The following is a 56,165-nucleotide window of genomic DNA, read 5'->3' as shown; positions in this document are numbered from 1 at the left end:
ACCCGGTCGTCGCCGCCAGAGCCCGGAAGCTGCAGATTCCGGTCCTCCACGGCATCGACCGGAAAGACCTCGCACTGAAGCAGTGGTGCGAGGAGCAGGGCATCGCGCCTGAGCGCGTGCTCTACGTCGGCAACGACGTCAACGACCTCCCGTGCTTCGCCCTCGTGGGCTGGCCCGTGGCGGTCGCGAGCGCCCACGACGTCGTGCGCGGCGCCGCACGCGCGGTCACCACCGTCCCCGGTGGCGACGGCGCGATCCGAGAGATCGCCAGCTGGATCCTCGGTCCTTCTCTCGACTCCCTCGACAAGTAAGGAACTTCTCCACCATGAGCACCAACTCCCGTCTGCGCACCTTCGGTTCGAAGACCGCCGGCCCCGGCCGGCCCGTCTACGTCGTCGGCGAGATCGGCATCAACCACAACGGCGAGCTCGAGAACGCGTTCAAGCTCATCGACGCGGCCGCCGAGGCCGGCTGCGACGCCGTGAAGTTCCAGAAGCGCACCCCGGAGATCTGCACCCCGCGCGACCAGTGGGACATCGAGCGCGACACCCCCTGGGGCCGCATGACCTACATCGACTACCGCCACCGCGTGGAGTTCGGCGAGGACGAGTACCGCCAGATCGACGAGTACTCCAAGTCGAAGGACATCGCCTGGTTCGCCTCCCCGTGGGACACCGAGGCCGTCGCCTTCCTCGAGAAGTTCGACGTCCCGGCCCACAAGGTCGCGTCCGCGTCCCTGACCGACGACGAGCTGCTGCGCTCGCTGCGCGCCACCGGCCGCACGGTCATCCTCTCCACCGGCATGTCGACGCCGAAGCAGATCCGCCACGCGGTCGAGGTCCTCGGCTCGGACAACATCCTTCTCTGCCACGCCACTTCGACCTACCCCGCGAAGGCCGAGGAGCTCAACCTCCGCGTCATCAACACCCTCCAGGCCGAGTACCCGAACGTCCCGATCGGCTACTCGGGCCACGAGACCGGCCTGCAGACCACACTGGCCGCGGTCGCGCTGGGCGCCACCTTCGTCGAGCGCCACATCACGCTTGACCGCGCGATGTGGGGTTCGGACCAGGCCGCGTCGGTGGAGCCGCAGGGTCTGACCCGCCTCGTCCGCGACATCCGCACCATCGAGGCCTCGCTCGGCGACGGCGTCAAGAAGGTGTACGAGTCCGAGCTCGGCCCGATGAAGAAGCTGCGCCGCGTCTCCGGTGTCGTCGCCGAGGCGGAGATCGCCGCGGCGGCGGGCGAGCCGGTCTCGGTCTGATCCCGGCCACCACCAGTCCGTATCCACGGATCCCCCAGTCCGTACTCACGGAAGCGACGGTCATACGTCGATGAGCCCCCGCGCCGGATCCGCCGGCCCCCGCCCGGCCTCCACACACACGCTCGCGTTCGTGGAGAGCCCGGTCCAGCTCCTCAACGTCCTGGAGTGGGCGCATGCCGATGCCCTCCGGGCTGCGGGGGAGCCGACCGGACCCGCGTCCGGCGCGGGGACGGGGGCGGAGGCCGGGGGCCCGGCGCCCGCGCCTGCGGCGGGTCCGGGGGCCGACGCATCGACGGCCGGCGCGGCGCCGGATGCCGCCGAGGCGGCGTCCGGTCCCACGCCCGGGACCGCGGGGCCTAGTCCTGCGCCCATACCGGAGGCCACCGGTCCGGCGGGTGGACCCGTGCCCGGCACCGCCGGTGCGGTGGCCCACACGGGGCTCACCCTCGTCGTTCTCTCCCCGAACGACCCCATGACCCGAGGCCAGTTGCGCCGCATGGCGGAACTCGCCCGCGGCGAGGGGCACGAGGTGCGCTGGGAGGAGGCGCGCGGTGGGGCGACGGCGCCCTTCCACACGGTGGGCGGTCTGGCGCCGCTGCTGCGCCGGGCGAAACGGATCGTCATGGGCGACCCGTTCTCCCGCTACGTACAACTCCTGCTCACCATCACCCGCGCCCGCGACCTCGTCGTCGTGGACGACGGCACCGCGACGATGGAGTTCGTCTCCCAGCTCGCCCGCGGTGAACGCCTGGTGCGCTGGCACCGGCGCGGCGGCCGGCCCGGCCCGCGCGACCTGGTGTTCGCACCGATCTCGGCCTCGGCCCGGCGCCGCCTCACGCCCGGCTCCGGGCGTCGCGTGGAGGTCTTCTCCTCCATGCCGATCACCGAGACGCCCGACGGCGTCCACGTCACGGCCAACGACTTCTCCTGGACCCGCGCCCGCTTCGGCCCGCCGCGCCTCACCAAAGGCGCTGACCTCGTGGGAACCTCCCTCGTGGAGACGGGCGTCGTGGACCCCGACCGCTACCTCGAAGCGGTGAAGAACCTCACCAAGACCTACGGCGCGACCCGTTACTTCGCCCACCGCCGCGAAAGCACCGACAAACTCCACCGGCTGGCCGTCGAAACCGGCCTGGAGATCGTCCGCCCCGACCTCCCCCTCGAACTGATCGCCCGCCGCGGCCCCATCGGCCGCACGATCCTCAGCTTCCCCTCGACGGTCGTACACACCCTCCCGCTGGCACTCGTCGGCACTGAAGTCCGCGTCGCCGTCTGCGACATCGACCCGGCATGGCTCACGGCGACCGCCTCCCCGCGCGCCCAGGGCTTCCTGTCGGGGGTCACGGGGACGGCGCGGGACGTGCACCGGTTGTCGGCGGTCTCAGCAGCGACCTGAGGCGGGCTCAGCGGGGCTTGCGCGCCAGCAGAAAGGCCCGCGGGAGCTTCTCGTTCTCGTTGGGCTCGCGGATGACCTGGGCGTGCATGACCAGTCCGGCCTTGTCGATGAGTTCGGTGACGTTCTCGGGGCGCCGCCAGTGGCAGGGCAGGGAGATGGCGTGACCGAAGCGTTCCGTCAGTTCGAAGTGCTCGTCGCCGGCCTGGAAGGCGAGCAGGAGGTGGCCGCCGGGGGCCAGGACGCGGTGGAACTCCGTGAAGACGTCCGGGAGTTGGTCGTCCGGGATGTGGATGGTGGAGTACAGGGCCGCGATTCCGCCGAGCACGTCGTCGGGGAGGTCGATGGCCGTCATCGAGCCCACGTGGAAGCGGAGGTCGGGGTATGTCTGCCGGGCCGTCGCGACCATCTTCGGTGACAGGTCGATCCCGAACACGGGCGTGTCAAGGCTGCTGAGATACGCCGCCACATGCCCCGTACCGCATCCGACATCGGCCACAGGCCCGGCCCCGGCGCTCCGCACGAGCTCGGCGAACGCGTTGATCAGCGCCTTGTCCAGAGGCCTACGTTCCAGGTCGTCGGGAAAGCGGTCCGCGTACTCGGTGGCTATCGAGTCGTAGGACGCACGGGTGTTACGTATGAAGTCCGGTTCGCTCACGGTCGGGGACGATACTGCGCGGCATGGGGTCGGTGGCCGCGGTTCACTCGTTCTTCGGTGGAACGTCGGCTTCGGGGAAAGGCCGTGCGATGCGTTGCCGGCGGGCGCCCCGGCCGGCGGACTGGAACGGCCCGCGACCGGGATGCGTGGTATGCGTAGAAGTCCGGGCATCGAGATCCGGCCTCCAGCGGCAGCACCGGTAATCCCCGGGGCTCCGGGAACGGAGGCCCGGGTCGGCCCGAAAGCCGGGCGAGTGTACCCATCGCGGCTGATATGTATGCGCGAGGTAGTCGGGTTTTCTCGGCCGGCGGGCTGAATTTTTGTTGATCGTGGGGCAGACGGGCCCCATGTCGCCCTACCCTTCAAAGGGTGAACCAGCTGATGTCCTCAGAGTCCGAGGCCGAAACGACCGGCGGAGCCGTGCTCCCCGGCACGCTCCCGGAGGGCCTGCGCGTTGAGCTCGTAGCGTTCCGCCGGGACCTCCACATGCACCCGGAGCTCGGCAACCAGGAGTTCCGTACCACCGCGGCGATCAAGGCGCGGCTGGAGCGAGCCGGGCTTCAGCCCCGGGTGCTCGCCATCGGAACCGGGCTCATCTGTGACATCGGCGAACCGGACCCCGCCCAGCCCATGCTCGCCCTGCGCGCGGACATCGACGCGCTGCCGATCCCGGACATGAAGGCCGACTGCGCGTATCGCTCGACCGTGCCCGACCGCGCGCATGCCTGTGGGCACGACGTCCATACGACGGTGGTGCTGGGCGCGGGGCTCGTGCTCGCCGAGCTGCACAAGAAGGGCCTGCTGAGGCGTGCCGTGCGGCTGATCTTCCAGCCCGCCGAGGAGGTGCTGCCCGGCGGTGCGCCCGACGCCATCGAGTCGGGAGCCCTGGAGGGTGTCGGACGTATCGTCGCCGTGCACTGCGATCCGCGGGTCGACGCGGGGCGCATCGGGCTGCGGCACGGACCGATCACGTCGGCGTGCGACCGGCTCGAGGTCGCGCTGGACGGCGCCGGCGGACATACCGCGCGCCCGCACCTCACCACCGACCTCGTGACCGCCGCCGCCCGCGTCGTCACGGACGTGCCCGCCCTGGTCGCGCGCCGTGTCGACGCCCGCAGCGGGCTCGCCGTCACCTGGGGCCGTATCGAGTCGGGGCACGCCTGCAACGTCATCCCCCAGCACGCCGAGCTGTCCGGAACCGTGCGCTGCCTGGACCTCGACTCCTGGCGGGCCGCTCCCGACCTCGTACACGCCGCGATCGACGAGATCGCGAACCTCTACAAGGCCAAGTCGGAGATCAACTACATCCGCGGTGTCCCGCCCGTCGTCAACGACCCGATGACGACCGAACTGCTCCGCGAGGCGATGGCCGCCCGCTTCGGCGCCCAGTCCATCGAGGACACCGAGCAGAGCCTGGGTGGCGAGGACTTCTCCTGGTACCTGGAGCAGGTGCCCGGCGCGATGGCCCGCCTCGGTGTGCGTACGCCCGGAGAGCGCGGCGTACGGGATCTGCATCAGGGTGACTTCGACGCGGACGAGCACGCCATCACGGTCGGTGTCGGGCTCTTCACGGCGACCGCCCTCCTCGACGGGACCCAGTAAGCGATCGGGGTGGGCCGGGACGGCGTCACTCCGGTTGCGTCCCGGCCACTCCAGGAGCAGCCCGGTGCGCGCGTCCCCACGGCACGCGCACCGTCACGTAGAGGCCGCCCAGGGCATACGGAGTGTGAGGTCCGCGCGAGGTGTTATGTGCCGTTCACGCCTTTCGGGACCGTGGTTCACAAGGACTTAACCGGCCATTGGCACGAATGGATAACGGCCAAGCGGTCCCCATTCCCCGGAGGGTCTACGCGCGTTACTGTGCGCCGAACTGAGCACCCACTGCGGGGCTTTGGAGAATGGGGAACTTCGAGATGCGTCGGATATCCAAACTGACCCGGGTCGCGGTGGGGGTCGCGTCGCTCGCGCTCGCTGCCACGGCCTGTGGCGGCACCAGCAGCGAAGCTGGAAGCGGAAGCGGAAGCGAGGGCGAGGGCGAGAGCAAGAAGGGTCTCGCCATCGCCTACGACATCGGCGGCAAGGGCGACCAGTCCTTCAACGACGCCGCCTTCTCGGGCCTGGACAAGGCCAAGAAGGAGTTCAAGTACGACACGGCCGACATCGAGCCCACTGATGGCGAGACCGACGCCGACAAGGTGCAGCGCCTGACCTCGCTGGCCAAGCAGGGCTACAACCCCATCGTCGGTGTCGGGTTCGCCTACGGGCCCGCGATGACCGAGGTCGCCAAGAAGTACCCGAAGATCAGCTTCGGCATCGTCGACTCGGTCATCGAGGCCGACAACGTGGCGTCCCTGGTCTTCGCCGAGAACGAGGCCTCGTACCTCGCCGGTGTCGCCGCCGCCAAGGCGACCAAGACCAACACGGTCGGCTTCGTGGGCGGTGTGGACATCCCGCTGATCCACAAGTTCGAGGCGGGCTTCAAGCAGGGCGTTGCGGACACGAACCCCAAGGTCAAGGTGCTCTCGCAGTACCTGACGCAGACCGCGGAAGAGGGTGGCTTCGCCAGCCCCGACAAGGGCAAGGCTGCCGCCGAGTCCCAGCTGGAGAACAAGGCGGACGTCGTCTACCAGGCGGCCGGTCTCTCCGGCCAGGGCGTGATCGAGGCCGCTGCCACCCAGAAGAAGTGGGCGATCGGCGTCGACTCCGACCAGTACGAGCAGGAAGCCCTCGCCAAGTTCAAGGACTACATCCTGACCTCCGCGCTCAAGGATGTCGGCGGTGCGGTGTACGCGCTCGCCAAGTCCGTCGAGGACGGCAAGCCGCTGACGGGCGTGCAGACCTTCGATCTGAAGGTGGATGGCGTCGGCCTTGCCGAGACCAACCCGGAGTACGCGAAGATCGCGGGGCTCAAGGACGCGGTGGACAAGGCCAAGGCCGGCATCATCGACGGCTCCATCAAGGTCAAGACCGAGTAACGATTGCTCGGCACGGCCGGGGGAGGCAGGCGGGCGTCCATGGCGCCCGCCTGCTCGTCTTTCGCCGGGGCCCGCGGTGTTGTTCACGGCCGGATAACAAGGTGAACCGGAGGGGTTTTCTCTGCGGGTCTACGCGCGTTACTCTGCGGCGAAGCCAGCGCCAGAGCCCTACCGTCAGGCGCTTGGCGCTCCGCTGGAAGAACCGTGATGTACCCGCGGGCCGGCGGAGGCTGGTCGCTCCCCCACTCTCGGCTTCGCTCGAGCGGGGGGACCCCCATCGCGGCGGAGCCGCAAATTGGTACAGCCCCGCGCCCCTTACGGGGCGCGGTACCGCACCAGACTTCACCAAGGCCGCTTTGTACGACAGGAGCAACCACTCATGCGCCGGGTTTCCCGCCTCGCTCTCGCAGGCGCCGCGACCACCTCTCTCGCCCTCGCTCTGACCGCCTGTGGCGGCACCTCGACCTCCGCCTCCTCGGAGGCGGACGGCAACCAGGGCCTCGCCATCGCCTACGACGTCGGTGGCAAGGGCGACCAGTCCTTCAACGACGCGGCGTACGCGGGCCTGGAGCAGGCGGAGAAGGAGTTCGGCTACGAGACCACGGATGTCGAGCCCACCGAGGGTGAGACGGACGCGGACAAGACCCAGCGTCTGGTCTCGCTGGCCAAGCAGGGCTACAACCCGGTGGTCGGCGTCGGCTACGCCTACGCGACGGCTGTGAAGGAGGCGGCGGAGAAGTACCCGGACACCACGTTCGGGATCGTCGACGACTCCACCATCGAGGCGGAGAACGTCGCGGACCTGGTCTTCTCCGAGGAGCAGGCCTCGTACCTCGCCGGTGTCGCCGCCGCCAAGTCCACGAAGACGAACACGGTCGGTTTCGTGGGCGGTGTGGACATCCCGCTGATCCACAAGTTCGAGGCGGGCTTCAAGCAGGGCGTTGCGGACACGAACCCCAAGGTCAAGGTGCTCTCGCAGTACCTGACGCAGACCGCCGAGGAGGGTGGCTTCTCCAGCCCCGACAAGGGCAAGACGGCCGCCGAGAGCCAGATCGAGAAGAAGGCCGACGTCGTCTACCAGGCGGCGGGTCTTTCGGGCCAGGGTGTGATCGAGGCCGCCGCCGCCAACAAGGTGTGGGCGATCGGCGTCGACTCCGACCAGTACAAGCAGGAAGCCCTCGCCAAGTACAAGAACCACATCCTGACCTCGGCGACGAAGGACGTCGCCAAGGCGGTGTACAACCTTGCGAAGTCGGTCGAGGACGGCAAACCCGAGACCGGTATCGTCAGGGGCGATCTCAAGGCAGGTCAGGTCGGTCTCGCGGACTCCAACCCGGAGTTCAAGAACAACACCGAGCTCCAGGAAGCCATCACGACGGCCAAGGAGAAGATCATCAGCGGCGAGATCAAGGTCAAGACCAGCTGATCCGGCAGGACCACGAGCAGTGCGGCGAACCCGAGGGGTCGCCGGTAACCATGGGGTTACATCCGCTCAATGGGGTACCGGGAGTCTGGCTCCCCGTACCCCGTTCCCGGCGGTACGTCGCCCCTCTTCCGATGCCGTAGGGGCGCGCGTAGACGACCCCCCTTCCTCAGGAGAGTGCGCCATCAACGCGTCCAGCAGCCCTCCGGCCGATGCGGCAGGCGGTCAGGTGACCGCAGTCGAGCTCGCCGGGATCACCAAGCGATTCCCCGGGGTCGTGGCCAACCACGACATCCACCTCAGCGTCCGCAAGGGCACCGTCCACGCCCTCGTCGGCGAGAACGGTGCCGGCAAGTCGACCCTGATGAAGATCCTCTACGGCATGCAGAAGCCGGACGAGGGCACCATCGCGGTCGACGGCCAACAGGTCACCTTCTCGTCGCCCGCCGACGCCATCGCCCGCGGTATCGGCATGGTGCACCAGCACTTCATGCTCGCGGACAACCTGACCGTCCTCGAGAACGTCGTGCTCGGCAGCGAGAAGCTGTACGGCATCGGCGGCAAGGCCCGCCGCAAGATCCAGGAGATCTCCGAGCGGTACGGCCTCGAGGTGCGCCCCGACCTCCTCGTCGAGGAACTCGGTGTGGCCGCCCGCCAGCGCGTGGAGATCCTCAAGGTCCTCTACCGCGGCGCCCGCACGCTGATCCTGGACGAGCCCACCGCCGTCCTCGTACCGCAGGAGGTGGACGCACTCTTCGCCAACCTGCGCGAGCTGAGGGCCGAGGGCCTGTCGGTCATCTTCATCTCCCACAAGCTGGGCGAGGTGCTCTCGGTCGCCGACGAGATCACGGTCATCCGGCGCGGGACGACGGTCGGTACGGCCGTGCCCGCGGAGACGACCTCGCGCCAGCTCGCCGAGATGATGGTGGGCAGCGAGCTGCCGACACCGGAGACGGCGGAGTCCACGGTCACCGACCGCCCCGTACTGACCGTCAAGGACCTGCGCCTGGAGATGGCAGGCGGCAAGGCCCTGCTCGACGACATCAGCTTCACCATCCACGCGGGTGAGGTCCTGGGCCTGGCCGGAGTCGAGGGCAACGGCCAGACCGAGCTGGTCGACGCGCTCATCGGCCTCAAGCACGCCGACTCCGGCACCATCAAGCTGGCCGAGGAGGAGATCACCGCCTGGCCCACCCGTAAGCGCCGTGAGCAGGGCGTCGGTTACATCCCCGAGGACCGCCACCGCCACGGGCTGCTCCTGGAAGCCCCGCTCTGGGAGAACCGCATCCTCGGTCACGTCACCGAGCGGCCCAACGCGAAGGGCATCTGGCTCGACCCGAAGGCCGCACAGGAGGACACACGGCGCATCGTCGAGGCGTACGACGTCCGCACTCCCGGCATCGACGTCACGGCCGCCTCCCTCTCCGGCGGCAACCAGCAGAAGCTGATCGTCGGCCGCGAGATGAGCCACAAGCCGCGCTTCCTGCTCGCCGCCCACCCCACCCGCGGTGTGGACGTCGGCGCGCAGGCCGCGATCTGGGACCAGATACGCGAGGCACGCCGCGAGGGCCTGGCCGTGCTGCTGATCTCCGCCGACCTGGACGAGCTGATCGGTCTCTCCGACACCCTCCGGGTGATCTACAACGGCAGGCTGGTCGCGGACGCCGACCCGGCCACCATCACCCCGGAGGAACTCGGCTCGGCCATGACCGGCGCCGCCTCCGGACACCTCGAGAACGAAGAGCTCGTAGAGCAGCTCGAAGAGCAGGCAGAAGCCCCGGAAGACGAGGCCCGCTGATGAAGAAGTTCGACAGGGAGCGTGTGCTCCTCGCCGTGGCCGGGCCGGTCATCGCGCTCGTCGTGGCCATGACCCTGACCTCGATCGTGCTGGTCGCCTCCGGCAAGAACCCGGTCGAGCCGTACACGCTGATGTTCGAGCAGGCCACGTTCTCCGACGTCCAGGTCCTGATCATCAACCAGGCCTCGATGTACTACATCGCGGCGCTCGCGGTGGCCATCGGCTTCCGGATGAACCTGTTCAACATCGGCGTGGACGGGCAGTACCAGCTCGCCGCCATGATGGCCGCGATCGTCGGCGCCCATGTCGCGCTGCCGGCGGCCCTGCAGATCCCGCTGCTGATCCTCACCGCGGTCTTCACCGGCATGTTCTGGTCGGGCATCGCGGGCGTACTGAAGGTGACCCGCGGCGTCAGCGAGGTCGTCGCGACGATCATGCTCAACGCGATCGCGACCTCCGTCATCGGCTACCTGTGGCTGCCCAACGTCTTCGGCGTCAAGGTCGGCAACAACAACACCACCGGCGAGATGCACGAGTCCGGCTGGATGCCCGGCATCGACATGGGCGCGGCCGGCGAGATCTACGGCTTCGTCGTCATCGCGGTGCTGCTCGGCATCGGCTACTGGATCGTCCTCAACCGCACCCGCTTCGGCTTCGACCTGCGCTCCTCCGGCGCCTCGGAGACCGCCGCCGCGGCCAGCGGAGTCGACCCCAAGCGCATGGTGCTCACCGCCATGCTGCTCTCCGGCGGTCTCGCGGGAATGGCGGGCCTGCCGATCCTGCTCGGCGACACGCACACGTACAGCCTCAACTTTCCCACCGGCATCGGCTTCCTGGGCATCGGCATCGCCCTGCTCGGCCGCAACAACCCGACCGGCATCGCCTTCGCGGCCCTGCTGTGGGCCTGGCTCGACAAGGCCTCGCCCGAGCTGGACTTCCACGACTACGACAAGGAGATCGCAGTCATCATGCAGGGCCTGATCGTGCTCTCGGTCGTCGTCTCCTACGAGGCCGTACGCGAATGGGGTCTGCGCCGCCAGCAGCGCCGCGTCGGCGCGGAACTCGCCGCGGGCCACGTCCTCGGCGCCCCCTCTGACAACTCGATCGAGAAGGAGGTGGCGGGCCGGTGACCACCGCAACCGACCTCAACCAGCCCAAGCTGCAGCCCGCGGCACCCGTCGGCCGTCGCCTGACGCTCCCCGTCCTCCTGCTGATCATCGCGGGCGCCCTGGCGCTGACCTCGATCGTCCGCATCATCACCGGCGCCGACGGCATCACCAACGTCAGCCAGATGTCCACCGCGCTCGAACTGGCCGTCCCGATCGGCCTCGCCGGTCTCGGCGGTCTGTGGGCGGAGCGCGCGGGCGTCGTCAACATCGGCCTCGAGGGCATGATGATCCTCGGCACCTGGTTCGGCGCCTGGGCCGGCTACCAGTGGGGTCCGTGGACCGGCATCCTCGTCGGCATCATCGGCGGCTGCGTCGGCGGACTGCTGCACGCGATCGTCACCATCACCTTCAACGTCAACCACATCGTCTCCGGTGTGGCCATCAACATCCTCGCCCTCGGCGCCACCCGCTACCTCGCCCCCCTCGCCTTCGAGGGCACCCAGGGCGGCTCGGCCAAGCAGTCCCCGCCGGTGGAATCCCTCGGCGACTTCACGGTGCCAGGCCTCTCCGACGTGCTCATCGACCTCAACCGCGAGGGCTGGTTCCTGGTCTCCGACATCGCGGGCCTGCTCGGCGGACTGGTCACCAACGTCTCCTGGCTGACCCTGATCGCCATCGCTCTGATCCCCGCCACCTGGTGGATCCTGTGGCGTACGCCCTTCGGTCTGCGCCTGCGCTCCTGCGGTGAGAACCCCGTCGCCGCCGAGTCGCTCGGCGTGAACGTCTACAAGTACAAGTACCTGGCCGTGATCATCTCCGGCGGACTGGCCGGCCTCGGCGGCGTCTTCCTCTCCATCGTGGCCAACCCCTTCTACCTGGAGGGCCAGGTCAGCGGACGCGGCTATATCGGCCTCGCCGCGATGATCTTCGGCAACTGGATGCCGGGCGGACTGGCCATCGGCGCCGGCCTGTTCGGCTACACCGACAGCCTCAACCTGCGCGGCGGCGCCGAGAACGTCCACGCGCTGCTGCTGCTCGCCGCCATCCTGCTGGTCATCGGCGCGATCTGGCTGGTGGTCAAGAAGAAGTACGTGGCCGCCGTGCTCACCCTGGCCGTCGGCGTGCTGATGTTCACCTGGTACGCCGTCACCGACCAGGTCCCGAACCAGGTCGTCTCCGCCACGCCGTACGTCATCACGCTGCTCGTTCTCGCCCTGTCCGCGCAGCGCCTGCGGATGCCGAGGGCGAACGGCATGCCGTATCGCAAGGGCCAGGGCAAGTGACACCCCCCGTCGACTGGGAGGCCCTCCGGGAAACGGCGCGTACGGCCATGTCCCGTGCGTACGCTCCGTATTCGGGCTTCCCGGTCGGCGCGGCGGCCCTGGTCGAGGACGGCCGTACGGTGTCGGGCTGCAATGTCGAGAACGCGTCGTACGGGATCGGGCTGTGCGCCGAGTGCGGGCTGGTCTCCCAGCTCCAGCTCACCGGCGGCGGCCGGCTGACGCACTTCACGTGCGTGGACGGCCGCGGCGAGATCCTGGTCCCGTGCGGGCGCTGCCGCCAGCTGCTGTACGAGTTCGGGGGCCCCGATCTGCTCCTGGAGACCCCGGCGGGGATCGTGCCGTTGTCGGAGATGCTGCCGCAGGCTTTCGGGCCGGGCCATCTCACCAAGTGACCGGGTCATCTCACCGAGAGAACTCTGGAAGGAAAACCATGGCCATGGACGCCATCTCCGTCATCCGCACCAAGCGGGACCGCGGTGAACTCAGCGACGAGCAGATCGACTGGGTCATCGACGCGTACACACGCGGTGAGGTCGCCGACGAGCAGATGTCCGCCCTCGCGATGGCCATCCTGCTCAACGGCATGAACCGAGGTGAGATCGCCCGCTGGACGGCGGCGATGATCGCCTCCGGCGAGCGCATGGACTTCTCGGCGCTGTCCCGGCCGACGGCCGACAAGCACTCCACGGGCGGGGTGGGCGACAAGATCACACTTCCGCTGGCACCGTTGGTGGCGGCGTGCGGGGCCGCCGTACCCCAGCTGTCGGGCCGCGGCCTCGGCCACACCGGCGGCACCCTCGACAAGCTGGAGTCGATCCCGGGCTGGCGGGCGCTGCTCTCGAACGAGGAGATGCTGAACGTCCTGGACGGCGTCGGCGCGGTCATCTGCGCGGCGGGCGACGGCCTGGCCCCGGCGGACAAGAAGCTGTACGCGCTGCGGGACGTGACGGGGACGGTCGAGTCGATCCCCCTGATCGCTTCCTCGATCATGTCGAAGAAGATCGCGGAGGGTACGGGATCGCTGGTCCTGGACGTGAAGGTGGGCACGGGCGCCTTCATGAAGACGATCGAGGACGCGCGTGAACTGGCGTCCACGATGGTCGGGTTGGGCACGGACCACGGTGTGAAGACGGTCGCCCTGCTGACGGACATGTCGACCCCGCTGGGCCTGACGGCGGGCAACGCCCTGGAGGTCCGCGAGTCGGTGGAGGTCCTGGCGGGCGGCGGCCCGTCGGACGTGGTGGAACTGACCCTCGCCCTGGCCCGCGAGATGCTGGACGCGGCGGGCGTGAAGGACGCGGACCCGGCGAAGGCACTGGCGGACGGTTCAGCGATGGACGTATGGCGCCGCATGATCGCGGCCCAGGGCGGCGACCCGAACGCTCCGCTGCCCACGTCGCGTGAGCAACACGTGATCAAGGCTCCCTCGTCGGGCGTACTGACCCGCCTCGACGCGTACGACATCGGCATCGCCGCCTGGCGCCTCGGCGCTGGCCGCGCCCGCAAGGAGGACCCGGTCCAGGCCGCCGCAGGCGTGGAGATGCACGCCAAGCCGGGCGACACGGTGACGGAAGGCCAGCCATTGCTGACCCTCCACACGGACACCCCGGAGCGCTTCGCGTACGCGCTGGAGGCGGTCGAGGGTTCGTACGACGTCGCGGCGCCGGGCACGGACTTCACGGCTGCGCCGGTGGTGCTGGAACGTATTGCCTGACCTGGATCGGGGATACGACCTCCCAAGGTCGATGTGACCTTGGAGACGCGACCTCACGCCGGCTCGGCGATGAGTTCCGCGCCGCCGCCCGGTCTACCGTTCGTGAACTCCATGACACCCGCCGTACTCGTGCTGCCCGGCTCCCTCACCCGTGATGACGTGCCCCGGCTGTGCGAGGACGTGCGCGCGAGACTGGAGGCCACCGGCGCCGATGTCGTGGTCTGCGATGTCGCGGGTCTCGGTCCGCCCGGACTGACCACCGTCGACGTACTGGCCAGACTCCAGCTCGCCGCCCGCCGGGCCGGAGGCCGGATACGCCTGCGCGACCCCGACCCCGCCCTGCACGCGCTACTCGGTCTCGTCGGTCTCCGCTTCGAGGTGGAGGGGCAGCCCGAAGAGCGGGAACCACCGCTTCGTGTCGAGGAAGCAGTGGAACCCCGCGATCCGGCCCCCTGATATCTCCAGGACCTGCACCGCCCACGGCATGTAGCCGCCCTCGTCCGGATCCGGCTTGTACTGCGCGAAGCCCGGCAGGCCATTGACCTCGACCGGCACCAGGCGCGAGTTCGCACAGGGGGCGCCCAGCGTCGTCATGAAGCCCGTGATGTCCTCGTGGCCGCTCAGCCACAGGTCGAACGGCGGCATCGTCATCACCGCGTCCTCGTGCAGCAGCGCCGTCAACGCCGTCATGTCGTACCCCTCGAACGCCGCCACATAGCGCTCCAGGAGCTTCTGCTGCTCCTCGTCCAGCGGGTCGGAGACGGCGCCCTCCTCGGCCGCGCCGTCGCGCTCGGCGAGGGTCGCGCGGGCCCGCTGGAGCGCGCTGTTGACCGAGGCGACCGTGGTGTCGAGCAACTCGGCGACCTCGCTCGCCTTCCAGGCCAGGACCTCGCGCAGAATCAGCACGGCCCGCTGCTTGGGCGGCAGTTGCTGCAGGGCGGCCATGAAGGCGAGACGCACCGACTCCTTGGCCACCGCCGCCTCGGCCGGGTCGCTGGGTGTGGGCAGTACGCGGTTGTCCGGCATGGGTTCCAGCCAGGTGTTGTCCGGGCGCGGGGTCAGTGCCGCCTGCGCCAGTGGTGTCGAGTCCGTCAGGTCCATGGGGCGGGCTCGTTTGTTGCCCGCCGTCAGCATGTCCAGGCATACGTTCGTCGCGATCCGGTACAGCCACGAACGAATCGAGGAACGGCCCTCGAACTTGTCGTAGCTGCGCCAGGCGCGCACCAGTGTGTCCTGCACGGCGTCCTCCGCCTCGAAGGACGAGCCGAGCATGCGGTAGCAGTACCCCGTCAGCTCGACCCGGTGCTTCTCAAGCCGGACATCGAGATCCGCCGTCGTCACCGTTCCGTCGCTCATAGCCAACCCACCCCTGTGGCTCAGTCCCTCGCACGCACCTTTGCGCGCCACCACTTCGGAAGCTACCGCAGGCCACTGACAATGGCCCCCGAACCACACGAAGGCCCAGGTCAGGGGCTCCGCCCCTGGACCCCGCTGGGGGCTGCGCCCCCAGACCCCCTGTCGGCCTGAACGGCCTCGTCCTCAAGCGCCGGACGGGCTGGTTGTGCCTGGGGCCGGCTGCAAAGTTCCGCCTGGGCAAGGTTCCGCTTGGGCTGCGGAATCTCGGCTGCGGAATTCAGCCCGGGTCCGCGGAAAATCAGCCCCTCCGGCGTTTGAGGAGCGGGGGTTCGGGGGCTGGCCCCCGAAACGGGGTCCGGGGCGGAGCCCCGAAGGGGGTCTGGGGGCGCAGTCCCCAGCGGGGTCCAGGGGCCGGCCCCGGGATGGGACGGGTAGGGGCGGCGGGGGCGAAGAACCGTGGCGCCAGCCCCCGGCGCTCAAAGGCCCGCGTCAGCGCGTCGGCGTCAGTGCGCCGCCAGCAGGCTCCGCCGTGCCTGCACTCGCGCCGCACGCGACCCCAGCACCGTGATCCCCACGACCCCGACCACCGCCAGCAGCCCAAGCGCAACCGTCCCGCCCCAGCCCCCCGCGTGGAACGCGACCGCACCGAGCGTGCTGCCCGCACTGGACCCCACGTAGTACGCGGACTGGTACAGGGCGGAAGCCTGAGCGCGGCCCTCCTTCGCCGTGTGGCTCACGGACGACGAGGCGACCGCGTGGCCGGCGAAGAAGCCCGCCGTGATCAAGACCAGGCCGAGCAGCACCAGCACCAGCGAGTCCGCCAGCGACAGGAGCAGACCCGCTGTCGTCGTGCCGCCCGCCAGGTAGAGCGAGCCCCGGCGGCCGAGGCGGCCCACCAGCTTGCCCGCCGTCGACGCCGAGACCGTACCGACCAGGTAGACCAGGAAGATCGAGCCGATGATCCCCTGGGGGAGGGAGAACGGGGCGTCGGTCAGCCGGTAACCGATCACCGTGTAGACGGCGCCGAACACCGTCATGAACAGCGCGCCGATCGCGTACAGCCGCCGCAGCAGCGGATTCGAGAGGTGGGCGCGAACCGTGCGGGCCAGCACCCGAGGCCGCAGCGACCCCGCCTTGAAGTGCTTCGGCGCCGGGAGCAGCAGCCGGAACGCGACCGCGCACGCCACCGCGACGACCCCGATCGTGCCGACGGCGACCCGCCAGCCCCACTCCTGCGCGACCCAGCCGGTGATGACCCGGCCGCTCATCCCGCCGACGCTGTTGCCCGCGACGAACAGACCGATCGCGGTGATCAGCGCCTTCGGCCGCACTTCCTCCGCCAGATACGCCGTCGCCGAGGCCGGCAGCCCGGCCAGCGCCGCACCCTGCACCGCCCGCAGCGCGATCAGCGTGCCGACCGACGGGGCGAAGGGAACCAGCAGCCCGACGGTCACCGCGATGCCCAGGGAGGCCGTCATGACCGTACGCCGACCGAACCGCTCCGACAGCGCGCTCATCGGCAGGACGAACAGCGCCAGCGCACCGGTCGCCGCCGACACCGTCCAGCTCGCCGCGCTCGCCGTCACCCCGAAGTCGCCGGAGATCAGCGGGAGAAGGGCCTGCGTGGAGTAGAGCAGCGCGAAGGTCGCGACACCCGCGAGGAACAGGGCGAGGCTCATCCGGCGGTAGCCGGGCCCGCCCGGAGTCATGCGGGAGTCGGTGGTGGAAGCGGCGGATGTGACGGAAACGGTCGAGGCGGCGCCCATGGTGGTGGACGCCTGGGTACTGACGGAAGGCATGCTTCGAACCTAAAGAACGGCCTCTCATCCGTCCAATGCATGGAATCGCCATAATCGTTCCCATGAAGCATCAGCAGAGGTCAGAGCCTCACCTGTCACCATCCAGTGACACAGAAGACATTGTCGCGCTGCTCGCCCCACGCCTGGCGTACTTCGCGGGAGTCGCCCGCACCGAGCACGTCACCCGTGCCGCGCAGGAGATGCAGGTCCCGCAGTCGACCCTGTCCCGCGCCATGGTCCGCCTCGAACAGGACCTGGGCGTCGACCTGTTCGCCCGCCGGGGCCGTACGGTTTCGCTCACCTCCGCCGGGCGTACGTTCCTCGCCTCCGTGGAGCGGGCGCTCGCCGAGATCGAGCGGGCGGCCGACGCGGTACGGGCCGACGCCGACGCCACCTCCGGCAAGGTCGCCTTCGGCTTTCTGCACACCATGGGCTCCGAAACGGTGCCCGGTCTCATCCGTGCCTTCAGGGCCGACCATCCACGGGTTCGCTTCAGCCTCGTACAGAACTACGGCGAGGCGATGATCGAGCGGCTGCGCTCGGGCGAGCTGGATCTCTGCCTCACCTCACCGATGCCGGACGCCCCCGACCTCGTGGCCCGCCGCCTCGACGAGCAGAAGCTGCGCCTCGTGGTCCCCGCCGACCACCGCCTCGCCGGCCGCAAGCGCGTCCGTCTGGCCGAGGCCGCCGACGAAACCTTCGTCACCCTCGAACCCGGCTACGGCCTCCGCCGCATCACCGACGACCTCTGCAAGGAGGCAGGCTTCCGCCCCCGTATCGCCTTCGAGGGCGAGGAGGCCGAAACACTACGAGGCCTGGTGGCGGCGGGGCTGGGAGTGGCTCTCCTGCCACCACCGGCCGTACCGCGCCCAGGAGTTGTCGAACTGACGGTCACCGCCCCACGAGCGGCCCGCGAGATCGGCGTCGCCTGGCTGGACGGCCACCCGGACACCCCACCGGTGGCAGCCTTCAAGAAGTTCCTGCTGTCGAGAAGGGGCAACTTGCTCCCGGACTGACGGCGACTATCTGAGCGTTGTCCCGCTGGGGCGCGCCCCTCAGGGGCGCGGGGCTGTATCAGTGTGCGGCTCCGCCGCGATGGGGGTCCCCCCGCTCGAGCGCAGCCGAGAGTGGGGGAGCGACAAGCCACGACGGATCCGCACTCGTCCACCAGGCCAAGCCCCTAACGGCGAAGGGACTTCCCAAAGCCGGAGGCAAGCGGCATCCGCAACCCCAAGGGAGGCGGAGCCGCGAACGCGTCCGCCACAGGCCGGGAAAACCCCCGCTCGAACAACGCCCCCATCACAAAGTCCTCGGCGAGCGCGAGAACTTCCTCCCGATGCTGGGACAGCCCATGGCCGTCGGAGTGCACCTCGAACCGGCAGATGTCCCGGTTCGCCTTCTTCGCCCGCGCCGCGAGCCGAAAGGACAGCTCCGGATCACTGCGCGCATCCATCGTCCCGTGCACGATCAGCACCTGCCGCCCCCCGAGCTGCTTGACGGGTTCCTCGGCGGCCGCCATATCGTCCTCCGGCAGCCAAGGGGACATCGACAGCACGGAGTTGACGGCGGTGTGTCCGGCCGCGTGCAGGGCGGCCCGGCCGCCCATGTCGAGACCGGCGAGACACACGGGCACGTCTCCGTAGCGGCGTACGACCTCATCGGCGGCCCAGACGGCGTCGTGCGCGAGATGCGCCTCGCTGCCGTTCCAGCCGCGAAACCTGTAGTGCACGACGTGCGCGATCAGCCCGTCCATATGCCCCGCGCGCGCGAGGCGGCGCCCCAGCGAGCGTACGGAGGCGGTCGCCAGCATCGGTGACGGCCTGCGGGCGGAGGTCTCCTCGCCGCCCGGCAGCAGCAGCACCACGCCGCTCACCGCCGTCGGTTCCGTGCCGAGCGCCCGCCCCAGCCGGGCCCTGCGAACCGGCGTCGCTTGCTGTGCCATGGCAGAACATTGTCAGAAGCAAGGGTGTACGTCAGTCGTCCGCAGGGTCACCGTTGGGTATCGACGAATTTCCCAAAGGGGGCTCTACGCGCGTAGGCGTTAGTATTCGGAAATGACGACCCAGCACCAGCACACTCCCGGTGCGGACCAGATCCGCCGGGCCCCCAAGGTCCTGCTGCACGACCACCTCGACGGGGGCCTGCGCCCCGGCACGATCGTCGACCTCGCCCGCGAGACCGGCTACGAGAACCTCCCCGAGGCCGACCCCGACAAGCTCGGCATCTGGTTCCGCGAGGCCGCCGACTCCGGTTCCCTGGAGCGGTATCTGGAGACCTTCGCGCACACCTGCGCCGTCATGCAGACCCGTGAGGCGCTGGTGCGGGTGGCCGCCGAGTGCGCCAAGGACCTCGCCGAGGACGGCGTCGTCTACGCCGAGGTGCGGTACGCGCCCGAGCAGCACCTGGAGAAGGGGCTCACCCTCGAAGAGGTCGTCGAAGCCGTCAACGAGGGCTTCCGGGAAGGTGAGCGGCGCGCCCGCGAGAGCGGCCACCGGATCCGCGTCGGCGCCCTGCTGACCGCCATGCGGCACGCGGCCCGCGCCCTGGAGATCGCCGAACTCGCCAACCGCTACCGCGATGTGGGCGTCGTCGGCTTCGACATCGCGGGCGCCGAGGCCGGCTACCCGCCCACCCGTCACCTGGACGCCTTCGAGTATCTGAAGCGGGAGAACAATCACTTCACGATCCACGCCGGCGAAGCCTTCGGGCTGCCCTCCATCTGGCAGGCCCTCCAGTGGTGCGGCGCCGACCGGCTCGGCCACGGCGTACGCATCATCGACGACATCCACGTCGCCGACGACGGCTCCGTGAAGCTCGGCCGCCTCGCCTCGTACGTGCGCGACAAGCGCATCCCGCTGGAGCTGTGCCCCAGCTCCAACCTCCAGACGGGTGCCGCCGACTCGTACGCCGAGCACCCCATCGGGCTGCTGCGACGGCTGCACTTCCGGGCGACCGTGAACACGGACAACAGGTTGATGTCGGGCACCAGCATGAGCCGGGAATTCGAGCATCTTGTCGAGGCCTTCGGTTATTCGCTCGATGACATGCAGTGGTTCACAGTCAATGCGATGAAATCAGCATTCATTCCTTTCGATGAACGGCTGGCGATGATCAATGACGTGATCAAGCCCGGCTATGCGGAGCTGAAGTCCCAGTGGCTGTTCCAGCAGACCGCCTCGACCAGCGGTTCCGTGGTCGAGGAGCGTTGATCGGGTCGTAGGAAAAGCGGCCGGGTGACTGTCGCCCCGGCCGCTTTTCGATGTTTGCGGGGCGTTCTCCCACGTGACTACGGTTTCGAACCGCTCGAGATCCGTCACAGCGCAAGGACGAAGTCGAAAATGAAGCAGTCTGCTGTCAAGACCCTCGGTGTCGCCGCTCTCGGTGCCGCCTTCGCCGCCGCCGGCGCGGGCGCCGCCAACGCGGCCCCGGCCGTGCCCGACCCCGCCAGGACCGTGGACACCGTCACCTCGGCGGTGCCGGGGGGCGACGTCGCCACGACGCTGCCCGCCGGTGGCGCGGAGGCGCTTCCCGCGAACCCGGCCGCGCCGACCGCGGCGGTCACGGACCTGGCCGGCGGCGTGCCCGCTGCCGGCCTGATCGGTGGCCTGCCCGCCGGGCAGCTGCCCATCCAGGGCCCCGGGCTTCCCGCGGTCTGAGTCCGTACCTGTACGCGTCGATGGGGCGCCTCCTCGAGTTCGGGGGGCGCCCCATCGGCGTACGTGCGTGTGAGGTGCGTGGATCACCAGGCCGTACGAGCCGCCTTGCCCTCCGAGGGGAACAGGATCCACAGCGCTATGTAGAGCAGGAACTGCGGACCCGGCAGCAGACAGGACACCAGGAAGATCACGCGCATCGTGGTCGCGGAGGTACCGAAGCGCCGTGCCAGCGCAGCGCACACTCCGCCGATCATCCGGTCGTTCGTGGGGCGGGCAAGGCGGTTCATCCACGGCTCCTTCGTGAGCGTACGAGGCCTCCCTTCTGGCTGCCTCATCTGCCTTCCACGCTACGACCACGAAGGGGACAAAGCGTCGCTCTACGGGGCGATGCCGACCCTGGGAATCGTCGGGGTCCGACCCTGAGCCGCGTCCTCCCGGTGGAGGGCGGCCCGGCGCCGCGTCTCCGTCCGGCGGCGCAGTACGGCGCGCACGGCGGGGACGAACGCCATATGGGCCAGGGCCACTCCCACGGTGTTGAGCAGCAGCGAGTCGACGTCCACGACCTGGCCGGGGATCCCGGTCTGCAGCAGCTCGATGCCCATGGAGAGCAGGGCGCCGGCGGCGACCGTACGGAGCAGGGACAGCAGTGGGGAGGCGGACAGCCTGCCGCCGGCCATGGGCAGCAGTACGCCGAGCGGGGCGAGCAGCAACAGCCCCTTGCCGATGTTGCGGGCCGCCGCCTCCGGGCCCAGGGCCAGATCGGCTCTGATGCTCGCGAACGGACGCAGGTTCGCGGCGCTCACCCACGGCACGTCCAGAGGACGCAGCGTGAGCCAGGCGACGAGCGCGAGATGTGCGACGAGAAGAACACCTCCCGCCGCACGGATGCGGAACGCGGCGCTGCCGCCGTTTGAGCCTTGACGCACGCCCCCCAAGACGCGGCCTTCGGCAGGATCGGTTCCGTGTGTCGCAAGGGCTTGCCTCACACAGGTGAGGCGTCTGCCACAGGCCCAGGCCTCAGGGCCGGCCGATCTCCGTCGACGGCGGGGACTGGGTGCCCGGCCGGGAGAGGACCTCGGGCGTGCACTCGTAGCGGCGTACGGGGTCCGTGCCAGGGCCGCCGAGGATGACCGCGCCGCCGTCGGAGGCCGCGGCCGAGGCGCTGAAGGTGCAGATGAGCTGGGCCAGCGCGTACGAGGTGAGGGCGGCGGGCTCGGTGCTGAGCCGGAGCGCGCCGTCCGGGTCCTCGGGGCGCGGCTCGCCGACCGTCATGCCGTCCTGGACGTCCGTCGTGTAGCCCGCCTGCCGCTCGGCGTCCGTCGGTTCCGCGGCGAGCTGGTCGAGGAGCGCCTGCGCGGCCTGTACGCGGTCCATCTCCGTGTTGCCGTCGGTGACGCGCACGATTCGGTCGACCCGCACCAGTTGCGAGGAGCACAGCATGAAGACCTGGACGAGGATCCCGCCCGAGGACTGCGTAGCGAGACCCGGTCCACTCGCCGTACAGGACAACCGGGAGGGCGCGGGCCCGAACTCGGTAGGCACCTCAGTCGGCCGGATCCCGCATCCGGCGAGCGCCACGGCGAGCAACGGCACAGCGAGCAGGGCGGTACGCACCCGGCGTACGCCCCCTGAGCTACGTACGCCCCCTGAGCCGCGTACGGTCATCGCCCCTCCCCCTCGGAGCCGTTGCCCTCACGGGACTTGCCGTTCTTCCGGTTTCCGCGGCCCGACCGCTCCTGCCGGTCCTCCTCTTCCATCAGGACCGAGGCGTCCTGCGGCAGCCTCAGAGTGAACACGGCGCCCGAATCGGGGGAGTTGGCGGCGGTGAGCTCGCCACCGTGGATGTGCGCGTTCTCCAGGGCGATGGACAGGCCCAGGCCGCTGCCCTCCGAGCGCGGGCGGGAGGCGCTCGCCTTGTAGAAGCGGTCGAAGACGTGCGGGAGGACCTCCTCGGGGATGCCGGGGCCGTGATCCTGCACCTCGATGAGCACGTCGTCCCCCTCCTCGCGCACGGACACGCGCACCGGGGAGCCGCCGTGCTTGAGGGCGTTGCCGATCAGGTTCGCCAGGATCACGTCCAGGCGGCGCGGGTCGAGACGCGCGGTGATGCCGCGCTCGGCGTCCAGCTCCACCGCGTCCAGCCAGGCGCGCGCGTCGATACAGGCGGTGATCTGGTCGGCTATGTCGACGTCGTCCAGGACGAGCCGGGCCGTGCCCGCGTCGAAGCGGGTGACCTCCATGAGGTTCTCCACGAGGTCGTTCAGGCGCCGCGTCTCGCTGACGACGAGGCGTACGGCGGGCTCGATCATCGGGTCCACGCTGCCGGTCTCCGCGTCGAGTTCCTCCTCCAGGACCTCGGTCACGGCGGTGATCGCGGTCAGCGGCGTCCGTAGTTCGTGCGACATGTCCGCCACGAAGCGGCGGGAGGCCTCATCGCGCGCACTCATGTCCGCGACCCGCTTCTCCAGAGCCTCCGCGGCACGGTTGAACGTCCGTGACAGATCCGCGAGTTCGTCCGTGCCCGACACCCGCAGCCGGGTGTCCAGCTTGCCCTCGCCGAGCCGCCGGGCCGCCGTGCCGAGTCGGTGCACCGGCCTGAGCACGGTCGTCGCGGCGGCCTGCGCGAGCAGCGCCGAACCGATCAGCGCGAGCCCGGTCGCGATACCCAGCGACCAGGCAAGGGAGTCGAGGTCCTCGGCCTCCGGCTCCAGGGACTTGAGCATGTAACCGGTCGGCCCGCCCCCGATCACCTTCGCGCCGCCCACCAGATACGGATGGTCGCCGTCGAGGATCCGCTGCCAGTACAGGTGGTACGGGTGCTTGTTGCCCGAGGTGAGCTCCTGCTCCCTGTTCACCGCCTTCTGAAGGGACTTGGGCACATCGTCCAGGGAGAAGTCGTCCAGGTCGGAGTTGCCGACAACGGTCTGCCCCGCCTCGTCCTCGGCGATCAGCAGCACACTGAACCCCTGCGGGCTGTTGGCCATCTGGCGTGCGGCGGCCTCCAGATCGTCCTGCGTCGGATGCACCGCCAGCGCGCTCGCGCGGTTCTGCATCTCCTGCTGGAAGTCGCGCAGCACCGCGTCCTGAGTACGGGTCAGCACGGCCTCGCGGTTGAGCCAGTACGCGATTCCCGACGCCGACACCGCCGCGGTGAGCGCGACGAGCCCGAACACGACGACCAGACGTAGTCGCAGGCTCGTGAAGCGCAGCCCCGCCAGTATCGTCCTGCGCGCCGCGGCCCAGCCGCGGAGCTTGTCCTGCGATGGGGTCACTGAGGACTGTCCAGCCGGTATCCCACGCCGCGCACGGTACGGATCAGCGTCGGCGAGGACGGCACGTCCTCCACCTTCGCGCGCAGCCGCTGCACACAGGCGTCGACGAGCCGCGAGTCACCGAGGTAGTCGTGCTCCCACACCAGCCGCAGCAACTGCTGGCGGGACAGAGCCTGTCCGGGTCGGCGGCTGAGCTCCAGGAGCAACCGCAGCTCGGTGGGCGTCAGTTGGAGATCCTCGCCGTTCTTGGTGACCGTCATCGCCGCGCGGTCGATCACCAGACTGCCGAACGTCGCCGAGTCGTTGGCCTCCCGCTCGCCACGCCGCAGCACGGCCCGGATACGGGCGTCCAGCACCCGCCCCTGCACCGGCTTGACGACATAGTCGTCGGCTCCCGACTCCAGCCCGACCACCACGTCGATGTCGTCACTGCGGGCGGTGAGCAGGATGATCGGCAGCTGGTCCGTGCGCCGGATGCGCCGGCACACCTCGAACCCGTCGATGCCGGGCAGCATCACATCCAGCACGATCAGGTCCGGCCGCTGCTCGCGCAGCAGTTTCAGACCGTCCTCTCCGGTGGCAGCGGTGGCCACACGGTGCCCCTGGCGCGTCAGCGACAGCTCCAGGGCCGTACGGATGGCGTCATCGTCCTCGATCAGCAACAGGGAAGGCACGGACGTCATTCTGTCCCATGACACGGCGCCGTATCGACTCCTGGAGCGCTCCCACACATCTCGCCCATAGGAGTGAGCGTCCGAGATACCGGATGAGTAGCCGTACGACGCTTCTCTGTGATCAACCTGTGCCGCGCCTGGGCCCCGCCCCTGTTGCACGCCTGTGACAGTCGGCTGACACCGTCATGAAGTCGCGTAGGCAAGCTTCTCGGCACAGGCAAGGAAGCACCGCAGAACAGCACCACAGAGCAGTGCCGAGAAACCGGAACTCCACGACGGGGGGCGCGAGATGAACACGCTGCACAGCACCAGCACTAGCGCGGTCGCAGTTGTCACGCGTCTTCACGACGTCACGCGCAACACGGAGAAGTCCGGTGCCGTGAGCGGGCGGGGGTGCGCTCGCGGTACCGGGCGTCAGCACACCGGGTCGTACATGACGGTGGTTGACGCACATCTGGTGGGGGGCAACGGGGGATCCACGTACGGGGAGGGCTCGGGGGAGCGTCGTTCGGTGTCGGAGGCGGAGTTCACCGCCTACGTCCAGGAGCGCCGCGCCTCCCTGTACGCAACCGCCTACCACCTGACCGGCGACCGCTTCGAGGCCGAGGACCTGCTCCAGAGCGCCCTCTTCTCGACGTACAAGGCGTGGGACCGGATCAGCGACAAGGCCGCGGTCGGGGGCTACCTCCGCCGCACCATGACCAATCTGCACATCAGCGCGTGGCGCCGCCGCAAGCTGAACGAATACCCGACCGAGGAGCTGCCGGAGACGGCCGGCGACACGGACGCGATGCGTGGCACCGAACTGCGCGCCGTCCTGTGGCAGGCGCTCGCCCGGCTCCCCGAACTCCAGCGCACCATGCTGGTCCTTCGTTACTACGAGGGCCGCACGGACCCGGAGATCGCGGAGATCCTCGACATCAGTGTCGGCACGGTGAAGTCCAGCATCTGGCGGTCGCTCCGCCGGCTGCGCGAGGACGAGGTCCTCAGCTTCGGCCGTGACGAGGAGGAGTCCTTCGGGGAGCTTGTCGCCTGACAGGCCCGCCCGGGGGCAACGGGGGAAAGAAAGTACGGGGGAAGGTAAGTACGGGGGAAGCACGGGGGCTGTTCGTCACTCTGGGGGGAGGCGGCGGACAGGTAACGGGGGAGCACTGCAGGGGGGATCAACGGGGTCAACGGGGGACCACGGGGGTAACGAGAAGCGGGGCTGGAGGGCCGGGGGGTCCATCCAGTCCCGCTTTTTTGTGCGTACGTGATTGAAGCGGGCGTACGTGACTACGCCGCCGTACGCGCCTTCACACACCGTCCCGCAGCGGCCGCCGCCAGCCTGCCCAGTGCCTCGTCCTTGTCGCAGGCGTGGGCGCCCAGGGACGTCTGGCGGGACACGATGGAGCGTTCGGCGCGCATCAGGCGCCAGCCGCGGCGGAGCAGGAACGGGACGGACTTGCGGCCCTCCTTGAGGTCCCGCAGAAAGCGGCGGCGGAATGTCCGCACCGGCCCGCGGCTCAGACACAGCGCGTCCGCCAGCACCCCGAGTTCCTGGCAGCGCCCGACGATCTCGGCGGCGAAGATGCCTTCCGCGATGAACAGCGGGGTCCGCCCGATGCCGACGGTCTCCTCGCCGGTACGGGCGCTGAGGGAGATGTCGTACACGGGAACCTTCGTGTGCCCCGTACGGCACAGCTCGACGATCGCCGCGACGGCGGTGTCCGCGTCCCAGGACAGCGGATGGTCCCAGTCGATGTCCGAACTGCCCGCCACCTGCGGCAGCGTCGGGTCGTCGCCCTCCTTGTAGAAGTCGTCGAGCCGCAGCACCGGGAGACCGGAACGGGCCGCGAGAAGGGACTTGCCGGAGCCGGAGGGGCCGCACAGCAGCACGACCCGGGTGGGTATCTGGGGATGGGAACTCACGAGGCACCAGTGTGCGGCATCGAGGGCTCCTTGCCGACCCTGCGGGTCGCCTTTGGAGCACGCATCACATCGCAGCCCTGGCCCTCCTGGACGGAGGAGGGCCAGGGCTGCCGGCTTGTGCGGTTCGTGACGCGCCCGCGGGCCCAGTACGGCTAGTACGAGGAGCCGGACGCGCCCAGCGAACCCGTCGGGTGCCAGACCGTCTTCGTCTCGAGGAACGCCGTCATACGCTCGATGCCGGGCGTCTCCGCGTAATCCACAGGCTGTGGACGCAGGACCCGCTTGAGGTTGTCCGCCGCCGCGATCTCCAGTTCCTTCGCCAGTACGTCATCCGCGCCGGCCAGATCGATCGCGTTGACGTCCTGGTGGGCCGCGAGGGGCGTCGCGATTTCCGCCGTACGGCCGGAGAGAACGTTGACCACGCCGCCGGGGAGGTCGGAGGTGGCCAGGACCTCGCCGAGGGAGAGGGCCGGGAGGGGGGACTTCTCGGACGTCACCACGATCGCCGTGTTGCCGGTCGCGATCACCGGGGCGACCACCGAGACCAGGCCCAGGAACGACGACTCCTGCGGCGCGAGTACGACCACGACGCCCGTCGGCTCCGGCGTCGACAGGTTGAAGAACGGGCCCGCCACCGGGTTGCCGCCGCCCACCACCTGGGCGATCTTGTCGGTCCAGCCCGCGTACCAGACCCAGCGGTCGATCGCCGCGTCGACCTGGACGGCGGCCTTGGACTTCGACAGGCCCTCCGCTTCCGCGACCTCGCGTACGAACTGTTCCTTGCGGCCCTCCAGCATCTCGGCGACGCGGTAGAGGATCTGGCCGCGGTTGTACGCCGTCGCGCCGGACCAGGGACCGAACGCCTTGCGCGCGGCGACCACCGCGTCACGGGCGTCCTTGCGGGAGGCGAGGGGCGCGTTCGCCAGCCACTTGCCCTTCCCCGCCGCGCCAGCGGCTGATGTTGCTGTGGTCACCTCGTACACCCGGCCGCTCTCGGAACGCGGGAACTTTCCGCCCACGTACAGCTTGTAGGTCTTCAGCACGTTGAGCCGATCAGACATCGAGGTACGCCTCCAGGCCGTGACGACCGCCCTCGCGGCCGAAGCCCGACTCCTTGTAGCCGCCGAACGGCGAGGTCGGGTCGAACTTGTTGAACGTGTTGGACCAGACGACGCCCGCGCGGAGCTTGTTCGCGACGGCCAGGATCCGGGAGCCCTTCTCCGTCCAGATGCCCGCCGAGAGGCCGTACTGGCTGTTGTTGGCCTTGGCGACCGCCTCGTCCGGCGTGCGGAAGGACAGTACGGACAGCACCGGGCCGAAGATCTCGTCGCGGGCGATGGTGTGCGCCTGGGTGACGTTCGTGAAGAGCGTCGGGGCGAACCAGTAGCCGGAGGACGGCAGTTCACAGGCTGGGGACCAGCGCTCGGCGCCCTCCGCCTCGCCCTGCTCGGTGAGTGCGGTGATACGGGCCAGCTGTTCGGCGGAGTTGATCGCGCCGATGTCGGTGTTCTTGTCGAGCGGGTCGCCCAGGCGCAGGGTCGACAGGCGGCGCTTCAGCGACTCCAGCAGCTCGTCCTGGATCGACTCCTGGACCAGGAGACGGGAGCCCGCGCAGCAGACCTGGCCCTGGTTGAAGAAGATGCCCGTGACGATGCCCTCGACGGCCTGGTCGATGGGTGCGTCGTCGAAGACGATGTTGGCGCCCTTGCCGCCGAGTTCGAGGGTGAGCTTCTTGCGCGTGCCCGCGATGGTCCGCGCGATCTCCTTGCCGACGGCTGTCGAGCCGGTGAAGGCGACCTTGTTCACGTCCTCGTGCGCGACCAAGGCGGCGCCCGCGTCGCCGTATCCCGGAAGGATGTTGACGACGCCCTTGGGCAGGCCCGCCTGGCGGCAGATGTCCGCGAAGAACAGCGCCGAGAGGGGGGTCGTCTCGGCGGGCTTCAGGACGACCGTGTTGCCGGTCGCGAGGGCCGGGGCGATCTTCCACGCCAGCATGAGGAGGGGGAAGTTCCAGGGGATGACCTGGCCCGCGACGCCCAGGGGGCGTGGGTTCGCACCGAAGCCGGCGTGGTCGAGCTTGTCCGCCCAGCCCGCGTAGTAGAAGAAGTGCGCGGCGACCAGGGGGAGGTCGGTGTCGCGTGTCTCCTTGATGGGCTTTCCGTTGTCCAGCGTCTCCAGGACGGCCAGTTCGCGGCTGCGCTCCTGGATGATGCGGGCGATACGGAAGAGGTACTTGGCGCGCTCGGATCCCGGCAGCGCGGACCACTTCTCGAAGGCCTTACGGGCGGCCTTCACCGCACGGTCGACGTCCTCGGCGCCCGCCTGGGCGACCTCGGAGAGGACCTCTTCGGTGGAGGGTGAGATCGACTTGAAGACCTTGCCGTCCGCCGCCTCGGTGAACTCACCGTCGATGAACAGGCCGTACGAAGGCGCGATGTCGACGACGGACCGGGACTCGGGGGCCGGCGCGTATTCGAATACGGAAGCCATGATGATCAATCCACCGTCACGTAGTCGGGGCCGGAGTAACGGCCGGTGGCCAGCTTCTGGCGCTGCATCAGCAGATCGTTCAGGAGCGAGGAGGCGCCGAAGCGGAACCAGTGGTTGTCCAGCCAGTCCTCACCCGCCGTCTCGTTCACCAGGACCAGGAACTTGATCGCGTCCTTGCTGGTGCGGATGCCGCCCGCGGGCTTCACCCCGACCTGTACCCCGGTCTGCGCCCGGAAGTCGCGCACGGCCTCCAGCATGAGCAGGGTGTTCGCGGGCGTCGCGTTCACCGCCACCTTGCCCGTCGAGGTCTTGATGAAGTCGGCACCGGCCAGCATGCCGAGCCAGCTGGCGCGCCGGATGTTGTCGTACGTCGACAGCTCGCCGGTCTCGAAGATGACCTTCAGGCGGGCGCTCGTCCCGCAGGTCTCCTTCACGGCGACGATCTCGTCGTACACCTTCATGTAGTTCCCCGCGAGGAAAGCGCCGCGGTCGATGACCATGTCGACCTCGTCCGCCCCGGCCGCGACGGCGTCGCGTACGTCGGCCAGCTTGACGTCGAGCGCGGCGCGGCCTGCGGGGAAGGCGGTCGCGACGGAGGCGACCTTCACGCCGGAGCCGGCGACGGCTTCCTTGGCGGTGGCCACCATGTCGGGGTAGACGCAGACGGCTGCCGCCGTGGGGGTCGTACGGTCCGTGGGGTCGGGGTGGACGGCCTTGGCGCCGAGTGCCCGGACCTTGCCGGGGGTGTCCGCGCCTTCCAGCGTCGTCAGGTCGACCATCGAGATGGCGAGGTCGATGGCGTACGCCTTCGCCGTGGTCTTGATGGAACGGGTGCCGAGCGAGGCGGCGCGCGCCTCCAGGCCGACCGTGTCGACGCCGGGCAGCCCGTGGAGGAAGCGGCGCAGTGTGCTGTCGGACGCGGTTACGTCGCCGAGTGCGTGTGCGGCTGGTGCTGTGGTGGGCATGGTCACGAGGGGAGCATATCTACGCGCGTAGCGGCTGTACAACCCCTGGGGCTTTCCGACGCTCGTCGAAAGCTCGGGCCGACGCTCGTCGCGAGCTCGGTGACCGCGGATGAGCGTTGTCAGAGGCGTCGGGCAGAATCGGGAGCATGACGAACCCGGACCATCAGCCACCGCCACCGGACTCCTCGGGATCTTCGGACTCCCCGGAGACTCCGGGCACTTCGGGTTCTCCTGGTACCCCGGATTCCCAGAGCGCTCCTGATTCCCCGGGCTCGCCGGAAGCGTCGAGGCCCTCGAGTCCGGAGTACAAGGACCGGATCTACCGGTCGCCCGCAAGTATCGCGGGCGGTGTGCTGCTGCTCGCCATCGCGGGCTGGCTCGGTATCGACGCGCTGATCGTGGGCGAGGGCCGGACGCCGTGGCTGGCGCTCGCCGGGCTCATCTTCTTCGTCCCGCTGGTCGTCGCCTTCACCCTGCGCCCGGCCGTGTTCGCGAACGAGGAGCGGCTGCGCATCCGTAACCCCTTCCGCGTGATCGTGCTCCCCTGGGGCACGGTCGAGACCCTGCGCTCCGGCTACTCGAACGAGGTGCTCGACAAGTCCGGCACCAGGTACCAGCTGTGGGCGATACCCGTCTCGCTGCGCGCCCGCAAGAAGGCGGCGCGGCAGCAGGCCCGCGCTGACAAGGAGGTCGGCGCCGCCCGTCCGTCGCGGATGCCGGAGCCGACCGGGCCCGTGCGAGCCCAGGCCGACCAGATCATGGACGAACTGCGTGAGCTGGTGGCGGCGCGTGGGCCGGACAAGCGGGCGCAGGGCGAGCCGTCGGTGCGGTGGGCCTATGAGATCGTGGCGCCGGCGCTGGCCGGTGCGGTGCTGCTGGCCATTCTGCTCGCGATGGGGTGACCAGTCGGGCCACGGGCCGACCGGGGCCGATGGGTCTACGGTGACCTCGCGTGTCGGTCTGCGATCCCGATCTGCCGAGGCCGCGCGCTCAGGGGGCCGAGGTGGTCCGCACACCCGGTCAGGCGCCGAGGAGGCGGCCCACATACCCGGGATCTTGAGGAGATGGGCGATTTCGCCCGTACGAGAGGGTGGTGGCTGCCTTCGCCGTCCGGGTGTCCCGTCACCACCGGTTCAGGCGTCACCGGCGTAGCCACGCACCGAGGGAGTAGATGTGTCGTACGACGAGCCTCTGCGGCTGCCCGCCACGGCGATACCGGACGGCTGCCGGGACTGGACGACCGGGCAGGCCGGGGTCTGGTCGGCGGCGCTGCCGCCGCGCTGGACGTTCCTGCGCGTCCGCAGGTCGGTCGCGGCCGGAGCGACCACCTTCGCGCTGTGCGCGGGCGGCTGGGCCGTGCTGCTCGGCGGGATGTGGCCGTTCCTCGCGGCGGCCTTCGCGGTGTACGTCCTGTGGGTGCTCGCCCGGCCCGAGCTCGTCTGGGCCGGGGCGCCCGCGCTGCTCCTCGCGCTCGCGTTCCAGGCACCCTCGCAGCCGTGGGGGGTGACCGCACTCTTCGTGCTCGTCGTCGGGGCCGCCTGGGCGGTCGTCGCCGTACGCCTGCGAGCCCGGAGCGCGCAGTACGAGCGGGCGCTGGAGGCATCCGAAGGCATCACGGCGTGGCTGCCGGACGCGGAGGAACCGGTGCGGCGCGGCAGCTTCCTGCGCAACCTCGGCCTCGTGGTCCTCGCCCTCGGCGTGCTGACCGGTGCAACCTCGGGCCTCTGGGGCTCGGCCGCCGACCGACGGGGCGCCTGGGCCGCCGCCTTCTTCGTGGCCGGCCTCGGTGCGACAGCCCTGGCCTCGGCCTGGTTCGGTCGGCACCGGGCCGTCGGACTGCGCCGGGAGCCCGCACCGGTACTGCGCGTCCTGGTGCGCGACGACGTGGAAGGCAGCACGGAGGTGTACGCGGCGGACGACGTCCGGGCCAGCCGCCCCCTGTTCACCGTCGACCTGACCTCGTTCGACGATGACGAGGACGACGATGACGACGATGATGCGGAAGCCGAGGGGACGCAGACCGAGGACGACGAGGAGGAGCTCGAGCGGCTCCTGGAGGTCGTGGACGCCGACACCCCGGGCCCGGTCCGCGAAGCCGTCCTCTACGGCGTGCCCTTCGACGGCGCCGAGGTCCTCGTCCTCAGCGCTGACGTGGACCCGGCCCAGCCTCCGCTGATCGAGTGGTCGACGGGACCCGTACGCCCGTTGTCGCTGAGCGCGGGGCGGCGGCGTATAGAGCGGGAGAAGGTGCGGGAGGCACAGAGTCGCCAACTGGAGGAGCAGGCCAGGGAGTTGGCCGGAACCCAGTCGCCCGTCGCGGTGCGCCGCTGGCATGCCGGGTGGCTCGACTGGCTGGCGGCCGCGGTGCTGGTGGCCTGGGGCGTCTGGCTCTGCTGGCCTTGGTCCACCGAATCCGGCACCGCCGTGTGGAAGCTGGCTCTGGTCGTCGTACTAGGCGTCTACGGCGCGGTCCGCGTCCCCGTGAAGCTGGCCTGGCGCATCACCGCCGACCGTACGGGCCTGTGGGTCACCGGCCTGCGCGGACCCCAGCACGTCCCCTGGGAGGACCTCCGCTCCGTACGCCGCCGACGCTTCGAGCTGAAGCTGCGCTGGCGGGGCGACAACTGGGCTGTCGCCGCCCCCCACTGGGGCTGGCTGGAGCGCACCCGCGGCCTGGTCCACCCGTACGACGCACTGGCCGCCGAGCTCAGCGCGATGCGCACGGATCCCGCACTGCGGCCGACGGGCGAGAGCACGGCGCCCGAACGGGGGCGCCCGCTGTGGCCGCTGACCGTGGTGCTGGCGCTGGGGTGGGTGGTTGCGGTGATGGCGCTGAGGTGAGGGGGCGCGCTGCTCAGGGTGCGCTCGGCTTCGGGTACCAGAGCGCGCCCTGTCGCATGCCGCTCAGAGGCCCGCCGCCGTGGAGAGGTCCCGCTTGATGGCCGCCAGGAGGGCAGTCGCCTTCTCACGAGCCTTGGGTAGTTCGGTGTGCGAGGCGACCGGGATCACGACCTCCAGGTAGCACTTCAGCTTCGGCTCCGTGCCGCTGGGGCGGACGATGACGCGGGCGCCGTCGAGCGTGTAGCGCAGGCCGTCCGTGGGCGGCAACTTGTCCGTGCCCTTCGTCAGGTCCTCGGACTTGGTGATCGCCAGGCCGGCGAGGTGGGTGGGCGGCTGCTCGCGGAGGCGGCGCATGGCGTTCGCGATCAGGGAGAGATCGTCCACGCGGACGGAGAGCTGGTCGGTGGCGTGCAGACCGTGTTCGACGGCGAGGTCGTCGAGCAGGTCGAGGAGGGTTCTGCCCTGCTCCTTGAGCTCTGAGGCGAGCTCTGTGATCAGCAGGGCCGCCGTGATGCCGTCCTTGTCCCGTACGCCCTCGGGGTCCACGCAGTAGCCAAGGGCCTCCTCGTACCCGTAACGCAGGCCGTCCACCCGGGCGATCCACTTGAAGCCCGTCAGGGTCTCCTCGTACGGGAGTTGCGCCTTCTCCGCGATACGGCCGAGGAGAGAGGACGAGACGATCGACTCCGCGAACGTGCCGCGAGCGCCGCGCTTCACGAGATGGGCGGCGAGGAGGGCGCCGACCTCGTCGCCGCGCAGCATGCGCCAGTCGCCGCCGTCCTTGACGGCCGCGGCGCAGCGGTCGGCGTCCGGATCGTTCGCGATGATCAGATCCGGGTTCGTCTCGCGGGCCTTCGTGAAGGCCAGGTCCATCGCGCCCGGTTCCTCCGGGTTCGGGAAGGCGACGGTCGGGAAGTCCGGGTCCGGGTCCGCCTGTTCGGCGACGAGGACGGGTTCCGGGAAGCCCGCACGGGCGAAGGCGGCGAGGAGGGTGTCCTTGCCGACGCCGTGCATCGCCGTGTAGACGGTGCGGGCGGTGCGGGGGGAGCCCGCGGCGAGTACGGCGTCCGTACGGGCGAGATAGGCGCTCAGGACGCTGCCGTCGCCGTCGTCGGCGAGGGTCTCCCACCCCTCGGCCGGACGCGGTACGTCACTCAGGCCGGCGATCGCTTCGATCTCCGCGGCGATCCCGGCGTCCGCCGGGGGCACGATCTGGGAGCCCTCGCCGAGGTAGACCTTGTAGCCATTGTCGCGGGGCGGGTTGTGGCTGGCGGTCACCTCCACGCCCGCGACCGCGCCGAGGTGCCTTATGGCGAAGGCGAGGACGGGGGTGGGGAGGGGGCGGGGGAGTACGGCCGCCCTCAGACCCGCGCCCGTCATCACCGCGGCGGTGTCGCGGGCGAAGTCCTCCGACTTGTGGCGAGCGTCGTAGCCGATGACGACGAGGCCGTTCTCCTGGCCCTCGCCCTTGAGGTACGCGGCGAGGCCCGCGGCGGCGCGGATGACCACCGCGCGGTTCATCCGCATGGGACCGGCGCCGAGTTCGCCTCTCAGACCCGCGGTGCCGAACTGGAGGGTGCCGCTGAAACGCGCGGCGATCTCCACGGTGTCCTCGGCGGCGATGAGCTTGGCGAGTTCCTCACGGGTCTCCGCGTCGGGATCCTCGGCCAGCCACGCCTTGGCCCGTGCGATGAGTTCGTCCTGCACGTCGGGTCAACCTCTCTCTTTGGTCCACACCTTGGCGGGCCTGGTACCGGTGGGCGGGGGAAGGGTTCTTTTCCCCCGCCCCGCCCCTTCCCGAAACTGGGGGCTGCGCCCCCAGGCCCCCCGCCAGGGGGTGGGGGGTGACACTGCGTGTCGCGGCTGCGGGTGCGTCGTGGCTGGTCGCGCAGTTCCCCGCGCCCCTAAAAAGCCTGCGGCTCCCCTCAGCCAAAGCCACGACGTGCCCGCGCTTGCCCTCCGGCGGGAGGGGTCGTGGGCCGGTGCGTCCTATGCCCGTCGCTTAGCTCCGGTCTCGGAGAACCCGCACCCTGTACCAGCCCAGAGCCGTATGCCCGCCCTGCGACGGGCTGACGCACCGGCCCACGGCCCCGCACCCACCACGCACCTAAGGGGCGCGGGGAACTGCGCGACCAGCCACAACGCACCCGCACCCAAAAAACGAACCCAACCGCCCAACCGCCGGAGGCTAAACGCGATCCAGCACCTGCGTCAGCAACGCCCCCATATGCGTAGCCGAATCACGACCCGCCTGCAGAACCTCCTCGTGGTTGAGGGGCTCCCCCGTCATGCCGGCGGCAAGGTTCGTCACGAGGGAGATGCCCAGGACCTCGGCGCCCGCCTCGCGCGCGGCGATGGCCTCCAGGACCGTCGACATCCCGACCAGGTCTGCCCCGATGACGCGGGCCATGCGGATTTCTGCCGGAGTCTCGTAGTGCGGGCCGGTGAACTGGGCGTAGACGCCCTCCTGGAGGGTGGGGTCGATCTCCTTGCAGAGGGCCCGGAGGCGGGGGGAGTAGAGGTCGGTGAGGTCGACGAAGTTGGCGCCGATGATCGGGGACGTCGCCGTGAGGTTGATGTGGTCGCTGATCAGGACCGGCTGGCCGGGGCGCATGTCGGCGCGCAGGCCGCCGCAGCCGTTGGTCAGGACGACGGTCTTGCTGCCCGCGGCCACGGCGGTGCGGACGCCGTGCACGACGGCGGCGACGCCATGGCCCTCGTAGTAGTGGGTGCGGCCCAGGAAGACGAGCACACGCTTGTCGCCGATGCGGTACGAGCGGACCCTGCCGCCATGGCCCTTGACCGCAGGGGGCGGAAAGCTGGGCAGGTCAGTGACCTCGAACTCGGTCTCGGGGGCGCCGAGCGCCTCCACGGCCGGGGCCCAGCCGGAGCCCATCACGAGGGCGACGTCGTGGGTCTCGGCACCCGTGAGCTCGCGCAGGCGCGCGGCGGCGTCGTCGGCGGCGGCGTAGGGGTCACCCGGGAGGTCGTCCGGAAGGAGAGATGCGTTCACGCGATGAGGGTAGCTGGTCTTGGCCTACGCGCGTAGATGGCTCGGGCCACTGGTTGACGATCGTTGCCTTGTCGTTTCCGATGAAGGCTCCGCCGGGACCGCACGCCAACGCTCCGCCGAGGCCGTATGTTCGCGGCGGCCGTGAAGGGTCAACAGGGCCGCTTCCGCAGCTCCATCACATAGTCGTGCGGCGCCCCCGCCGACTCCGCCGCGTCCGCGATCTCCCCCAGGTAGCGCGCCGAAGGCAGTCCGCCCTCATAGCCGTTCAGCACGTACACCCACGCCGGCTCCTCGCCCTCCAGCGTGTGCACACGGACCCGCATCCGCCGGTATATGTCGAGGCCGACGCCTTCCCAGCGGTCCAGGGAGTCCTCGTCGAGCGGAGCGACTTCGTACAACGCGACGAACACCTGCGAGCGCGGTGCCTCGACGATGGTCACGAGCGCGCCCTCCCAGCCCATGTGCTCGCCGCCGAAGGTCAGCCGCCAGCCGTTGAGCCACCCCGTGGCGCGCAGCGGCGAATGCGGGGCGCGGCGCGTCATGAGCCGCGGGTCGAGATTGCCGGCGTACGCGGCGTAGAGCGACATGGGGTTGAGAGTACGGCAGCAATGCCTGCGCCTCTCCTGCAACAGAGGCACCCGGAGGACGCCCCCGGGCGCGAAGCACCGTGGGGCGTGCGGGACAATGGAGTACGTGACTCGGATCGTGATCATCGGTGGCGGACCCGGCGGATACGAGGCGGCCCTGGTGGCCGCCCAACTCGGCGCGGAGGTAACCGTCGTCGACTGCGATGGCCTGGGCGGCGCGTCGGTGCTCACCGACTGCGTGCCGTCCAAGACCCTGATCGCGACCGCCGAGGTGATGACCACCTTCGACTCGTCGTACGAGGAACTCGGCATCATCGTCGCCGATGACACTCCTCACATCGATACGCCCGCCCGGGTGGTCGGAGTCGATCTCGGCAAGGTCAACCGACGGGTGAAGCGGCTCGCGCTCGCCCAGTCGCACGACATCACCGCATCCGTGACGCGCGCCGGTGCGCGGGTCATGCGCGGACGCGGGCGGCTCGACGGGCAGCAGGCCCTGGACGGGTCCCGGAAGGTCGTCGTGCGGGCCGCGGACGGCAGCGAGGAGACGCTCGTCGCCGATGCCGTACTCATCGCCACCGGCGGGCACCCCCGTGAGCTGCCCGATGCGCAGCCGGACGGGGAGCGGATCCTGAACTGGACCCAGGTGTACGACCTCGACGAGCTGCCCGACGAGCTCATCGTGGTCGGGTCCGGTGTCACCGGCGCCGAGTTCGCCGGTGCCTACCAGGCGCTCGGTTCTCGCGTCACCCTCGTGTCCAGTCGTGACCGTGTGCTGCCGGGCGAGGACTCGGACGCCGCGGGCGTCCTGGAGGACGTGTTCCGGCGGCGCGGCATGAACGTCCTGGCGCGCTCCCGTGCCCAGTCCGCCAAGCGCGTGGGCGACCGGGTCGAGGTGACGCTGTCCGACGGACGCGTCATCACGGGCTCGCACTGTCTGATGGCCGTCGGTGCCATCCCCAACAGCCATGGCATGGGCCTCGAAGGGGCCGGCGTCAAGGTGAAGGACTCCGGGCACATCTGGACCGACAAGGTGTCCAGGACGTCGGCTCCGGGCGTGTACGCGGCCGGTGACGTCACCGGAATCTTCGCGCTCGCCTCCGTGGCGGCGATGCAGGGCCGTATCGCCATGTACCACTTCCTCGGTGACGCGGTCGCCCCGCTGAACCTGAAGGCCGTGTCGTCGAACGTCTTCACCGACCCCGAGATCGCGACCGTCGGCTACTCGCAGGCGGACGTCGACGGCGGCGTCATCGACGCCCGGGTCGTGAAGCTGCCACTGCTGCGCAACCCGCGCGCCAAGATGCAGGGCATCCGGGACGGCTTCGTGAAGATCTTCTGCCGGCCGGGCACCGGGATCGTCGTCGGCGGTGTGGTCGTCTCGCCGCGCGCCTCGGAACTGATCCATCCGATCTCGATCGCGGTCGACAACAACCTGACAGTCGAACAGATCGCGAACGCGTTCACCGTGTACCCGTCCCTTTCGGGCTCGATCGCCGAGGTGGCCAGGCAGCTCCACACCCGGAAGACCGAGAGCGAGACCTGACGGCCGGAAGCAACTCCCCGCTGGTCACATGGAGTTGCCGCACCTTCGTACGGCGTGGACAGCGGGAGTGGGCGCGTATACCACTTTCCGTGCTGCCGTGCGAACAACTTCTGTTATTCGGCGCAAACTGCTGAAAGCAGACGGTCGTTGGGGTTACTGTCAGTTTCGTGTTCGCTGCAGAACGTCGCCAATTGATCCTCGAAATGGTGCGAGCGAACGGGGCCGTGTCGCTCCGTGAGCTCGCCCGCGTCGTCCAGACCTCTGAAGTGACCGTACGGCGGGACGTGCGCGCACTGGAGGCAGAAGGACTCCTCGACCGCCGGCACGGCGGTGCGGTATTGCCGGGCGGATTCACGCGGGAGTCCGGCTTTCCGCAGAAATCACATCTCGCGACCGCCGAGAAGACGGCCATCGCCGATCTCGCCGCGAGTCTCGTCGAAGAAGGCGAGGCCATCGTGGTCGGGGCGGGCACCACCACACAGGAGCTGGCCCGCCGGCTCGCGCGGGTGCCCGGGCTGACCGTCGTCACCAACTCCCTTCTGGTGGCTCAGGCGTTGGCCCACGCCAACCGTGTCGAGGTCGTGATGACCGGCGGCACCCTGCGCGGTTCCAACTACGCCCTCGTCGGCAGCGGGGCCGAGCAGTCCCTCCAGGGGCTGCGGGTCTCCCGGGCCTTCCTGTCCGGGAGCGGACTGACCGCCGAGCGCGGCCTGTCCACCTCCAACATGCTGTCGGCCAGCGTGGACAGGGCCCTGGTGCAGGCCGCCGCGGAGGTCGTCGTCCTCGCCGATCACACCAAGCTCGGCACCGACACGATGTTCCAGACGGTGCCGACGGATGTGATCACACGCCTGGTCACGGACGAGCCGCCCGCGCATGACGACCGTGCGGCCACCGAGTTGCAGGCCTTGGCCGACCAGGGGGTACAGATCGCTGTTGCCGGATCGTCCGGCGACGCGAGCCCGGCGGGGCGGCAGTCGCCCCGCCGGGATGTGCCGCTTCCCGGCCCGCGGCGGGGTCAAGTCCCCGGTGGGGGGCCGCAGTTGCGGAGCACTGCTGGGGTTCTGGGGGAACAGCCGCAGAGTGAGCGGGCGCGGGTTGCGGATATGCGTCGGCGCTGAGCGCTGGCTTGAACGGGTTTGGGTGCGGGTGCGTTGTGGCTGGTCGCGCAGTTCCCCGCGGGGTGCCTCCGGCGGTTGGGCGGGTGCGGGTGCGTGGGTGGTTGCTCGCGCAGTTCCCCGCGCCCCTTGGGTGGGTGGTGGGTGCGGGGTCGTGGGCCGGTGCGTCAGCCTGTCGCAGGGCGGGCATACGGCCCTGGCCGGGTACAAGGCCCTGGTTCTCCGAGACCGAAGCTAAGCGACGGGCATACGACGCACCGGCCCACGCCCCCTCCCGCCGGAGGGCAAGCGCGGGCACGTCGTGGCTTTGGCTGAGGGGAGCCGCAGGCTTTTTAGGGGCGCGGGGAACTGCGCGACCAGCCACGACGCACCCGCAGCCGCGACACGCAGTGTCACCCACCACCCCCTGGCGGGGGGTCTGGGGGCGTAGCCCCCAGTTTCGGGAAGGGGCGGGGCTGGGGAAGGGAACCCTCCCACCCGGTAGGCGCCGCCCCCCGCTAACCGCCGGAGGCCTCAGTCCTTGATCTCGCAGATCACCGCGCCGGACGTGACCGACGCGCCGATCTCCGCGGCCAGGCCCTTGATGGTGCCCGAGCGGTGGGCGTTCAGGGGCTGTTCCATCTTCATGGCCTCCAGGACGACGACCAGGTCGCCCTCCTTGACCTCCTGGCCCTCCTCGACGGCGACCTTGACGATGGTGCCCTGCATCGGGGAGGCCAGGGTGTCGCCGGAGGCGACCGGGCCGGACTTCTTCGCCGCGCGGCGCTTGGGCTTGGCGCCCGCCGCAAGTCCCGTACGGGCCAGGGACATGCCCAGTGAGGACGGCAGGGAGACCTCCAGGCGCTTGCCGCCGACCTCGACGACGACCGTCTCGCGGTCCGGTTCTTCGTCCGCCTCTGTGGCCACCGGAGCGGCGAAGGGCTTGATCTCGTTGACGAACTCGGTCTCGATCCAGCGGGTGTGCACCCGGAACGGGTTGCTGGTGAACGCCGGGTCCGCGACGACTGCGCGGTGGAACGGGATGGCCGTGGCCATGCCCTCGACCTGGAACTCGGCCAGCGCACGGGCGGCCCGCTGCAGGGCCTGCTCACGGCTCGCGCCGGTGACGATCAGCTTGGCGAGCAGCGAGTCCCAGGCCGGGCCGATCACCGCACCGGACTCCACACCCGCGTCCAGGCGCACGCCCGGACCGGACGGCGGCGCGAAGGTCGTGACCGTGCCGGGGGCGGGCAGGAAGTTGCGGCCCGGGTCCTCGCCGTTGATGCGGAACTCGAAGGAATGGCCGCGGACCTGCGGGTCGTCGTAGCCCAGGTGCTCGCCGTCGGCGATGCGGAACATCTCGCGGACCAGGTCGATGCCGGTGACCTCCTCGGTGACCGGGTGCTCCACCTGCAGGCGGGTGTTGACCTCCAGGAAGGAGATCGTGCCGTCCACGCCCACCAGGAACTCCACGGTGCCGGCACCGACGTACCCGGCCTCCTTGAGGATCGCCTTCGAGGCCGCGTACAGCTGCTTGTTCTGCTCCTTGGTGAGGAACGGCGCCGGAGCCTCCTCGACCAGCTTCTGGTGGCGGCGCTGGAGGGAGCAGTCACGGGTCGAGACGACCACGACATTGCCGTGCTGGTCGGCCAGGCACTGGGTCTCCACATGCCGCGGCTTGTCCAGGTAGCGCTCCACGAAGCACTCGCCGCGCCCGAAGGCCGCCACCGCCTCGCGGACCGCGGAGTCGTACAGCTCGGGGACCTCTTCGAGGGTGCGGGCCACCTTCAGACCGCGACCGCCGCCGCCGAAGGCCGCCTTGATCGCGATCGGCAGGCCGTGCTCCTCGGCGAAGGTCACGACCTCCTCGGCGCCGTTCACCGGGTCCGGGGTGCCCGCGACCAGCGGGGCACCCGCGCGCTGCGCGATGTGCCGGGCGGCGACCTTGTCGCCCAGGTCGCGGATCGCCTGCGGGGGCGGGCCGATCCAGATCAGGTCGGCGTCCAGCACCGCCTGGGCGAAGTCCGCGTTCTCCGAAAGGAAGCCGTAGCCGGGGTGGATCGCGTCCGCCCCCGAGTCCTTGGCCGCCTGGAGCACCTTGGTGATGTCCAGGTAGCTGGTGGCCGGAGTGTCACCGCCCAGGGCGAACGCCTCGTCCGCGGCCCGCACATGCAGTGCGTCCCGGTCCGGCTCGGCGTACACCGCCACGCTCGCGATACCGGCGTCTCGGCACGCCCGGGCGACACGGACAGCGATTTCGCCACGATTGGCGATCAACACCTTGCGCACGTTGGCTCCCTCTCCTTGAAACAAGCCGAGTTTAGGGACTGCCGACACGTCGTTTCGACCCGTCCCCGATGGTGAGCTTGCCCACACGGAGCGTGATCCGAGGCCCGCTCGCCCGCGAAATCCCTTGTCGCACCGCGGTACGCAGGGGGCTTCCCGAGAACCCTAGCCCCCTGATGTGGCCAAGGTCTCTGTGAGAGCGTGCTGCGGCCCACACTGTTTCTTTGTGGAGTTCCTACGAATGGCCCAGTGAATCTTTGCCTTCGCCGGATCCCTTGTCCCCGCGTTTACCCGTTAGTAGCGTTCGGGATGTATCGAACGCTACTTGGGGTAATGCAAGCCCCGGTCGAACGGCAGTCGAAAGTGGGTGGGGGCCGGTGGTACGCAGGCCGGTGGCGTGGGTGGCCGCGATCGTGCTCTTCGCGGAAGCGGTCGGCATCGCACTCGTCAACTGGTTCATGGGAATCGTCGTCGACCGGCAGGAGATGTCCCTCGCGGGGCTCGACACGGGCATGATGTCCGTTTCGTCGAAGGTCGCGGGCCTGGCCTTCGGCCTCTACTTCGCCTTCTGCGGCTTCGTCGCGCTGCGCGTCGCCCTGCGCGACCGCGCCCCCGCCGGCCTCGGCCGCATCGTGCTCATCAGCGCGGCGGTGGTGCACGGCCTGCTCGGTGCGTTCACGGTCGGGCTGGTGGGCTGGGGCGCGTTCGCCTTCATGATGGTGGTGTTCGGGCTGATCGTGCTCATCTTCATGGCGTACGACCGTGAGAGCGGGACCGACGCCTCCGATGCCGTGCCGGGCAAGGGCGACGGACCGGGCTCCACGGTGACGCCGACGGCCCCCACGGCCTCCTGATCGGCATCAGCTTTCCCGGGACGTCCACAACTCCGTGATCCCGACGCCCAGTTGGGCCAGCAGACGGCGCAGCATCGGCAGTGAGATCCCGATGACGTTCCCGTGGTCCCCGTCGATGCCCTCGATGAACGGGGCCGAGCGGCCGTCCAGCGTGAACGCCCCGGCCACGTAAAGGGGTTCACCTGAAGCGACGTACGCGGCGATCTCGGCGTCCGTCGGCTCGCCGAACCGGACCACCGTGGACGCGGTCGCCGAGGCGTACCGTCCCGTCACCGTGTCGTACACGCAGTGCCCCGTCTGCAGCGTGCCCGCACGCCCGCGCATCGACTTCCAGCGTGCGGTGGCCTCCTCGGCGTCCGCGGGCTTGCCGAGCGCCTCGCCGTCCAGGTCGAGCACCGAGTCACAGCCGACCACCAGGGCGCCTTTGACCTCGGGTTTCGCCGCCACCACCGAGGCCTTCGCCTCGGCGAGCGCGCGTGCCAGCTCGGCGGGGGTGGGGGCGGTCACGGCCTCCTCGTCGACCCCGCTGACGATGACCTCGGGGTCGAAGCCGGTCTGCCTCAGCAGTGCGAGCCGGGCGGGGGACTGGGAGGCGAGGACGAGTCGACGGCGCGGCTGATCAGTCATGCGGCCAGGGTAGCGACGCGGCGGGAGGGGCGTCGGGGTGGTCACCGGCCCGGTGACCGGCGGCGGATCACCTGACGCCGAGCACGATCATCGCCAGCACCATCGCCAAGGCCATGAGAATCCCCAACCGCCGCAACATGTCCTGCATGTCGCGCATTTCCTTGGGCGGCTCGTTCTCGGGGTCGGACCACAACATTCCGCAATCGTGACTCCGCGCCGTGCCCGGCCGCCTGAGTACGCGTACTCATCTTGCGCAGGACAGCCGTCCCGAGTCCGCCTAGCCCGGCCAGTACGTGCGCCCCCACGCCCTGGGCCCTGGCGCCGGCAGGCGGCTCATCGCCACCCGCGCCGGGTCCGCCCAGGCGTCCGGCTCGCGGGGCGCGCCGGACGGGGCGGCAGCCACCGCCGCGGCGCGCGCCTGGACCACCGCCAGTGCGGCGGCCAGCTCCTCCGGGGTCGGATTGCCCCGTACGACCTTGATCATGACCGCTCCCAACTGGTGCCCTACAGGGGGATGTTGCCGTGCTTCTTCGGAGGCAGGGATTCCCGCTTCGTACGCAGCTGACGCAGGCCCCGTACGACATGGGAGCGGGTCTCGGACGGCATGATCACGCCGTCGATGTAGCCGCGCTCGGCCGCCGCGTAGGGGTTGAGGAGCCGGTCCTCGTACTCCTGGATCAGTCGCTGGCGGACCTCCTCGCGCTCCTCCTCGGGCGCGGCGGCGATGGTGCGGCGGTGCAGGATGTTGACCGCGCCCTGCGCGCCCATCACGGCGATCTGGGCCGTCGGCCAGGCGAGGTTGAGGTCGGCGCCCAGGTGCTTGGAGCCCATGACGTCGTACGCGCCGCCGAACGCCTTGCGGGTGATGACCGTGATCAGCGGGACCGTCGCCTCGGCGTACGCGTAGATCAGCTTGGCGCCGCGGCGGATGATGCCGTCGTGCTCCTGGTCCACGCCCGGCAGGAAGCCCGGTACGTCGACGAAGGTGATCACCGGGACGTTGAAGGCGTCGCAGGTGCGCACGAAGCGTGCCGCCTTCTCGCTCGCCTTGATGTCCAGGCAGCCCGCGAACTGCATCGGTTGGTTGGCCACGATGCCCACCGGGTGGCCCTCGACTCGGCCGAAGCCGGTGAGGATGTTCGGCGCGTACAGCGGCTGCGTCTCGAAGAACTCGGCGTCGTCCAGGACGTGTTCGATCACCGTGTGCATGTCGTACGGCTGGTTCGCGCTGTCCGGTACGAGCGTGTCCAGCTCGCGGTCCTCATCCGTGAGCGCCAGGTCCGCCTCCTCGGGGAAGGCGGGCGGCTCGCTGAGGTTGTTCGACGGCAGGTACGACAGCAGCGACTTGACGTACTCGATCGCGTCCTTCTCGTCGCCCGCCATGTGGTGGGCCACGCCGGAGGTGGCGTTGTGGGTGCGGGCGCCGCCGAGCTCCTCGAAGCCGACGTCCTCACCGGTGACGGTCTTGATGACGTCGGGCCCGGTGATGAACATGTGCGAGGTCTGGTCGACCATCACCGTGAAGTCGGTGATCGCGGGGGAGTAGACCGCGCCGCCCGCGCACGGGCCGACGACCAGGCTGATCTGCGGGATCACCCCGGAGGCGTGGGTGTTGCGGCGGAAGATCTCGCCGTACATGCCGAGCGCCGAGACGCCCTCCTGGATGCGGGCGCCGCCGGAGTCGTTGATGCCGATGACCGGGCAGCCCGTCTTCAGCGCGAAGTCCATCACCTTCATGATCTTCTGCCCGAAGACCTCGCCCAGGGCGCCGCCGAACACCGTGAAGTCCTGCGAGAACACGGCGATCGGGCGGCCGTCCACCATGCCGTAGCCGGTGACCACACCATCGCCGTACGGCCGGTTCTTCTCCAGGCCGAAGTCGGTCGAGCGGTGCTGCGCGAACTCGTCGAACTCGACGAAGGAGCCCTCGTCCATCAGCAGCTCGATCCGCTCACGGGCCGTCAACTTGCCCTTGGCGTGCTGCTTTTCGACGGCACGCGCCGAGCCGGCGTGCGTCGCCTCCTCGATGCGGTGCCGCAGATCCGCGAGCTTGCCCGCGGTGGTGTGGATGTCGATCTCGTGCAGTTGTTCCGGCTCGGACATCGGGATGGGGCTCCCTGCCTGCTCAGTGGGGACGTGGCGAGTGAGGTGCTCAGAAGGGGGGCTGGCTACTCATCCGTAGAGTAGTGCGGTGCCTACTGTTCGGCAGTGCGGCGTTTACCACACCTAGTGTGGGTTGCATGACGCCGCGAGATGACTCAGCTCCAAACGATGGTCGCAACGGCAGAGGGGACGACGGCCGCTGGTCCGACCTGGACCGTCCACCGCTCAACGCCACCGCGCTGCGCCGCGCGCTCGTACGGGACGGGGGGTTCTGGACCGACGTCGAGTTGGTGCCCCGTACCGGATCCACCAACACCGACCTCGTCGCCCTCGCCGCCGACGGCAAGGCCGAGGAGGGCGCTGTGCTCGTGGCCGAGGAGCAGGACGCCGGGCGTGGGCGCCTGGAACGCCAGTGGACGGCCCCGGCGCGCTCGGGCCTCTTCTTCTCCGTCCTGCTGAAGCCCGCCGAGATCCCCGTCGAGCGCTGGGGCTGGCTGCCGCTGCTCGCCGGGGTCGCCACGGCCACCGCGCTGTCCCGCACGGCCGGCGTCGACACGGCTCTGAAGTGGCCGAACGACCTGCTGCTCACCGTCGGCGGCGAGGAGCGCAAGGTCGGCGGCATCCTCGCCGAGCGCGCCGGGAACGACGGCGTCGTCATCGGCATCGGCATCAACGTCACGCTCCGCGAGGACGAACTGCCCGTCCCCACGGCGACGTCACTCGCGCTCGCCGGATCTCCGGTCACCGACCGTGACCCGCTGCTGCGGACCGTGCTGCGTTCGCTGGAGCGCTGGTACGTCGACTGGCGCGCCGCCGGCGGCGATCCCGCCGCCTCCCGGCTCCAGGAGACGTACGCCGCGGGGTGCGCGACGCTCGGGCGGACGGTGCGGGCCGAGCTGCCCGGGGACCGCTCGCTGGTGGGGGAGGCGGTCGCGGTCGACGGGGACGGACGGCTGGTGCTGGCCACGGAGGACGGGGTGCAGCAGCCGATCGGGGCGGGGGACATCGTGCATCTGCGGGCGGAGTGAGAAGCGAGCGCGGAACTGCGGTTCGGAGGGGCCGTGATGTGAGCGGTGCGACTGGTGGGGTACTCGGGACCAGTTGTTGAAACGGGGGCTTGACCATGTCGTACGACTCTGGAGGGGGCCAAGGCGTACTGGGGCCCGCCCGCACAGGAGTGAGCCACAGCACACCTGTCGTAGAGTTGAGGCCGGTCGAAAGTGGCCGTGGCAGATCGGAAGGGCAGCAGGCGTGACCGTCGACGACACGGGCTCCGACACGGGTGCACACCCCGCCTCCGACGGCGAGCCGGGGCGCAGCGCCGACTCCGTCGCCGACGCGTCGGCCGCGCGGGTCGGCCGAGCCGAGGCCCACGCCCGGATGGACGCGGACGACTCCGACGACGACCACGACCCCCTCGCCCTCCGCCTGGAACAGCTCATCCTCGGTGCCGAGCGGCGCTACACCCCGTTCCAGGCGGCCCGCAGCGCGGGTGTCTCCATGGACCTGGCGTCCCGTTTCTGGCGGGCCATGGGCTTCGCCGACATCGGCCAGGCCAGGGCGCTCACGGAGGCCGACGTACTGGCGCTGCGGCGGCTGGCCGGTCTGGTGGAGGCGGGGCTGCTCAGCGAGGCCATGGCGATCCAGGTCGCGCGCTCGACCGGCCAGACCACCGCCCGCCTGGCCGAGTGGCAGATCGACTCCTTCCTGGAGGGCCTGACCGAGCCGCCCGAGCCGGGCATGACGCGCACGGAAGTGACGTACCCCCTGGTCGAGCTGCTGCTGCCCGAGCTGGAGGAGTTCCTCGTCTACGTCTGGCGGCGCCAGCTCGCCGCCGCGACCGGCCGGGTCGTCCAGGCCGCGGACGACGAAGAGATGGTCGACCGCCGCCTCGCCGTCGCCTTCGCGGACCTCGTCGGCTTCACGCGTCTGACGCGCCGCATGGAGGAGGAGGAACTCGGCGAACTCGTCGAGGCCTTCGAGACCACGTGCGCGGACCTGGTGGCCGCGCACGGAGGACGTCTGATCAAGACGCTGGGCGACGAGGTGCTGTACGCCGCCGACGACCCGGGCATCGCCGCCGAGATCGCCCTGCGCCTCATCGAGACCATGGCCAACGACGAGACGATGCCCGAACTGCGCGTCGGCATAGCCTTCGGCACGGTGACGACTCGCATGGGTGACGTCTTCGGCGCGACCGTGAACCTTGCCTCGCGGCTCACCTCGATAGCCCCTCGGGACGCCGTCCTGGTGGACAGCGCCCTCGCCGAAGAACTGACGCGCACAGGTGACGCGCCCGCCTCCGAGGCAGAGGCCGCGGAAGCGGCTGCCGCGGCGGAGAAGGAGGGCGAGGAGCCCCCGACGTACCGCTTCGCGCTCCAGCCGATGTGGCAGCGGCCGGTGCGAGGGCTCGGCGTGGTCGAGCCGTGGCTGCTGAACCGCAGGGGCGGCTGAGCCTCAGCCGGGGGCGTCCAGGCAGAGGCTCACGATCGGTACGCACAGCTGTGGGCGGTCGGGGTGAGGGGCCGGGGGCGGTGGCTGGGGTGTGGGGTCCGACGGTTTCTCAGGGGTGGGCGGCTTCGCGGCTTCGGGGGCTGCGGTCGGCTGGTCGGACGCGGCGGTGCGGGATGGCGTGGGGGGCGTCGCTGTAGGCGTGACAGCCGGATCCGGGGCCCGCTCGCGCTCGTTGCCACCGCTCGAGTGCTTCGGGGCAGAGGAGGAGTTACGGAGCGCCGGGGTGCCCTCGGCCGCAGCCGCTCTGGTGTTCGAGACCGGGCGGGGAGCTTCGGTGACCCCGACCGCAGTCGGCTCGATGTCGGCGGGTTCGATGTCGGCGGTCTCGATGTCCGTGGCAGTGACGCCCCCACCGCCCCCGTCGGCTCCGCCGGGCGGCTCAGGCGCGAGCCGCATCAGACTCAGCGCCCCCGCCGCCAACGCCAGCCCCCCAACGGCGACCAGCATCCGCCGGGGCCGCGGCTTGCGATGACGCCCCCGAGCTCGCTCCACCGGAACCGAGGCCGCTTCGTGCACCGGCGCCCGCCCATCCGCCACCGACTTGGTCCCCGCGTCCCGCATGTGCTCTCCCCGAAGTGAACGCGCCTCCGGGCGCGCTGTCGCGGTGCGCAGGCTATGCGCGCCGCGGGGCGGGCCGGCGGGGTTCGCCCACGTATCACTCGAAAGTGGGGGTTCTTTCCCCAGCCCCGCCCCTTCCCGAAACTGGGGGCTGCGCCCCCAGGCCCCCGCCCCCAGGCCCCCGCCAGGGGGTGGTGGGTGACATGTCGTGTCGCGGCCGCGGGTGTGTCGTGGCTGGGCGCGCAGTTCCCCGCGCCCCTGAAAAACCAAAGCCTGCGGCTTCACTCACCGCCAGCCCCGACGGACCCGTCACTTGCCCTCCGGCGGGAGGGGGCGTGGGCCGGTGCGTCGTATGCCCGTCGCTTAGCTTCGGTCTCGGAGAACCAGGGCCTTGTACCCGGCCAGGGCCGTATGCCCGCCCTGCGACGGGCTGACGCACCGGCCCACGCCCCCGCACCCCCCACCCACCCAAGGGGCGCGGGGAACTGCGCGAGCAACCACCCACGCACCCGCACCCAACAACGAACCCCACCGCCCTTCCCCCGGAGGGACCCCGCTGGGATGATCAGGACCAGAAGTTAACCCACGTTAACCAAGGAGGACACCATGGCCGAGCGGAGTCCAGAGCAGCGCTACGGAGAGTTCGTGGCCGTACGACGCCACGCGACGCACGTCGCGGAGCTCGCGCTCGACCGCCCCAAGGCCATGAACGCCGTGTCGACCGAAATGGCGCGCTCGCTGGCCGCCGCCTGCGAGGCGCTGGCCGCAGACCGGGACGCACGGGTCGTCGTGGTGACCTCGACCCACGAGCGAGCCTTCTGCGTCGGCGCCGACCTGAAGGAGCGGAACTCGCTCACGGACGCCGAGCTGGTGCGGCAGCGACCGGTGGCACGGGCCGCGTACACCGGCGTACTGGAACTGCCGATGCCCACCATCGCGGCCGTGCACGGCTACGCGCTCGGCGGCGGCTTCGAGCTCGCGTTGGCCTGCGACCTGATCGTGGCGGACCGTACGGCCGTGGTGGGGCTGCCCGAGGTGTCCGTCGGGGTGATTCCGGGCGGCGGCGGTACGCAGTTGCTGCCGCGCCGGGTCGGCGCGGCCCGCGCGGCCGAGCTGGTCTTCACGGCGCGCCGGGTGGAGGCCGCCGAGGCGCGGGAGCTGGGGCTCGTGGACGACCTCGTCGAGGCGGGCCGCGACCGCGAGGAGGCGCTCGCGCTGGGCGCACGGATCGCCGCGAACTCCCCCGTGGGTCTGCGCGCCGCCAAGCGTGCCCTCCGCCTCGGGCACGGCCTCGATCTGCGTACGGGCCTGGAGGTCGAGGACGCGGCATGGCGGTCGGTCGCCTTCTCGGGGGACCGCGCGGAGGGAGTCGCGGCGTTCAACGAGAAGCGCGAACCGGAGTGGCCGGGCGAGTAGCGAGTAGAGGGCGACCTTGTAGACCTCACAAAACCCCTGTTCGGTGCCCTGATGTCTCAAATCACCGCAAACATCCTTAACCTGGAGTAATGGGCGGTGACGATGTGCGGCTGAGGGCCGTGGTGGCGCTGGCGCAGGGTATGGCTGCCGCGCACACCCCGCAGGAGTCGTGGCATGCGGCTGCGGTGGGGGCCTGTCACGCGCTGGCCGGGAGTTTCGCCGCGGTGTCCGTGTGGGAGCGGGAGCTCGGCCGACTGCGGGTGCTCGTGAACGTGGGGGAGCGGGCGGCGGACGAGGAGGAGTACCCCGACGACGAGGCGTACCCCGTGCATCAGTTCCCCGAGATCACGGAGTTCCTGCACGAGCGGTGGGCCGCCGGCGGCGGGGCCAACGCCTGGGTGGAGACGGCCGAGGGGCCGGCCGGGGACCGCGCCGGGTACTGCCACCAGAGGGTCATCGCGCTGCGCAGGCGCGGGCGCGGCTGCTGTGTCGTCGCGCCGATAGTGCTGCACGGCAGGGCCTGGGGCGAGCTGTACGTGGCCCGCCGGGCGGGAGCCCGCGTCTTCGCGCGCGCCGACGCCGACTTCGCCACCGTCCTCGCCTCGGTCGCCGCCGCCGGGATCGCCCAGACCGAACGCCTGGAGGAGGTCCGCCGGCTCGCCTTCACGGATGCGCTGACCGGCCTCGCGAACCGCCGCGCCGTGGACGTACGCCTGGACGAGGCCCTCGAGCGGCATCGTGCCGACGGCGTGGTCGTCAGCCTCGTGGTCTGCGACATCAACGGCCTGAAACGCGTCAACGACACCCGGGGCCATGCCGCGGGCGACCGGCTCCTGGAGCGGTTCGGCTCGGTCCTCTCGCTGTGCGGCGCGATGCTCCCCGGCACGCTCGCCGCCCGCCTCGGCGGTGACGAGTTCTGCCTGCTCGCGGTGGGCCCGGCCGCCGACGAGGTCGTACGCGTCGCCGATGAACTGTGCCGCCGGGCAGCCGAGTTGGAACTCGGCGAGGGCGTCGCATGCGGCGTCGCCTCCACCGGCGACCCCATCGGCACCGTCCACTCGGCCCGCCGCCTCTTCCGCCTCGCGGACGCCGCTCAGTACCGGGCGAAGGCGGCCCGCGCCCCCAAGCCGGTCGTCGCGGGCCGCGAGGGCGGCACCGAGGGCACCGAAGACCAGATCGTCCGCCTCGCCGACCGGCCGCCGCCCGAGCTGCCGGGGGACCGGCGCCGGTTCAGGGGGCGGAAGCCCCATAAGGACCCGCAGGGCCCGTAAGGACCCGCAGGTCTCGTAAGGACTCCGCCCCGGCAGCGGTCGTGACAATTGGCGATTCACTCTCTAGGCTCCTGAATATGGATATGCATACTGTGGTGGTGGGGACGACCGGTGTCACCGCGGCCGACGTGCTCGCCGTGGCGCGGGACGGGGCGCGCGTCGAGCTCTCCGACGGCGCCGTGACGGCGCTCGGCGTCGCGCGCGAGATCGTGGACGCGCTGGCGGCCAAGCCGGAACCCGTGTACGGGGTGTCCACCGGCTTCGGCGCCCTGGCGACCCGGCACATCAGCCAGGAGCTGCGCGCCCAGCTCCAGCGCAACATCGTGCGCTCGCATGCCGCCGGGATGGGCCCGCGGGTCGAGCGGGAAGTCGTACGCGCCCTGATGTTCCTGCGGCTCAAGACCCTCTGCTCGGGACGGACCGGCGTACGCCCGGCCGTCGCGCAGACCATGGCCGACATCCTGAACGCCGGCATCACCCCGGTCGTGCACGAGTACGGCTCCCTCGGCTGCTCCGGCGACCTCGCACCGCTCTCCCACTGCGCCCTGACGCTGATGGGCGAGGGGGACGCAGAGGGCCCGGACGGCGTCGTACGACCCGCCGGGGAACTGCTCACCACCCATGGCATCGAGCCCGTCGAGCTGCGCGAGAAGGAAGGCCTCGCCCTCCTCAACGGCACCGACGGCATGCTCGGCATGCTGATCATGGCCCTGGCCGACCTCGCCACCCTCTACAAGTCCGCCGACATCACCGCAGCCCTCTCCCTCGAGGCGCTGCTGGGCACCGACAAGGTCCTCGCCCCCGAGTTGCACGACATCCGCCCGCACCCCGGCCAGGGCGCCAGCGCCGCCAACATGCTCGCCGTGCTGAAGGATTCGGGCCTCACCGGTCACCACCTGGGCGACGCCCCGCGCGTCCAGGACGCGTACTCCGTGCGCTGCGCCCCCCAGGTCGCCGGCGCGGGCCGCGACACCATGGCGCATGCCCGCCTGGTGGCCGACCGCGAGCTGGCCTCCGCCGTCGACAACCCCGTCGTCCTGCCCGACGGCCGCGTGGAGTCGAACGGCAACTTCCACGGCGCCCCGGTCGCGTATGTACTGGACTTCCTGGCGATCGCCGCCGCCGACCTCGGCTCGATCGCCGAGCGTCGCACCGACCGCCTCCTCGACAAGAACCGCTCGCACGGACTGCCGCCCTTCCTCGCGGACGACCCGGGCGTGGACAGCGGGCTGATGATCGCCCAGTACACGCAGGCCGCCCTGGTCAGCGAGATGAAGCGGCTCGCCGTTCCGGCCTCGGCCGACTCGATCCCGTCCTCCGCCATGCAGGAGGACCATGTGTCGATGGGCTGGTCGGCCGCCCGCAAGCTGCGTACGGCCATCGACGACCTCACCCGCGTCGTCGCCATCGAGCTGTACGCCGCCACCCGCGCCATCGAGCTCCGCGAAGGGCTCACCCCGGCCCCCGCCTCCCGGGCGGTCATCGAGGCGGTCCGCGCGGCGGGCGTCCAGGGCCCGGGCCCCGACCGCTTCCTCGCACCGGACCTGGCGGCGGCCGACGCCTTCGTACGCGGGGGGCATCTGGTCGCGGCGGTCGAGCCCGTGACGGGCCCGCTGGCGTAGGGGCTCCAGGGGGCCCACAGACGGTGTGAGCGGGGGCACATGGGTGGGCAGCGCCCCCGCCAGGATCTGTGCTAGGGTTCGTAACGAAACGTTTTTGGTACCCATTAACTTTGTGCGCCTGAAAGGAATCCTCTCTCAGGCGCGTTTTGTTTTACCGGTCATTTCCGGATGGGGCCCACCTATCAGGAGAAATGACACATGGCAACTGGCACCGTGAAGTGGTTCAACTCGGAAAAGGGCTTCGGCTTCATCGAGCAGGAGGGTGGCGGCCCGGACGTGTTCGCCCACTACTCCAACATCGCCACCTCGGGCTTCCGTGAGCTGCAGGAGGGCCAGAAGGTCTCCTTCGACGTCACGCAGGGCCAGAAGGGCCCCCAGGCGGAGAACATCGTCCCCGCCTAATTTTTAGGGACACGCTCAAATCGAGCCGGGGTCCGCACCTTCGGGTGCGGGCCCCGGCTCGTGCCGTCCGCGCGTCCAGCTGGTCCTTGAGGCCCGCGATAGGAAGGAATTTCCCATCAGCATGACTCGATCCGAACGCCCTGAACGACCCGCCGGTAAACGGCCGGCGAATTCTCGAGGGGCTCGCGGTTCCCGTGGCGCTCGCGGCGGGGCTCCCGCTGCCGCGAACGGCGGCGCCAGGAACGTACGCAAGAAGCCGTCGTCGCCCGCCACTCCGCCGCGCGAGTTCACGCTGCCGGTGTCCGTCACGCCCGCGCTGCCCGCCGTCGAGTCCTTCGACGCGCTGGACATGCCGCCCGCGCTGACGAAGACCCTGGCGGCTCAGGGCGTCATCGAGCCCTTCCCGATCCAGGGTGCGACCCTGCCCAACTCCCTTGCCGGGCGCGACATTCTGGGCCGGGGCCGGACCGGTTCCGGCAAGACCCTCGCCTTCGGTCTCGCGCTGCTCGCCCGCATCGCCGGCCGCCGCGCCGAGCCCAAGGCGCCGCTCGCGCTGGTCCTGGTGCCCACGCGCGAGCTCGCGCAACAGGTCACCGACGCACTCACGCCGTACGCCACGGCCGTCAACCTGCGCCTCACCACCGTCGTCGGCGGAATGTCCATCGGCAGGCAGGCGGGCTCGCTGCGGCGCGGCGCCGAGGTGCTCGTGGCCACGCCCGGGCGGCTCAAGGACCTCATAGACCGCGGCGACTGCACCCTCGCACGGGTCGGGATCACCGTCCTCGACGAGGCCGACCAGATGGCCGACATGGGCTTCATGCCGCAGGTCACGGCGCTGCTCAAGCAGGTCGAGCCGGGCGGGCAGCGGATGCTGTTCTCGGCAACGCTGGACAAGAACATCGACAAGCTCGTACGGATGTTCCTCTCGGACCCGGTCGTGCACTCCGTCGATCCCTCGGCCGGTGCGGTGACGACGATGGAGCACCATGTGCTGCACGTCCTCGACGAGACCGACAAGAAAGCCGTCGCGTTGCGCATCGCGGCCCGCGAGGGGCGCGTGATCCTCTTCGTGGACACCAAGCGCGGCGCCGACCGCTTCGCCAAGCGGCTGCTGGCCAACGGCGTACGGGCCTCCGCGCTGCACGGCGGTCGCTCGCAGCCCCAACGCAACCGCACCCTCGACCAGTTCAAGAACGGTCAGGTCACCGCCCTGGTCGCCACGAACGTCGCGGCCCGCGGCATCCATGTCGACGACCTCGACCTCGTCGTGAACGTCGACCCGCCGACTGACCACAAGGACTACCTGCACCGCGGCGGCCGTACTGCCCGCGCGGGCGAGTCCGGCAGCGTGGTCACCCTGGTCCTGCCGGAGCAGAAGCGCGAGATGACCCGGCTGATGTCGGACGCGGGGATCAGCCCGCGGACGGTACGGGTCAAGTCCGGCGACGAGGAGTTGTCGCGGATCACCGGCGCCCGGGAGCCCTCCGGTGTCCCCGTGGTCGTCGAACTCCCGACGCCCGCAGCCGCCCAGCCGAGGCCGAAGTCCCGGCCGCGCAGGGGTGGCGGAGGTGGAGCGCGGAGGGGCGTGCCGCGTCCGCGTAGCAGTCGCGGCTAGCCGTCTAGTACGCCCCGGAAGCCCAGCCCCGCTCCCGCCGCACCGAATACACGACGAAGCCCGCGCCGACGCCCAGGAACAGCGTGCCGCCGACGATGTACGGGGTCGTGTCGAAGGCGCCCGTGTCGGCGAGTTGGGGCTGATCGGTTTGGGCGGGCTGGTCGGTGGAAGCCGAGTCGGAAGAGGAAGCGGGCTCGGCCTGCGTCGTGATCGTCGACGTCCGCTCTGCTCTGGCCTCCGCCGCGGGGCCGTCCCACGTCGCATTGGCGGACGGGACGAACCACAGGGCACCCAGGAGGGTGCCCGCGGCGGTGGCGGTCAGCAACGAACGACGAGCGGCGGACACGGAATATCGATCCCCTTGCGGTGCAGGCGAATTGGCCGTGGGGGACTGATGTTAATGAAAAATGCGGGTCTCAGGAAAGTCACGGTACCTGTGAGCCGTGCGGACCGGCGCCGCGAGGGTGCGGTGACGGTGTAGTGATGGGGCAGTGACGGAAGACACTGCGGCCCCGATTCGCCGGATCGCTGCCTCGACGAGGAAGATGTCGCGGTGGACGACCGCAACCGGGGCCAGGGTTCTGTCGTCTCAAGGAGAGCGCTGACCGACGCACCAGTCGTACGACGTCGTACCGACGTGTTGTGCCCCACACCGGCGACCCATGTGGAACGGGACGGATCGGTTTTAGCGTTTCTAGAAGTTACGGGGACCTTCAGGTGTCTTGGGGATTCGGCGACGATGGAGAAGCGTGTGATGACGAACAGTAAGCGGCGCAAAGGCCTGACGGTCGCGTCCGCACTGCTCGGAGGGGTGCTGGTGCTCTCTGCGTGCAGCGGGGGCGACGAGGGCGGTTCCGGCGCCGAGGGGGACGGCGGCACCTCGCAGTCCAAGGTCGACGAGGCGGCGGCGAAGAAGAGCTCCGAGGCCAAAATCAAGATCACGCCCAAGGACGGCACCGACAACGCCTCCATCAACAACGCCGCCAAGGTCACCGTGAGCAAGGGCACGCTCACCGACGTCACCATGAAGACCTCGACCGGCGACGCCGTCGACGGGGAGATATCGGCCGACAAGACGAGCTGGTCGCCCAGCGTTCAGCTGGAGCGGTCCACCACCTACAAGCTCACGGTCGCCGCCAAGGACTCCGAGGGCCGCGCCGCCCACGAGAACGCCTCGTTCACGACCGTCTCCCCGGACAACAGCTTCATCGGCACCTTCACGCCCGACGACGGTGCCACGGTCGGCGTCGGTATGCCGGTCTCGATCAACTTCGACAAGGAGATCACCAACAAGGCCGCCGTGCAGAAGGGGATCACGGTCACGACCAGCAGCGGCCAGGAGGTCGCCTGCCACTGGTTCAACACCCAGCGCATGGACTGCCGCCCCGAGGAGTACTGGAAGGCCGGCTCCAAGGTCACACTCAAGCTGGCCCTGGACGGCGTCGAGGGCGCGGAAGGTGTCACCGGCGTCCAGCAGAAGACGGTCTCCTTCACGGTCGGCCGCAACCAGGTCTCGGTCGTCGACGCCAAGACCAAGCAGATGAAGGTCATGCGCGACGGCAAGACCATCAAGACCATCCCGATCTCCGCCGGTTCGCCCGAGAACAAGACGTACGAGGGCCAGATGGTGATCTCCGAGAAGTTCAAGGAGACCCGGATGAACGGCGCGACGGTCGGCTTCACCGACGACGACGGTAAGGGCGAGTACGACATCGAGAACGTGCCGCACGCCATGCGCCTGTCGACCTCCGGCACCTTCATCCACGGCAACTACTGGGGTGCCGACTCCGTCTTCGGCAACGCCAACACCAGCCACGGCTGTGTCGGCCTGAACGACACCGAAGGTGCGAACGACCCGAACACCGAAGCCGCCTGGTTCTACAACAACTCGATGATCGGCGACGTCGTGGTGGTGCAGAACACCGGTGACAAGGCCATCGCCCCGGACAACGGCCTCAACGGCTGGAACATGGACTGGGCGCAGTGGAAGGCCGGTTCGGAGGCCTGACGGCCGAATCCGCGGACGGCGCGGCGCGGATGTGACGCGTCCGGTTCTTACGCGGTGGGCATAGA

At 70.1% G+C, this 56,165-nt stretch carries 52 protein-coding genes (1 of these 52 running past the window's edge); 29 read left to right on the top strand and 23 right to left on the bottom strand.

Annotated elements, in window-relative coordinates; all coding sequences use genetic code 11:
- The 3 genes from IEZ21_RS14815 to IEZ21_RS14805 all read left to right on the top strand — a co-directional run.
- Window positions 1-311 carry the 3' portion of an N-acylneuraminate cytidylyltransferase gene (locus tag IEZ21_RS14815; RefSeq protein WP_189322362.1) on the top strand. The gene continues 988 nt to the left of window position 1, outside the view, so the window shows 311 of its 1,299 coding nt (coding positions 989-1,299); its start codon lies beyond the left edge, outside the window; it ends in the stop codon at window positions 309-311.
- 14 nt (window positions 312-325) lie between these two features.
- Window positions 326-1,264, top strand: coding sequence for an N-acetylneuraminate synthase family protein (locus tag IEZ21_RS14810; protein WP_189322361.1), 939 nt, complete (start codon window positions 326-328; stop codon window positions 1,262-1,264).
- Between the two features lie 70 nt (window positions 1,265-1,334).
- Entirely contained in the window at window positions 1,335-2,660 is a 1,326-nt protein-coding gene (locus IEZ21_RS14805; RefSeq protein WP_189322360.1) for a hypothetical protein, read from the top strand.
- A 7-nt stretch (window positions 2,661-2,667) separates the two neighbouring features.
- On the opposite strand, the gene IEZ21_RS14800 is transcribed toward IEZ21_RS14805, so the two are convergent.
- Window positions 2,668-3,315 carry a class I SAM-dependent DNA methyltransferase gene (locus tag IEZ21_RS14800; RefSeq protein ID WP_189322359.1) on the bottom strand — a complete coding sequence of 216 codons (648 nt, stop codon included), beginning with the start codon at window positions 3,313-3,315 and terminating at the stop codon, window positions 2,668-2,670.
- A 381-nt stretch (window positions 3,316-3,696) separates the two neighbouring features.
- Here IEZ21_RS14800 and IEZ21_RS14795 point away from each other — a divergent pair, with 381 nt between their 5' ends.
- From IEZ21_RS14795 to IEZ21_RS14755, 9 genes are all read left to right on the top strand, one after another.
- Window positions 3,697-4,917: a M20 family metallopeptidase gene (locus IEZ21_RS14795; RefSeq protein WP_189322571.1), complete on the top strand. Its 1,221-nt coding sequence runs from the start codon at window positions 3,697-3,699 to the stop codon at window positions 4,915-4,917.
- A 311-nt stretch (window positions 4,918-5,228) separates the two neighbouring features.
- Window positions 5,229-6,290: a BMP family lipoprotein gene (locus IEZ21_RS14790; RefSeq protein WP_189322358.1), complete on the top strand. Its 1,062-nt coding sequence runs from the start codon at window positions 5,229-5,231 to the stop codon at window positions 6,288-6,290.
- Between the two features lie 379 nt (window positions 6,291-6,669).
- Window positions 6,670-7,716, top strand: coding sequence for a BMP family lipoprotein (locus tag IEZ21_RS14785; protein WP_189322357.1), 1,047 nt, complete (start codon window positions 6,670-6,672; stop codon window positions 7,714-7,716).
- Between the two features lie 226 nt (window positions 7,717-7,942).
- Window positions 7,943-9,511, top strand: a complete 1,569-nt coding sequence (locus IEZ21_RS14780; RefSeq protein ID WP_189322356.1) for an ABC transporter ATP-binding protein — start codon at window positions 7,943-7,945, stop codon at window positions 9,509-9,511.
- The gene (locus tag IEZ21_RS14775; RefSeq protein ID WP_189322355.1) at window positions 9,511-10,641 is read left to right on the top strand and encodes an ABC transporter permease; all 1,131 of its coding nucleotides are present in this window, start codon (window positions 9,511-9,513) and stop codon (window positions 10,639-10,641) included. The genes IEZ21_RS14780 and IEZ21_RS14775 overlap by 1 nt, the downstream gene beginning before the upstream one ends.
- Window positions 10,638-11,903 (top strand): ABC transporter permease, encoded by a 1,266-nt coding sequence (locus IEZ21_RS14770; protein WP_189322354.1) that lies wholly within the window; start codon window positions 10,638-10,640, stop codon window positions 11,901-11,903. The genes IEZ21_RS14775 and IEZ21_RS14770 overlap by 4 nt, the downstream gene beginning before the upstream one ends.
- The gene (locus IEZ21_RS14765) at window positions 11,900-12,295 is read left to right on the top strand and encodes a cytidine deaminase (RefSeq protein ID WP_033325277.1); all 396 of its coding nucleotides are present in this window, start codon (window positions 11,900-11,902) and stop codon (window positions 12,293-12,295) included. The genes IEZ21_RS14770 and IEZ21_RS14765 overlap by 4 nt, the downstream gene beginning before the upstream one ends.
- Window positions 12,296-12,339: 44 nt before the next feature.
- On the top strand, window positions 12,340-13,617 hold the full coding sequence (locus IEZ21_RS14760) for a thymidine phosphorylase (protein WP_189322353.1): 1,278 nt from the start codon (window positions 12,340-12,342) through the stop codon (window positions 13,615-13,617).
- 69 nt (window positions 13,618-13,686) lie between these two features.
- Window positions 13,687-14,073: an STAS domain-containing protein gene (locus IEZ21_RS14755; RefSeq protein ID WP_189322570.1), complete on the top strand. Its 387-nt coding sequence runs from the start codon at window positions 13,687-13,689 to the stop codon at window positions 14,071-14,073.
- On the opposite strand, the gene IEZ21_RS14750 is transcribed toward IEZ21_RS14755, so the two are convergent.
- Window positions 13,966-14,973, bottom strand: a complete 1,008-nt coding sequence (locus tag IEZ21_RS14750) for a sigma-70 family RNA polymerase sigma factor (protein WP_189322352.1) — start codon at window positions 14,971-14,973, stop codon at window positions 13,966-13,968. The two genes, IEZ21_RS14755 and IEZ21_RS14750, sit on opposite strands and share 108 nt — an antisense overlap.
- Window positions 14,974-15,476: 503 nt before the next feature.
- Window positions 15,477-16,772, bottom strand: a complete 1,296-nt coding sequence (locus IEZ21_RS14745) for an MFS transporter (protein WP_189322351.1) — start codon at window positions 16,770-16,772, stop codon at window positions 15,477-15,479.
- A gap of 62 nt (window positions 16,773-16,834) precedes the next feature.
- On the opposite strand from IEZ21_RS14745, the gene IEZ21_RS14740 reads away from it, so the two are divergent.
- Window positions 16,835-17,788: a LysR family transcriptional regulator gene (locus tag IEZ21_RS14740; RefSeq protein WP_189322350.1), complete on the top strand. Its 954-nt coding sequence runs from the start codon at window positions 16,835-16,837 to the stop codon at window positions 17,786-17,788.
- Between the two features lie 164 nt (window positions 17,789-17,952).
- On the opposite strand, the gene IEZ21_RS14735 is transcribed toward IEZ21_RS14740, so the two are convergent.
- The gene (locus tag IEZ21_RS14735) at window positions 17,953-18,714 is read right to left on the bottom strand and encodes an alpha/beta hydrolase (RefSeq protein WP_189322349.1); all 762 of its coding nucleotides are present in this window, start codon (window positions 18,712-18,714) and stop codon (window positions 17,953-17,955) included.
- Between the two features lie 112 nt (window positions 18,715-18,826).
- Between IEZ21_RS14735 and IEZ21_RS14730 the strand changes: the two genes are divergently transcribed.
- Complete coding sequence (locus IEZ21_RS14730) at window positions 18,827-19,981, top strand: adenosine deaminase (protein WP_189322348.1); 1,155 nt, start codon at window positions 18,827-18,829, stop codon at window positions 19,979-19,981.
- Window positions 19,982-20,110: 129 nt separating this feature from the next.
- Window positions 20,111-20,428, top strand: coding sequence for an ATP-binding protein (locus IEZ21_RS14725; protein WP_189322347.1), 318 nt, complete (start codon window positions 20,111-20,113; stop codon window positions 20,426-20,428).
- A gap of 83 nt (window positions 20,429-20,511) precedes the next feature.
- Here the strand turns inward: IEZ21_RS14725 and IEZ21_RS14720 are convergent, their stop codons facing one another.
- From IEZ21_RS14720 to afsQ1, 5 genes are all read right to left on the bottom strand, one after another.
- Window positions 20,512-20,715, bottom strand: a complete 204-nt coding sequence (locus IEZ21_RS14720; RefSeq protein ID WP_033325258.1) for a PspC domain-containing protein — start codon at window positions 20,713-20,715, stop codon at window positions 20,512-20,514.
- 90 nt (window positions 20,716-20,805) lie between these two features.
- On the bottom strand, window positions 20,806-21,354 hold the full coding sequence (locus tag IEZ21_RS14715; RefSeq protein ID WP_033325256.1) for a VanZ family protein: 549 nt from the start codon (window positions 21,352-21,354) through the stop codon (window positions 20,806-20,808).
- A gap of 91 nt (window positions 21,355-21,445) precedes the next feature.
- Window positions 21,446-22,093 carry a hypothetical protein gene (locus IEZ21_RS14710; RefSeq protein ID WP_246567732.1) on the bottom strand — a complete coding sequence of 216 codons (648 nt, stop codon included), beginning with the start codon at window positions 22,091-22,093 and terminating at the stop codon, window positions 21,446-21,448.
- A complete protein-coding gene (locus IEZ21_RS14705; RefSeq protein WP_189322346.1) occupies window positions 22,090-23,700 on the bottom strand; it encodes an ATP-binding protein in 1,611 nt (536 codons plus the stop codon). The genes IEZ21_RS14710 and IEZ21_RS14705 overlap by 4 nt, the downstream gene beginning before the upstream one ends.
- Window positions 23,697-24,374: a two-component system response regulator AfsQ1 gene (gene afsQ1, locus IEZ21_RS14700; RefSeq protein WP_128380879.1), complete on the bottom strand. Its 678-nt coding sequence runs from the start codon at window positions 24,372-24,374 to the stop codon at window positions 23,697-23,699. The genes IEZ21_RS14705 and afsQ1 overlap by 4 nt, the downstream gene beginning before the upstream one ends.
- 289 nt (window positions 24,375-24,663) lie before the next feature.
- Here afsQ1 and IEZ21_RS14695 point away from each other — a divergent pair, with 289 nt between their 5' ends.
- Complete coding sequence (locus tag IEZ21_RS14695) at window positions 24,664-25,410, top strand: SigE family RNA polymerase sigma factor (RefSeq protein WP_189322345.1); 747 nt, start codon at window positions 24,664-24,666, stop codon at window positions 25,408-25,410.
- Window positions 25,411-25,649: 239 nt separating this feature from the next.
- Here the strand turns inward: IEZ21_RS14695 and IEZ21_RS14690 are convergent, their stop codons facing one another.
- From IEZ21_RS14690 to deoC, 4 genes are all read right to left on the bottom strand, one after another.
- Entirely contained in the window at window positions 25,650-26,285 is a 636-nt protein-coding gene (locus tag IEZ21_RS14690; RefSeq protein ID WP_189322344.1) for a uridine kinase family protein, read from the bottom strand.
- Window positions 26,286-26,437: 152 nt separating this feature from the next.
- Window positions 26,438-27,346, bottom strand: coding sequence for an aldehyde dehydrogenase family protein (locus IEZ21_RS14685; RefSeq protein ID WP_189322343.1), 909 nt, complete (start codon window positions 27,344-27,346; stop codon window positions 26,438-26,440).
- Window positions 27,339-28,775: an aldehyde dehydrogenase family protein gene (locus IEZ21_RS14680; RefSeq protein ID WP_189322342.1), complete on the bottom strand. Its 1,437-nt coding sequence runs from the start codon at window positions 28,773-28,775 to the stop codon at window positions 27,339-27,341. The genes IEZ21_RS14685 and IEZ21_RS14680 overlap by 8 nt, the downstream gene beginning before the upstream one ends.
- 5 nt (window positions 28,776-28,780) lie before the next feature.
- On the bottom strand, window positions 28,781-29,740 hold the full coding sequence (gene deoC, locus IEZ21_RS14675) for a deoxyribose-phosphate aldolase (RefSeq protein WP_189322568.1): 960 nt from the start codon (window positions 29,738-29,740) through the stop codon (window positions 28,781-28,783).
- A gap of 146 nt (window positions 29,741-29,886) precedes the next feature.
- On the opposite strand from deoC, the gene IEZ21_RS14670 reads away from it, so the two are divergent.
- A complete protein-coding gene (locus IEZ21_RS14670) occupies window positions 29,887-30,642 on the top strand; it encodes a PH domain-containing protein (protein WP_189322341.1) in 756 nt (251 codons plus the stop codon).
- Window positions 30,643-30,913: 271 nt separating this feature from the next.
- Window positions 30,914-32,581, top strand: a complete 1,668-nt coding sequence (locus IEZ21_RS14665) for a hypothetical protein (RefSeq protein WP_189322340.1) — start codon at window positions 30,914-30,916, stop codon at window positions 32,579-32,581.
- Between the two features lie 63 nt (window positions 32,582-32,644).
- Here IEZ21_RS14665 and IEZ21_RS14660 read toward each other — a convergent pair whose 3' ends face one another.
- From IEZ21_RS14660 to IEZ21_RS14650, 3 genes are all read right to left on the bottom strand, one after another.
- A complete protein-coding gene (locus IEZ21_RS14660; protein WP_189322339.1) occupies window positions 32,645-34,288 on the bottom strand; it encodes a phospho-sugar mutase in 1,644 nt (547 codons plus the stop codon).
- Between the two features lie 481 nt (window positions 34,289-34,769).
- Window positions 34,770-35,594 carry a purine-nucleoside phosphorylase gene (locus IEZ21_RS14655; RefSeq protein ID WP_189322338.1) on the bottom strand — a complete coding sequence of 275 codons (825 nt, stop codon included), beginning with the start codon at window positions 35,592-35,594 and terminating at the stop codon, window positions 34,770-34,772.
- Window positions 35,595-35,743: 149 nt separating this feature from the next.
- Complete coding sequence (locus tag IEZ21_RS14650) at window positions 35,744-36,181, bottom strand: gamma-glutamylcyclotransferase family protein (protein WP_189322337.1); 438 nt, start codon at window positions 36,179-36,181, stop codon at window positions 35,744-35,746.
- A gap of 97 nt (window positions 36,182-36,278) precedes the next feature.
- Here IEZ21_RS14650 and IEZ21_RS14645 point away from each other — a divergent pair, with 97 nt between their 5' ends.
- Both IEZ21_RS14645 and IEZ21_RS14640 read left to right on the top strand, forming a co-directional pair.
- Complete coding sequence (locus tag IEZ21_RS14645) at window positions 36,279-37,727, top strand: NAD(P)H-quinone dehydrogenase (protein WP_189322336.1); 1,449 nt, start codon at window positions 36,279-36,281, stop codon at window positions 37,725-37,727.
- Between the two features lie 167 nt (window positions 37,728-37,894).
- On the top strand, window positions 37,895-38,848 hold the full coding sequence (locus IEZ21_RS14640; protein WP_078492033.1) for a DeoR/GlpR family DNA-binding transcription regulator: 954 nt from the start codon (window positions 37,895-37,897) through the stop codon (window positions 38,846-38,848).
- Window positions 38,849-39,358: 510 nt separating this feature from the next.
- Here the strand turns inward: IEZ21_RS14640 and IEZ21_RS14635 are convergent.
- On the bottom strand, window positions 39,359-41,113 hold the full coding sequence (locus IEZ21_RS14635; RefSeq protein WP_189322335.1) for an acetyl/propionyl/methylcrotonyl-CoA carboxylase subunit alpha: 1,755 nt from the start codon (window positions 41,111-41,113) through the stop codon (window positions 39,359-39,361).
- A 389-nt stretch (window positions 41,114-41,502) separates the two neighbouring features.
- Here IEZ21_RS14635 and IEZ21_RS14630 point away from each other — a divergent pair, with 389 nt between their 5' ends.
- On the top strand, window positions 41,503-41,964 hold the full coding sequence (locus tag IEZ21_RS14630) for a hypothetical protein (RefSeq protein ID WP_246567779.1): 462 nt from the start codon (window positions 41,503-41,505) through the stop codon (window positions 41,962-41,964).
- Between the two features lie 6 nt (window positions 41,965-41,970).
- Here IEZ21_RS14630 and IEZ21_RS14625 read toward each other — a convergent pair whose 3' ends face one another.
- The 4 genes from IEZ21_RS14625 to IEZ21_RS14615 all read right to left on the bottom strand — a co-directional run bounded on the left by IEZ21_RS14625 (window position 41,971) and on the right by IEZ21_RS14615 (window position 44,694).
- Window positions 41,971-42,591 (bottom strand): Maf family protein, encoded by a 621-nt coding sequence (locus tag IEZ21_RS14625; protein ID WP_189322333.1) that lies wholly within the window; start codon window positions 42,589-42,591, stop codon window positions 41,971-41,973.
- Window positions 42,592-42,658: 67 nt separating this feature from the next.
- Entirely contained in the window at window positions 42,659-42,787 is a 129-nt protein-coding gene (mmpB, locus tag IEZ21_RS48425) for a morphogenic membrane protein MmpB (protein WP_106972484.1), read from the bottom strand.
- Between the two features lie 81 nt (window positions 42,788-42,868).
- A complete protein-coding gene (locus IEZ21_RS14620) occupies window positions 42,869-43,075 on the bottom strand; it encodes an acyl-CoA carboxylase subunit epsilon (RefSeq protein ID WP_189322332.1) in 207 nt (68 codons plus the stop codon).
- 20 nt (window positions 43,076-43,095) lie between these two features.
- Entirely contained in the window at window positions 43,096-44,694 is a 1,599-nt protein-coding gene (locus IEZ21_RS14615; RefSeq protein WP_189322331.1) for an acyl-CoA carboxylase subunit beta, read from the bottom strand.
- Between the two features lie 137 nt (window positions 44,695-44,831).
- Here IEZ21_RS14615 and IEZ21_RS14610 point away from each other — a divergent pair, with 137 nt between their 5' ends.
- Together IEZ21_RS14610 and IEZ21_RS14605 are read left to right on the top strand one after the other, a co-directional pair.
- Entirely contained in the window at window positions 44,832-45,722 is an 891-nt protein-coding gene (locus IEZ21_RS14610; RefSeq protein WP_189322330.1) for a biotin--[acetyl-CoA-carboxylase] ligase, read from the top strand.
- Between the two features lie 223 nt (window positions 45,723-45,945).
- Window positions 45,946-47,148, top strand: coding sequence for an adenylate/guanylate cyclase domain-containing protein (locus tag IEZ21_RS14605; protein WP_189322329.1), 1,203 nt, complete (start codon window positions 45,946-45,948; stop codon window positions 47,146-47,148).
- Between the two features lie 3 nt (window positions 47,149-47,151).
- Here IEZ21_RS14605 and IEZ21_RS14600 read toward each other — a convergent pair whose 3' ends face one another.
- Window positions 47,152-47,769, bottom strand: coding sequence for a hypothetical protein (locus tag IEZ21_RS14600; protein WP_189322602.1), 618 nt, complete (start codon window positions 47,767-47,769; stop codon window positions 47,152-47,154).
- 603 nt (window positions 47,770-48,372) lie between these two features.
- Between IEZ21_RS14600 and IEZ21_RS14595 the strand changes: the two genes are divergently transcribed.
- The 5 genes from IEZ21_RS14595 to IEZ21_RS14575 all read left to right on the top strand — a co-directional run bounded on the left by IEZ21_RS14595 (window position 48,373) and on the right by IEZ21_RS14575 (window position 54,092).
- Window positions 48,373-49,182: an enoyl-CoA hydratase-related protein gene (locus tag IEZ21_RS14595; protein ID WP_189322328.1), complete on the top strand. Its 810-nt coding sequence runs from the start codon at window positions 48,373-48,375 to the stop codon at window positions 49,180-49,182.
- Between the two features lie 89 nt (window positions 49,183-49,271).
- Complete coding sequence (locus tag IEZ21_RS14590; RefSeq protein ID WP_246567730.1) at window positions 49,272-50,453, top strand: GGDEF domain-containing protein; 1,182 nt, start codon at window positions 49,272-49,274, stop codon at window positions 50,451-50,453.
- Window positions 50,454-50,536: 83 nt separating this feature from the next.
- Complete coding sequence (gene hutH, locus IEZ21_RS14585; protein ID WP_189322566.1) at window positions 50,537-52,075, top strand: histidine ammonia-lyase; 1,539 nt, start codon at window positions 50,537-50,539, stop codon at window positions 52,073-52,075.
- Between the two features lie 198 nt (window positions 52,076-52,273).
- On the top strand, window positions 52,274-52,477 hold the full coding sequence (locus IEZ21_RS14580; protein WP_033323720.1) for a cold-shock protein: 204 nt from the start codon (window positions 52,274-52,276) through the stop codon (window positions 52,475-52,477).
- Between the two features lie 121 nt (window positions 52,478-52,598).
- Entirely contained in the window at window positions 52,599-54,092 is a 1,494-nt protein-coding gene (locus IEZ21_RS14575) for a DEAD/DEAH box helicase (RefSeq protein WP_078492032.1), read from the top strand.
- A gap of 4 nt (window positions 54,093-54,096) precedes the next feature.
- Here the strand turns inward: IEZ21_RS14575 and IEZ21_RS14570 are convergent, their stop codons facing one another.
- Entirely contained in the window at window positions 54,097-54,438 is a 342-nt protein-coding gene (locus IEZ21_RS14570; protein WP_189322327.1) for a hypothetical protein, read from the bottom strand.
- Window positions 54,439-54,846: 408 nt separating this feature from the next.
- Here IEZ21_RS14570 and IEZ21_RS14565 point away from each other — a divergent pair, with 408 nt between their 5' ends.
- Window positions 54,847-56,100 (top strand): L,D-transpeptidase, encoded by a 1,254-nt coding sequence (locus IEZ21_RS14565; RefSeq protein WP_246567728.1) that lies wholly within the window; start codon window positions 54,847-54,849, stop codon window positions 56,098-56,100.
- The last annotated feature ends 65 nt before the right edge of the window (window positions 56,101-56,165 follow it).

Origin of the sequence: Streptomyces flaveus (assembly GCF_014647675.1) — a bacterium.
GTDB lineage: Bacteria > Actinomycetota > Actinomycetes > Streptomycetales > Streptomycetaceae > Streptomyces > Streptomyces flaveus.
This window is presented reverse-complemented; position numbering and strand designations above follow the sequence as displayed.

What these genes read in the sequence shown, in the direction of transcription:
- IEZ21_RS14810 (WP_189322361.1), top strand. Translation starts at nt 326, where the DNA reads ATGAGCACCAACTCCCGTCTGCGCACCTTCGGTTCGAAGACCGCCGGC.
- IEZ21_RS14805 (WP_189322360.1), top strand. Translation starts at nt 1,335, where the DNA reads ATGAGCCCCCGCGCCGGATCCGCCGGCCCCCGCCCGGCCTCCACACAC.
- IEZ21_RS14795 (WP_189322571.1), top strand. Translation starts at nt 3,697, where the DNA reads ATGTCCTCAGAGTCCGAGGCCGAAACGACCGGCGGAGCCGTGCTCCCC.
- IEZ21_RS14790 (WP_189322358.1), top strand. Translation starts at nt 5,229, where the DNA reads ATGCGTCGGATATCCAAACTGACCCGGGTCGCGGTGGGGGTCGCGTCG.
- IEZ21_RS14785 (WP_189322357.1), top strand. Translation starts at nt 6,670, where the DNA reads ATGCGCCGGGTTTCCCGCCTCGCTCTCGCAGGCGCCGCGACCACCTCT.
- IEZ21_RS14775 (WP_189322355.1), top strand. Translation starts at nt 9,511, where the DNA reads ATGAAGAAGTTCGACAGGGAGCGTGTGCTCCTCGCCGTGGCCGGGCCG.
- IEZ21_RS14760 (WP_189322353.1), top strand. Translation starts at nt 12,340, where the DNA reads ATGGACGCCATCTCCGTCATCCGCACCAAGCGGGACCGCGGTGAACTC.
- IEZ21_RS14755 (WP_189322570.1), top strand. Translation starts at nt 13,687, where the DNA reads ATGAGTTCCGCGCCGCCGCCCGGTCTACCGTTCGTGAACTCCATGACA.
- IEZ21_RS14750 (WP_189322352.1), bottom strand. Translation starts at nt 14,973, where the DNA reads ATGAGCGACGGAACGGTGACGACGGCGGATCTCGATGTCCGGCTTGAG.
- IEZ21_RS14745 (WP_189322351.1), bottom strand. Translation starts at nt 16,772, where the DNA reads ATGCCTTCCGTCAGTACCCAGGCGTCCACCACCATGGGCGCCGCCTCG.
- IEZ21_RS14740 (WP_189322350.1), top strand. Translation starts at nt 16,835, where the DNA reads ATGAAGCATCAGCAGAGGTCAGAGCCTCACCTGTCACCATCCAGTGAC.
- IEZ21_RS14735 (WP_189322349.1), bottom strand. Translation starts at nt 18,714, where the DNA reads ATGGCACAGCAAGCGACGCCGGTTCGCAGGGCCCGGCTGGGGCGGGCG.
- IEZ21_RS14730 (WP_189322348.1), top strand. Translation starts at nt 18,827, where the DNA reads ATGACGACCCAGCACCAGCACACTCCCGGTGCGGACCAGATCCGCCGG.
- IEZ21_RS14725 (WP_189322347.1), top strand. Translation starts at nt 20,111, where the DNA reads ATGAAGCAGTCTGCTGTCAAGACCCTCGGTGTCGCCGCTCTCGGTGCC.
- IEZ21_RS14720 (WP_033325258.1), bottom strand. Translation starts at nt 20,715, where the DNA reads ATGAACCGCCTTGCCCGCCCCACGAACGACCGGATGATCGGCGGAGTG.
- IEZ21_RS14710 (WP_246567732.1), bottom strand. Translation starts at nt 22,093, where the DNA reads ATGACCGTACGCGGCTCAGGGGGCGTACGTAGCTCAGGGGGCGTACGC.
- IEZ21_RS14695 (WP_189322345.1), top strand. Translation starts at nt 24,664, where the DNA reads ATGAACACGCTGCACAGCACCAGCACTAGCGCGGTCGCAGTTGTCACG.
- IEZ21_RS14685 (WP_189322343.1), bottom strand. Translation starts at nt 27,346, where the DNA reads ATGTCTGATCGGCTCAACGTGCTGAAGACCTACAAGCTGTACGTGGGC.
- IEZ21_RS14680 (WP_189322342.1), bottom strand. Translation starts at nt 28,775, where the DNA reads ATGGCTTCCGTATTCGAATACGCGCCGGCCCCCGAGTCCCGGTCCGTC.
- deoC (WP_189322568.1), bottom strand. Translation starts at nt 29,740, where the DNA reads ATGCCCACCACAGCACCAGCCGCACACGCACTCGGCGACGTAACCGCG.
- IEZ21_RS14670 (WP_189322341.1), top strand. Translation starts at nt 29,887, where the DNA reads ATGACGAACCCGGACCATCAGCCACCGCCACCGGACTCCTCGGGATCT.
- IEZ21_RS14650 (WP_189322337.1), bottom strand. Translation starts at nt 36,181, where the DNA reads ATGTCGCTCTACGCCGCGTACGCCGGCAATCTCGACCCGCGGCTCATG.
- IEZ21_RS14645 (WP_189322336.1), top strand. Translation starts at nt 36,279, where the DNA reads ATGGAGTACGTGACTCGGATCGTGATCATCGGTGGCGGACCCGGCGGA.
- IEZ21_RS14625 (WP_189322333.1), bottom strand. Translation starts at nt 42,591, where the DNA reads ATGACTGATCAGCCGCGCCGTCGACTCGTCCTCGCCTCCCAGTCCCCC.
- mmpB (WP_106972484.1), bottom strand. Translation starts at nt 42,787, where the DNA reads ATGTTGTGGTCCGACCCCGAGAACGAGCCGCCCAAGGAAATGCGCGAC.
- IEZ21_RS14620 (WP_189322332.1), bottom strand. Translation starts at nt 43,075, where the DNA reads ATGATCAAGGTCGTACGGGGCAATCCGACCCCGGAGGAGCTGGCCGCC.
- IEZ21_RS14615 (WP_189322331.1), bottom strand. Translation starts at nt 44,694, where the DNA reads ATGTCCGAGCCGGAACAACTGCACGAGATCGACATCCACACCACCGCG.
- IEZ21_RS14610 (WP_189322330.1), top strand. Translation starts at nt 44,832, where the DNA reads ATGACGCCGCGAGATGACTCAGCTCCAAACGATGGTCGCAACGGCAGA.
- IEZ21_RS14600 (WP_189322602.1), bottom strand. Translation starts at nt 47,769, where the DNA reads ATGCGGGACGCGGGGACCAAGTCGGTGGCGGATGGGCGGGCGCCGGTG.
- IEZ21_RS14595 (WP_189322328.1), top strand. Translation starts at nt 48,373, where the DNA reads ATGGCCGAGCGGAGTCCAGAGCAGCGCTACGGAGAGTTCGTGGCCGTA.
- IEZ21_RS14590 (WP_246567730.1), top strand. Translation starts at nt 49,272, where the DNA reads ATGGGCGGTGACGATGTGCGGCTGAGGGCCGTGGTGGCGCTGGCGCAG.
- hutH (WP_189322566.1), top strand. Translation starts at nt 50,537, where the DNA reads ATGCATACTGTGGTGGTGGGGACGACCGGTGTCACCGCGGCCGACGTG.
- IEZ21_RS14580 (WP_033323720.1), top strand. Translation starts at nt 52,274, where the DNA reads ATGGCAACTGGCACCGTGAAGTGGTTCAACTCGGAAAAGGGCTTCGGC.
- IEZ21_RS14575 (WP_078492032.1), top strand. Translation starts at nt 52,599, where the DNA reads ATGACTCGATCCGAACGCCCTGAACGACCCGCCGGTAAACGGCCGGCG.
- IEZ21_RS14565 (WP_246567728.1), top strand. Translation starts at nt 54,847, where the DNA reads ATGACGAACAGTAAGCGGCGCAAAGGCCTGACGGTCGCGTCCGCACTG.